51 protein-coding genes, 2 tRNA genes and 2 riboswitches (1 of these 55 only partly in view) are annotated in these 57252 nt (G+C 75.6%); of the genes, 10 read left to right on the top strand and 43 right to left on the bottom strand.

Going from position 1 to position 57252, the window contains the following annotated elements; translation table 11 throughout:
* The 4 genes from ACI78S_RS20900 to ACI78S_RS20915 form a co-directional block, all read right to left on the bottom strand.
* Nucleotides 1-1219 (bottom strand): hypothetical protein (locus ACI78S_RS20900; protein WP_456976896.1); only part of this gene is annotated, 1219 nt, incomplete at its 3' end.
* A gap of 247 nt (nt 1220-1466) precedes the next feature.
* Nucleotides 1467-2621, bottom strand: coding sequence for an acyl-CoA dehydrogenase family protein (locus ACI78S_RS20905; RefSeq protein ID WP_456976897.1), 1155 nt, complete (start codon nt 2619-2621; stop codon nt 1467-1469).
* Between the two features lie 5 nt (nt 2622-2626).
* A complete protein-coding gene (locus tag ACI78S_RS20910) occupies nt 2627-4636 on the bottom strand; it encodes an ATP-binding protein (RefSeq protein ID WP_456976898.1) in 2010 nt (669 codons plus the stop codon).
* A gap of 11 nt (nt 4637-4647) precedes the next feature.
* On the bottom strand, nt 4648-6261 hold the full coding sequence (locus tag ACI78S_RS20915) for a carboxyl transferase domain-containing protein (protein ID WP_456976899.1): 1614 nt from the start codon (nt 6259-6261) through the stop codon (nt 4648-4650).
* Between the two features lie 87 nt (nt 6262-6348).
* Here ACI78S_RS20915 and ACI78S_RS20920 point away from each other — a divergent pair, with 87 nt between their 5' ends.
* A complete protein-coding gene (locus ACI78S_RS20920) occupies nt 6349-6954 on the top strand; it encodes an SACE_7040 family transcriptional regulator (RefSeq protein WP_456976900.1) in 606 nt (201 codons plus the stop codon).
* A gap of 130 nt (nt 6955-7084) precedes the next feature.
* Here the strand turns inward: ACI78S_RS20920 and ACI78S_RS20925 are convergent, their stop codons facing one another.
* Together ACI78S_RS20925 and ACI78S_RS20930 are read right to left on the bottom strand one after the other, a co-directional pair.
* Complete coding sequence (locus ACI78S_RS20925) at nt 7085-8845, bottom strand: hypothetical protein (RefSeq protein WP_456976901.1); 1761 nt, start codon at nt 8843-8845, stop codon at nt 7085-7087.
* Nucleotides 8846-8987: 142 nt separating this feature from the next.
* Nucleotides 8988-10208 carry a hypothetical protein gene (locus ACI78S_RS20930; protein ID WP_456976902.1) on the bottom strand — a complete coding sequence of 407 codons (1221 nt, stop codon included), beginning with the start codon at nt 10206-10208 and terminating at the stop codon, nt 8988-8990.
* Nucleotides 10209-10360: 152 nt separating this feature from the next.
* Here ACI78S_RS20930 and orn point away from each other — a divergent pair, with 152 nt between their 5' ends.
* Nucleotides 10361-11020 carry an oligoribonuclease gene (gene orn, locus ACI78S_RS20935; RefSeq protein WP_456976903.1) on the top strand — a complete coding sequence of 220 codons (660 nt, stop codon included), beginning with the start codon at nt 10361-10363 and terminating at the stop codon, nt 11018-11020.
* Nucleotides 11021-11080: 60 nt separating this feature from the next.
* Nucleotides 11081-11156: transfer RNA gene (locus ACI78S_RS20940), tRNA-His, on the top strand.
* A 72-nt stretch (nt 11157-11228) separates the two neighbouring features.
* Here ACI78S_RS20940 and ACI78S_RS20945 read toward each other — a convergent pair.
* From ACI78S_RS20945 to ACI78S_RS20975, 7 genes are all read right to left on the bottom strand, one after another.
* Complete coding sequence (locus ACI78S_RS20945) at nt 11229-12692, bottom strand: MFS transporter (RefSeq protein WP_456976904.1); 1464 nt, start codon at nt 12690-12692, stop codon at nt 11229-11231.
* Between the two features lie 264 nt (nt 12693-12956).
* A complete protein-coding gene (gene ngg / locus ACI78S_RS20950) occupies nt 12957-14708 on the bottom strand; it encodes an N-acetylglutaminylglutamine synthetase (protein WP_456976905.1) in 1752 nt (583 codons plus the stop codon).
* Nucleotides 14709-14892: 184 nt separating this feature from the next.
* The gene (locus tag ACI78S_RS20955; protein WP_456976906.1) at nt 14893-16152 is read right to left on the bottom strand and encodes an alpha/beta fold hydrolase; all 1260 of its coding nucleotides are present in this window, start codon (nt 16150-16152) and stop codon (nt 14893-14895) included.
* Nucleotides 16153-16295: 143 nt separating this feature from the next.
* Nucleotides 16296-16619, bottom strand: coding sequence for a YciI family protein (locus ACI78S_RS20960; RefSeq protein WP_456976907.1), 324 nt, complete (start codon nt 16617-16619; stop codon nt 16296-16298).
* Nucleotides 16616-17140, bottom strand: a complete 525-nt coding sequence (locus tag ACI78S_RS20965; RefSeq protein ID WP_456976908.1) for an SRPBCC domain-containing protein — start codon at nt 17138-17140, stop codon at nt 16616-16618. The genes ACI78S_RS20960 and ACI78S_RS20965 overlap by 4 nt, the downstream gene beginning before the upstream one ends.
* Nucleotides 17137-17541 carry an ArsR/SmtB family transcription factor gene (locus ACI78S_RS20970; RefSeq protein ID WP_456976909.1) on the bottom strand — a complete coding sequence of 135 codons (405 nt, stop codon included), beginning with the start codon at nt 17539-17541 and terminating at the stop codon, nt 17137-17139. Before ACI78S_RS20970 ends, ACI78S_RS20965 begins: the two co-directional genes overlap by 4 nt.
* A 5-nt stretch (nt 17542-17546) precedes the next feature.
* Nucleotides 17547-17903, bottom strand: a complete 357-nt coding sequence (locus ACI78S_RS20975) for a VOC family protein (protein WP_456976910.1) — start codon at nt 17901-17903, stop codon at nt 17547-17549.
* A 158-nt stretch (nt 17904-18061) separates the two neighbouring features.
* On the opposite strand from ACI78S_RS20975, the gene ACI78S_RS20980 reads away from it, so the two are divergent.
* On the top strand, nt 18062-19516 hold the full coding sequence (locus ACI78S_RS20980; RefSeq protein ID WP_456976911.1) for a glycoside hydrolase family 3 N-terminal domain-containing protein: 1455 nt from the start codon (nt 18062-18064) through the stop codon (nt 19514-19516).
* Nucleotides 19513-20649, top strand: a complete 1137-nt coding sequence (nagA, locus tag ACI78S_RS20985; protein WP_456976912.1) for an N-acetylglucosamine-6-phosphate deacetylase — start codon at nt 19513-19515, stop codon at nt 20647-20649. The genes ACI78S_RS20980 and nagA overlap by 4 nt, the downstream gene beginning before the upstream one ends.
* Here nagA and nagB read toward each other — a convergent pair.
* The 6 genes from nagB to ACI78S_RS21015 all read right to left on the bottom strand — a co-directional run bounded on the left by nagB (nt 20624) and on the right by ACI78S_RS21015 (nt 26881).
* The gene (gene nagB / locus ACI78S_RS20990) at nt 20624-21406 is read right to left on the bottom strand and encodes a glucosamine-6-phosphate deaminase (protein WP_456976913.1); all 783 of its coding nucleotides are present in this window, start codon (nt 21404-21406) and stop codon (nt 20624-20626) included. The two genes, nagA and nagB, sit on opposite strands and share 26 nt — an antisense overlap.
* Nucleotide 21407: 1 nt before the next feature.
* Nucleotides 21408-22349 carry an ROK family protein gene (locus tag ACI78S_RS20995; protein WP_456976914.1) on the bottom strand — a complete coding sequence of 314 codons (942 nt, stop codon included), beginning with the start codon at nt 22347-22349 and terminating at the stop codon, nt 21408-21410.
* The gene (locus ACI78S_RS21000) at nt 22346-23203 is read right to left on the bottom strand and encodes a carbohydrate ABC transporter permease (protein WP_456976915.1); all 858 of its coding nucleotides are present in this window, start codon (nt 23201-23203) and stop codon (nt 22346-22348) included. Before ACI78S_RS21000 ends, ACI78S_RS20995 begins: the two co-directional genes overlap by 4 nt.
* The gene (locus tag ACI78S_RS21005; protein WP_456976916.1) at nt 23200-24207 is read right to left on the bottom strand and encodes a carbohydrate ABC transporter permease; all 1008 of its coding nucleotides are present in this window, start codon (nt 24205-24207) and stop codon (nt 23200-23202) included. The genes ACI78S_RS21000 and ACI78S_RS21005 overlap by 4 nt, the downstream gene beginning before the upstream one ends.
* A gap of 68 nt (nt 24208-24275) precedes the next feature.
* The gene (locus tag ACI78S_RS21010; protein ID WP_456976917.1) at nt 24276-25610 is read right to left on the bottom strand and encodes an extracellular solute-binding protein; all 1335 of its coding nucleotides are present in this window, start codon (nt 25608-25610) and stop codon (nt 24276-24278) included.
* 92 nt (nt 25611-25702) lie between these two features.
* The gene (locus ACI78S_RS21015; protein WP_456976918.1) at nt 25703-26881 is read right to left on the bottom strand and encodes an ROK family protein; all 1179 of its coding nucleotides are present in this window, start codon (nt 26879-26881) and stop codon (nt 25703-25705) included.
* Nucleotides 26882-27055: 174 nt separating this feature from the next.
* On the opposite strand from ACI78S_RS21015, the gene ACI78S_RS21020 reads away from it, so the two are divergent.
* On the top strand, nt 27056-27298 hold the full coding sequence (locus ACI78S_RS21020; RefSeq protein ID WP_456976919.1) for a hypothetical protein: 243 nt from the start codon (nt 27056-27058) through the stop codon (nt 27296-27298).
* 118 nt (nt 27299-27416) lie between these two features.
* Here the strand turns inward: ACI78S_RS21020 and ACI78S_RS21025 are convergent, their stop codons facing one another.
* The 15 genes from ACI78S_RS21025 to ACI78S_RS21095 form a co-directional block, all read right to left on the bottom strand.
* Nucleotides 27417-27698, bottom strand: coding sequence for a ubiquitin-like small modifier protein 1 (locus tag ACI78S_RS21025; protein WP_456976920.1), 282 nt, complete (start codon nt 27696-27698; stop codon nt 27417-27419).
* Nucleotides 27695-28786, bottom strand: coding sequence for a WD40/YVTN/BNR-like repeat-containing protein (locus tag ACI78S_RS21030; RefSeq protein ID WP_456976921.1), 1092 nt, complete (start codon nt 28784-28786; stop codon nt 27695-27697). The genes ACI78S_RS21025 and ACI78S_RS21030 overlap by 4 nt, the downstream gene beginning before the upstream one ends.
* A 60-nt stretch (nt 28787-28846) precedes the next feature.
* A complete protein-coding gene (locus ACI78S_RS21035; RefSeq protein WP_456976922.1) occupies nt 28847-29299 on the bottom strand; it encodes a hypothetical protein in 453 nt (150 codons plus the stop codon).
* A gap of 60 nt (nt 29300-29359) precedes the next feature.
* Nucleotides 29360-30172: an N-acyl homoserine lactonase family protein gene (locus ACI78S_RS21040; RefSeq protein WP_456976923.1), complete on the bottom strand. Its 813-nt coding sequence runs from the start codon at nt 30170-30172 to the stop codon at nt 29360-29362.
* A gap of 60 nt (nt 30173-30232) precedes the next feature.
* Entirely contained in the window at nt 30233-31801 is a 1569-nt protein-coding gene (locus ACI78S_RS21045; protein ID WP_456976924.1) for an ABC transporter substrate-binding protein, read from the bottom strand.
* Complete coding sequence (locus ACI78S_RS21050; RefSeq protein ID WP_456976925.1) at nt 31798-32439, bottom strand: cysteine hydrolase family protein; 642 nt, start codon at nt 32437-32439, stop codon at nt 31798-31800. Before ACI78S_RS21050 ends, ACI78S_RS21045 begins: the two co-directional genes overlap by 4 nt.
* Nucleotides 32440-32465: 26 nt before the next feature.
* A complete protein-coding gene (gene speB / locus ACI78S_RS21055; RefSeq protein WP_456976926.1) occupies nt 32466-33614 on the bottom strand; it encodes an agmatinase in 1149 nt (382 codons plus the stop codon).
* Nucleotides 33615-33621: 7 nt separating this feature from the next.
* The gene (locus tag ACI78S_RS21060) at nt 33622-34617 is read right to left on the bottom strand and encodes an ABC transporter permease (protein ID WP_456976927.1); all 996 of its coding nucleotides are present in this window, start codon (nt 34615-34617) and stop codon (nt 33622-33624) included.
* Between the two features lie 14 nt (nt 34618-34631).
* Entirely contained in the window at nt 34632-35498 is an 867-nt protein-coding gene (locus tag ACI78S_RS21065) for an ABC transporter permease (RefSeq protein ID WP_456976928.1), read from the bottom strand.
* Between the two features lies 1 nt (nt 35499).
* Nucleotides 35500-37491, bottom strand: coding sequence for a dipeptide ABC transporter ATP-binding protein (locus ACI78S_RS21070; protein ID WP_456976929.1), 1992 nt, complete (start codon nt 37489-37491; stop codon nt 35500-35502).
* 97 nt (nt 37492-37588) lie between these two features.
* A riboswitch (guanidine-I (ykkC/yxkD leader) is annotated at nt 37589-37699 on the bottom strand.
* Nucleotides 37700-38014: 315 nt separating this feature from the next.
* Nucleotides 38015-39376, bottom strand: coding sequence for a glutamine synthetase family protein (locus ACI78S_RS21075; protein WP_456976930.1), 1362 nt, complete (start codon nt 39374-39376; stop codon nt 38015-38017).
* 25 nt (nt 39377-39401) lie between these two features.
* Nucleotides 39402-40181, bottom strand: coding sequence for a creatininase family protein (locus tag ACI78S_RS21080; protein ID WP_456976931.1), 780 nt, complete (start codon nt 40179-40181; stop codon nt 39402-39404).
* Nucleotides 40178-41215, bottom strand: a complete 1038-nt coding sequence (locus tag ACI78S_RS21085) for an isopenicillin N synthase family dioxygenase (RefSeq protein ID WP_456976932.1) — start codon at nt 41213-41215, stop codon at nt 40178-40180. Before ACI78S_RS21085 ends, ACI78S_RS21080 begins: the two co-directional genes overlap by 4 nt.
* On the bottom strand, nt 41212-41907 hold the full coding sequence (locus tag ACI78S_RS21090) for a hypothetical protein (RefSeq protein ID WP_456976933.1): 696 nt from the start codon (nt 41905-41907) through the stop codon (nt 41212-41214). The genes ACI78S_RS21085 and ACI78S_RS21090 overlap by 4 nt, the downstream gene beginning before the upstream one ends.
* A gap of 44 nt (nt 41908-41951) precedes the next feature.
* Nucleotides 41952-42052, bottom strand: a riboswitch (guanidine-I (ykkC/yxkD leader).
* A gap of 115 nt (nt 42053-42167) precedes the next feature.
* A complete protein-coding gene (locus ACI78S_RS21095) occupies nt 42168-43379 on the bottom strand; it encodes an Ig-like domain-containing protein (protein ID WP_456976934.1) in 1212 nt (403 codons plus the stop codon).
* Between the two features lie 174 nt (nt 43380-43553).
* On the opposite strand from ACI78S_RS21095, the gene ACI78S_RS21100 reads away from it, so the two are divergent.
* Nucleotides 43554-43626: transfer RNA gene (locus ACI78S_RS21100), tRNA-Lys, on the top strand.
* Nucleotides 43627-43717: 91 nt separating this feature from the next.
* On the opposite strand, the gene ACI78S_RS21105 is transcribed toward ACI78S_RS21100, so the two are convergent.
* A complete protein-coding gene (locus ACI78S_RS21105; RefSeq protein ID WP_456976935.1) occupies nt 43718-44173 on the bottom strand; it encodes a hypothetical protein in 456 nt (151 codons plus the stop codon).
* A 34-nt stretch (nt 44174-44207) separates the two neighbouring features.
* The gene (locus tag ACI78S_RS21110) at nt 44208-45329 is read right to left on the bottom strand and encodes an NDMA-dependent alcohol dehydrogenase (protein WP_456976936.1); all 1122 of its coding nucleotides are present in this window, start codon (nt 45327-45329) and stop codon (nt 44208-44210) included.
* Nucleotides 45330-45473: 144 nt separating this feature from the next.
* Between ACI78S_RS21110 and ACI78S_RS21115 the strand changes: the two genes are divergently transcribed.
* Nucleotides 45474-46448 carry a DMT family transporter gene (locus ACI78S_RS21115; protein WP_456976937.1) on the top strand — a complete coding sequence of 325 codons (975 nt, stop codon included), beginning with the start codon at nt 45474-45476 and terminating at the stop codon, nt 46446-46448.
* Here ACI78S_RS21115 and ACI78S_RS21120 read toward each other — a convergent pair.
* From ACI78S_RS21120 to ACI78S_RS21135, 4 genes are all read right to left on the bottom strand, one after another.
* Entirely contained in the window at nt 46432-47847 is a 1416-nt protein-coding gene (locus tag ACI78S_RS21120) for an amino acid permease (protein WP_456976938.1), read from the bottom strand. The two genes, ACI78S_RS21115 and ACI78S_RS21120, sit on opposite strands and share 17 nt — an antisense overlap.
* Nucleotides 47844-48290: a hypothetical protein gene (locus ACI78S_RS21125; RefSeq protein ID WP_456976939.1), complete on the bottom strand. Its 447-nt coding sequence runs from the start codon at nt 48288-48290 to the stop codon at nt 47844-47846. The genes ACI78S_RS21120 and ACI78S_RS21125 overlap by 4 nt, the downstream gene beginning before the upstream one ends.
* Nucleotides 48287-51637, bottom strand: a complete 3351-nt coding sequence (lysS, locus tag ACI78S_RS21130) for a lysine--tRNA ligase (RefSeq protein WP_456976940.1) — start codon at nt 51635-51637, stop codon at nt 48287-48289. The genes ACI78S_RS21125 and lysS overlap by 4 nt, the downstream gene beginning before the upstream one ends.
* A gap of 176 nt (nt 51638-51813) precedes the next feature.
* A complete protein-coding gene (locus ACI78S_RS21135) occupies nt 51814-52023 on the bottom strand; it encodes a LuxR C-terminal-related transcriptional regulator (protein ID WP_456976941.1) in 210 nt (69 codons plus the stop codon).
* A gap of 138 nt (nt 52024-52161) precedes the next feature.
* On the opposite strand from ACI78S_RS21135, the gene ACI78S_RS21140 reads away from it, so the two are divergent.
* Together ACI78S_RS21140 and ACI78S_RS21145 are read left to right on the top strand one after the other, a co-directional pair.
* Nucleotides 52162-53205, top strand: coding sequence for an AraC family transcriptional regulator (locus ACI78S_RS21140; protein WP_456976942.1), 1044 nt, complete (start codon nt 52162-52164; stop codon nt 53203-53205).
* Nucleotides 53206-53274: 69 nt separating this feature from the next.
* Complete coding sequence (locus ACI78S_RS21145) at nt 53275-54660, top strand: diacylglycerol/lipid kinase family protein (RefSeq protein WP_456976950.1); 1386 nt, start codon at nt 53275-53277, stop codon at nt 54658-54660.
* Here ACI78S_RS21145 and ACI78S_RS21150 read toward each other — a convergent pair.
* The 3 genes from ACI78S_RS21150 to ACI78S_RS21160 form a co-directional block, all read right to left on the bottom strand.
* Entirely contained in the window at nt 54591-56345 is a 1755-nt protein-coding gene (locus ACI78S_RS21150; RefSeq protein WP_456976943.1) for a SulP family inorganic anion transporter, read from the bottom strand. The two genes, ACI78S_RS21145 and ACI78S_RS21150, sit on opposite strands and share 70 nt — an antisense overlap.
* Entirely contained in the window at nt 56342-56590 is a 249-nt protein-coding gene (locus ACI78S_RS21155) for a three-helix bundle dimerization domain-containing protein (RefSeq protein ID WP_456976944.1), read from the bottom strand. The genes ACI78S_RS21150 and ACI78S_RS21155 overlap by 4 nt, the downstream gene beginning before the upstream one ends.
* An 86-nt stretch (nt 56591-56676) precedes the next feature.
* A protein-coding gene (locus tag ACI78S_RS21160; protein WP_456976945.1) for a CPBP family intramembrane glutamic endopeptidase crosses the window boundary here: on the bottom strand, nt 56677-57252 show its 3' portion. Its footprint extends 96 nt past the window's final position; 576 of the gene's 672 nt are visible here — the last part of the coding sequence; its start codon lies off the right edge, out of view; the stop codon is at nt 56677-56679.

Genomic DNA, 57252 nt, shown 5'->3' on the forward strand with positions numbered 1-57252 from the left:
GGGCGGCCGGGGCGGGGGGGCGCGGGCGCCGCCCCCGGGCGGCCCCCCCCCCCCCCCCCGCCCGCCCCCGCGCCCCCCCCCCCCCCCCCGCGGTCGTGGGAACCGGGGTGGTCGTGGGGACCGTCGTGGTCGGCGCCGCCGTGGTCGGGGTCGGCTGCGCGGTCCCGGTCGGCTCCGTGGTCCCGGTCGGCTCGGTGGTCTCGGTGGTCCGGGTCGGCTCGGTGGTCTCCGTGGTCTTGGTCGGCTCGGTGGTCTGCGTGGTCTGCGTCGGCTCGGTGGTCTGCGTCGGCTCGGTGGTCTGCGTCGGCTCGGTGGTCTGCGTCGGCTCGGTGGTCTGCGTCGGCGTCGTCGTGGGGGACGGCGGCGTGGTGGTGGGGGTCGGCCGGGGAGCCGCCGGCAGCACGACGGTGGCCTTCAGGTCGGCCGCCCCGGTGGCGGCGGCCACGTCGACGGCGATCGGCGCGGTGGCGAAGCCCTCCGGGACCTGCACCGGGGTCAGGGTCCACCGACCCGGGCGCAGCGTGGGGAAGTCGCGCAGCAGCGCCGAGACGGTCAGCTTGCCCTTCGAGCTGGTGCGCAGGACGCCGGCGTCGAGCGTCGGCACCGAGATCCAGGGGAGCACGAGCGGGAAGCCGGGGCCGGTCACCCGGAACGCCGCGTCCGTCACCGGCTGCCCGTCCGCGTCCTCGACGGTGAGGACGAGCCCGTCGCGGTAGAGCGAGGCGTTCTCGATCCCGACCTGGTCGGCGATCGGGTACAGCTTGATGCCGAAGATGCCGCGCTTCCAGCAGTCGCAGAGCTCGACGGTGCCGATCGTCCCGGACCGCGGCTGCAGGCCCGGCGCGGTGTCGACCTGGCTGACCGTGTACGTCCCCTCGGGCAGCGACAGCCGCGAGGTCCCGGAGCCCCGGACGCCACCGGAGGTCCAGTCGACGGAGCAGTGGCCGGCCGCAGTGGTCTCGCACGTCGCGGTCGTGCCGCCGGACCTGAACCGGAACGTGCTGCCCGACAGGTCGAGCCCGAGCGGCGCGGGACCGCCGCGGTCGAGGTCCAGGTCGAGGTACCGGGCCGGCGTCGCCAGGCTCGGGGCGGGGGCGGCACCGGCGGGGGGCGCCACGACGACGCCGGCGACGAGCACGAGCACGGCCAGCACGACGGCGCGGAGGACCGCCGCGCGGGCGGCACGGGAGGACGGGGACGCGGGGCTCGGCGCCGGCATGGGAGCTCTCCTGGCGGTCTCGCGACGACCGTCGCCGCGAGCCGGACGGGAGCTTCTCGGGTCCGGCGCCGTCCGAGCGCCGACACGCCTGCCCGACCTGGGCGTTCACCGGGAAGGGTCCCGCCGCTCCCAGCCGTCACACGGGTCCCGCCGGGTCTGGTGGACAGTTGCCGAGCAGCGTGTCGACTCGATGGCGAACGCGCAGGTCAGCACGCATCCGTACCGGATCGGTGCGTGGCGGTGCGCGTCAGCCGACGCCGAGCGAGCGCGCGATGAGCATCCGCTGCACCTCGCTGGTGCCCTCCCCGATCTCGAGGATCTTGGCGTCCCGGTAGAACCGGCCGACCGGGAACTCGTTCATGAACCCGTACCCGCCGTGCACCTGGGTGGCCCAGCGCGCGTTCTCCATGGCCGCCTCGCTGCTGTGCAGCTTCGCCACCGCCGCCTCGCGCTTGAACGGCTCGCCGCGCAGCATCTTCTCCGCGGCCCGGTAGTACGCCAGCCGCGCGGTCTCGGCGCGGACCTCCATGTCGGCGATCATGAACTGGATCGCCTGGTTGCGGCCGATCGGCTGCCCGAAGGCCTCCCGCTCCCCCGCGTACCTCACCGACTCGTCGACGCACCCCTGCGCCAGACCGGTGGCCAGCGCGGCGATCGCGATCCGGCCCTCGTCGAGGATGGACAGGAACTGCGCGTAGCCGCGCCCCCGCTCCCCCACCAGGTTCTCCTCCGGCACGCGGCAGTCGCTGAACGAGAGCTCGCGGGTGTCGGAGGCGTTCCAGCCCACCTTCGAGTACCGCTGGCCGACGGTGAACCCGGGCGTGCCCGACGGCACCAGGATCGCCGAGATCTCCTTGCCGCCGTCGGGGCGCGTGCCGGTGACGGCGGTGACGGTGACCAGCTCGGTGAGCTCGGTGCCGGAGTTGGTGATGAACGCCTTGGACCCGTTGACCACCCACTGCCCGTCCTCGAGCCGGGCGGTGGTGCGGGTGGCGCCGGCGTCGGAGCCGCCGCCGGGCTCGGTCAGGCCGAAGGCGCCGAGCGCCTCGCCGGCGCACAGCCGGGGCAGCCAGCGCTGCTTCTGCTCCTCGGTGCCGAAGCGGTAGATCGGCATCGCGCCCAGCGAGACGCCGGCCTCCAGCGTGATCGCGACCGAGCTGTCGACGCGGGCCAGCTCCTCCAGCGCGACGCACAGGTGGAAGTAGTCGCCGCCGGAGCCGCCGTACTCCTCGGGGAACGGCAGGCCGAACAGGCCCAGCTCGCCCATCTGCCGCACGATCGCGGTCGGGAACTCGTCGCGCTCGTAGAACTCGCCGATCTGCGGGGCGACGACCTCGAGCGCGAACTCGCGCACGGTCTTCCGCAGGGCCTCGGTCTCCTCGTCGAGCCGGTAGTCCAGCACGGGTGTCAGTCCTCTCCCCCGGCGGCCGGTGGGGTCACCACGGCCACCTGCTCGTCCAGCCGCACCGGTTGGCCGGCGGTCACGGGGAGCGCGGTGACCACCCCGTCGACCGGGGCGCTCAGCACGTGCTCCATCTTCATCGCCTCGACGACGAGCAGCGGGGTCCCGGCGGTCACCTCGTCGCCGACGGACACCTGCACCACGGTCACCGTGCCGGGCATGGGCGCGGTGACCACGCCACCACCGGCGGCCCCCTCGGCCGCCGAGCGCAGCCGCTCGTGCTCGCGCAGCGCCGTCACCCGCCCGTCGGCGGCCAGCCAGAGCGTGCCGCCGGCGTGCACCACGGCGAAGCGGTGCGTCACGCCGTCGAGGGTCACGGTCAGCCGGTCGCCCTCCCGGGTCGCGGACGCCGGCAGCGGGACGCCGTCGCCCACCTGGACCTGCGCGTCGGCCGCCCGGCCGCGCACCCGCACCGTCACCGGGTCGCCGCCGGCGGCCTGCAGCCGCCGGACCGTCCAGGCCGGCGTCCCCAGCCGCCAGCCGTCGGGCACGTCCCACGGGTCGACCACGCTGCCGGCGGGCTCGGCCTCGAGCAGCTCGAAGAGGGCCGCGGCCGCGAACACCGCCGCGGACGGCGGCGGGCTCACGGCGAGCGCCTGGCCGCGCCGGTCGATCAACCCGGTGTCGAGCCGGCCGGCGACGACGTCGGGGTCGGTGAGCAGCGCCCGCAGGAACGGGGTGTTGGTCGTGACGCCGAGGACGGCGGTGTGCCCGAGCGCGCCCACCAGCCGGGCGCGGGCGGTGTCGCGGTCGCGGCCCCAGGCCACCACCTTGGCCAGCATCGGGTCGTAGTCGGTGCCGACGACGCCGCCGACGGCCAGCGAGCTGTCCACCCGGATGCCCGGCCCCTCGGGCTCGGCCAGGCCGAGGACGGTGCCCGCCTGGGGCAGGAAGCCGCGGGCCGGGTCCTCGGCGTAGACCCGCGCCTCGATCGCGTGCCCGTCGAGGACGACGTCGCCCTGCTCGATCGGCAGCGGCTCCCCCGCCGCGACGCGCACCTGCAGCTCGACCAGGTCCAGGCCGGTCACCATCTCGGTGACCGGGTGCTCCACCTGCAGCCGGGTGTTCATCTCCAGGAAGAAGAAGTCCATGCCCTCCCCCCGCCCGCCACGGTCGGCGTCCACGATGAACTCGACCGTCCCCGCCCCGGTGTAGCCGACCGCGCGGGCCGCCTCCACCGCGGCGGTGCCCATGCGGGCGCGCATGGTCGGGTCGAGCAGCGGCGAGGGCGCCTCCTCGACCACCTTCTGGTGCCGCCGCTGCAGGCTGCACTCGCGCTCGCCGAGGTGGACCACGGTGCCGTGGGTGTCGCCGAGCACCTGCACCTCGATGTGCCGGGAGTTGCCGACGTAGCGCTCGACCAGCAGCGTGTCGTCGCCGAAGGAGCCCCGCGCCTCGCGCCGGGCGGCCGCGATCGCGTCGGGCAGCTCCTCTTCCGACCGCACGACCCGCATGCCCTTGCCGCCGCCGCCGGCGGACGGCTTGAGCAGCACCGGGAAGCCGGCCTCGACCGCGGCGGCGGCCACCTCGTCGTCCGACATGCCGGGCTCGGTGCGGCCGGGGACGACGGGGACGCCCGCGGCGCTCACCGTCCGCTTCGCGCGGATCTTGTCGCCCATCGCCTCGATGGCCGCGACCGGCGGGCCGATGAACACCACGCCGGCCTTCTCGCAGGCCCGGGCGAACTCCACGTTCTCCGACAGGAAGCCGTAGCCGGGGTGGACCGCCTGCGCCCCGCTGCGCGCGACGGCGTCGAGCACCCGGTCGATCGACAGGTAGCTCTGCGCGGCCGGCGCCGGCCCGATGGGGACGGCGACGTCGGCGACGCGGGTGTGCAGGGCTCCGGCGTCGGCCTCGCTGTACACGGCGACCGAGCGGATGCCCATCGCCCGCAGGGTGCGGATCACCCGGACGGCGATCTCGCCGCGGTTGGCCACGAGGACGGTGTCGAACATGCGGGCGGTCCTCACATCCGGAAGACGCCGTAGCCGAGCTCGCCCAGCGGCGCGTTGGCGCACGCGGAGAGGGCGAGCCCGAGCACGGTGCGGGTCTGCGCGGGGTCGATCACGCCGTCGTCCCACAGCCGGGCGGTGGCGTAGTAGGGGTGGCCCTGGCGCTCGTACTGCTCGCGGATCGGCGCCTTGAACGCCTCCTCCTCCGCGGCCGGCCACTCCTCGCCGCGGGCCTCGAACCCGTCGCGGCGCACCTGGGCGAGCACGCTGGCCGCCTGCTCGCCACCCATCACCGAGATGCGGGCGTTGGGCCAGGTGAACAGGAAGCGGGGCGAGTACGCGCGGCCGCACATCGAGTAGTTGCCGGCGCCGAAGGAGCCGCCGATGACCACGGTCAGCTTGGGCACCCGCGCGCAGGCGACGGCGGTGACCATCTTGGCCCCGTGCTTAGCGATGCCGCCGGCCTCGTAGTCGCGGCCGACCATGAAGCCGGAGATGTTCTGCAGGAACAGCAGCGGGACGGCCCGCCGGTCGCACAGCTCGATGAAGTGCGCGCCCTTGAGCGCCGACTCGCCGAACAGCACGCCGTTGTTGGCCACGATGCCCACCGGGTGGCCGTGCAGCCGGGCGAAGCCGGTGACCAGCGTGGGCCCGTACAGCGGCTTGAACTCGGCGAACCGGCTGCCGTCGACCAGCCGGGCGATCACCTCGCGGACGTCGTAGGGGGTGCGCGGGTCGGGCGGCACCACCTCGTAGAGCGACTCCGGGGCGTGCAGGGGCTCCTCGACCGGCTCGACGTCCCAGGGGCGGGGGGCGCGCGGGCCGAGCGTGCCGACGATCTGGCGGACCAGTGCCAGCGCGTGCCCGTCGTCGTCGGCCAGGTGGTCGGTCACCCCGCTGACCCGGCTGTGCAGGTCGCCGCCGCCGAGCTCCTCGGCCGTGACCACCTCGCCGGTCGCCGCCTTCACCAGCGGCGGGCCGCCGAGGAAGATCGTGCCCTGCTCGCGGACGATGACCGCCTCGTCGCTCATCGCCGGCACGTACGCCCCGCCCGCGGTGCACGAGCCCAGGACGGCGGCGATCTGCGGGATGCCGGCCTTCGACATCGTCGCCTGGTTGTAGAAGATCCGGCCGAAGTGCTCGCGGTCGGGGAAGACCTCGTCCTGCATGGGCAGGAACGCCCCGCCGGAGTCGACCAGGTAGACGCAGGGCAGCCGGTTGTGCAGCGCCACCTCCTGCGCCCGCAGGTGCTTCTTCACCGTCATCGGGTAGTAGGTGCCGCCCTTGACGGTGGCGTCGTTGGCCACGACGACGCACTCGCGGCCCGAGACCCGGCCGATGCCGGTGATGATCCCGGCCGCGGGCGCGTCGCCGCCGTAGAGGCCGTGCGCGGCCAACGGCGAGAGCTCGAGGAAGCGGCTGCCCGGGTCGAGCAGCGCGTCGACCCGCTCGCGGGGCAGCAGCTTGCCGCGCTCGACGTGCCGCTGCCGCGCCCGCTCGCCGCCGCCCTGCGCGACGAGGTGCAGCTCGCCGGCCAGGTCGGCGACCAGCGCGCGGTGCGCCGCGGCGTTGCGCGCGGCCGCCTCGGCGTCGGCCGGAACGGCTCGGGGAAGCACCGGTGCATCCACGCCGCCGAGGTTAACCGTCGTTCACAGCGGGGTCCAGCGCTGGGCCGGCGCGTGTGAACGGGCGTTCACCGTGGTTACCATTCCGCCATGCCGGAGAGGGTCGTCGACGGCGCGCTGCACGCCGACGCGGAGAACCCGTCGCGCCGCGAGCAGATCCTGCGCGCCGCGGCCCGGCTGTTCGCCGAGCGCGGGTCGCGGTCGGTGGGCGTCGACGACATCGGCGCCGCCGTCGGCGTCACCGGGCCGGCGATCTACCGGCACTTCGCGGGCAAGGACGCGATGCTCGCCGAGATGCTGCTGCGCATCAGCGAGCGGCTGCTGACCGGCGGCGCCGAGGTGGTGGCCGCGGCGGGCGGCGACCCGGCCGCCCAGCTGCGCGCGCTGATCGACTTCCAGGTCGACTTCGCCCTCGACAACCCGGCGCTGATCACCGTGCAGGACCGCGACCTGGGCTCGCTGCCCGACGCCGACGCGGCCGCGGTGCGCCGGCTGCAGCGCCGCTACGTCGAGGTGTGGGTGACCGTGCTGGCGCGGGTGCACCCGGCGGCCGACGCCGCCACCTGCCGGGCACGGGCGCACGCGGTGTTCGGGCTGATCAACTCCACCCCGCACAGCGCGGGCCGGTTGGCCCGCCCGGCGATGGCCGAGCTGCTGGCCGGGATGGCCTGGGCGGCCGCGACCTCGGCGTCGTAGGCACAGGAGGCCATGCCTGCGGATGTGATGCCGCATCCCTGGGCGAAGGCTCAGGCGCCTGGAGGGTCAGGTGCCTGGAGGGTCAGGTGCCTGGAGGGTCAGGTGCCTGGAGGGTCAGGTGCCTGGAGGGTCAGGCGGTCGGCGGGTCGGGGAGCTCCAGGACCAGGCCGCTGCTGGCCGCCGCGTCGAGGGCGGCCGTCTCCCCGGCCGAGCCGGGCGCCGCCCACGAGGTCTCGACGATCGTGACGACGGAGCCGCTCACCGCGCTGGCGTACTCGGCGTCGCTGAGCTCGGCCGGGGCGCCGGTGTACGTCACGCCGTCGCGCAGCAGGTCGCTGACGTTGCCGGTGCCGGTGGTGTCGGCGAGCGCGCGCAGCCCGCGGGCCGACGCGCTGTCGGGCATGCGCACGTGGGAGACCGCGACGACGATCGGCCGGCCCTCCAGCTGGGCCGAGTACAGCCCGCGCGAGAGGCCCACGCAGTCGGTGGTGGCGAACGAGTCGCCGACGTCGCCGTAGCCGTGCCCGATGCAGGTGTCGGTCACCTGGACCGCCTCGAGCCGGTAGCCCACCCCGCCGACCTGCTGGACGGCGCCCGTTTCCGGCCCGGCCGGGGTGGTCGGCGCGGCGGGCGTCGAGGAGCCGGCGGCGGCGGTGCCGGCGCGCTCGCCGTCGCCGCCGAGGAGCAGCACGCCGCCCAGGGCGAGCAGGGCCACGACCAGCAGCACCGCCCCGACCAGCAGCGCGGTGCGCCGCCGGCCCCCGGCGGCCTCGGCCGCCGGGCGCGGCACCGGCGGCGGTGGTGCCTGCACGGGTGCCGTGTGGACGGCGGGCTGCGGCGGGACGGCCGGCGGCGGGACGGTGGCCCGGGGTGCGGCGGCGGCCGGCGGCCGGACCGGGGGCGGCGGCGGGGCGGGCGGGGCGGGCGCCGGCTCGACGGGCTCCGCGCCGGCGAACAGCCCGCCGATGCCACCGGTCTCGTCGACCGGCGGCTCCGGCGGCGCGCCGACGGCGATGGTGTCGCGGGCCGGCACGCCCGCGTAGGGATCGGACGCGGGGGCAGGAGCGGGCGGCGGGGCGGCCGGCGCCGCCGCGGCCCGGGCGGCGGCCGCCTGCGCCGCGGCCTGCGCGGCGACGGCGGCGGCCACCGGGGAGGGCGCGGCCTCGGCGGGGTGCACCGGCGGCGGCGCGGTGGAGCCGGCGGCCATCGCCGCGGGCGCGAGCAGCTCGGGGCGGCGCAGCACGTACGGCGAGTACGGGAAGCCCTCGCCGTTGAGCTCCTCGACGGTGGGGCCGCGGCCCTCGAGCCCGAGGGCCTCCAGGGCCGCGCGGACGTCGGCGGTGGTCCACAGCCGCGGGTTCTCCACGCCGGAGTACCGGCTGGCGCGGGCGATGCCGAGCAGCAGGGAGCGGGGCTCGAGGATCGCGACCTGGTCGCCCTCCCCCAGGTCCCCGTCCTCGGGGACCAGGCCGGAGAGCTCGCCCACCAGCACGGTCAGGCGGGCGATCCGCCCTGGCTCGAGGCCGGCGCGGCGCAGCCGCATCGCGGCCTCCATGCCGGCGCGCATGAGGCCGTCCAGCGGCGTCGACCCGCCGCCGCCGAGCTGGAGCACGTCACCGGGGCCCGCGCCCGGCCCGATCGTCCACGCGCCGTCGGGGCGGGCGGTGACCACGCCGCTCTGGCGGACGACCTCGGCGATGCGGACGACGGCCAGCCCCTCGGGCACCAGCAGGACGGCGTCGGAGAGCCGGCGGCCGAGCGCGCCGTCGCTGAACGGCAGGGAGGCCACGACGGCGGCCCGCACCGCGCCGCCGGTGTCCCAGCGGGCCAGTTCGGCGAAGAGCGCACGCTCCCCGGCCGTCTGCAACGGCGTCGGGGTGAGGGCCAGCACGTCGTCCTCCGGCGGTCGGTTCTCTGGGTCGTGGGCGGGCGCGCGTCGACGCCGTCCGCCGCGCCCGGGTCGCAGGGGTGCGTCCCCCGCCGGGCGTGCAGTCGGTCCCGACGTTACGTCATGTGACGGGGCGGTCCCTCTGCTACACGCCGGTCGAACCCCCGGCACCGACGGCGACCGGGGTGGCCTGCGTCTCGCGGTACGGCTCCACCGGCTGCTTCCACCGGGCGTACCAGCCGCTGCGGGCGACGAGGTCGACCGCCGTCCAGAGGACCCCGAACCCGACGGCGACCGGGAGCGCCGACCACCAGTTCCACGGCGGCAGCAGGTCCAGCGCCGACTGGGCGGCGCCGGCGCCGTACACCGCGGCGGCGACCAGCGGGCCGGCCAGCCAGCCCGGCAGGCGGTAGGTGACCGCCAGGTCGACGGCCACCGCGCCGACGAGCAGCACGAACGGCACGACCGACGGCGGGAAGTCGCCGCCGACGAGGGCCAGCCACGCGACGCAGCGGTAGGCGAGGTAGCCGCCGGCCACGATCGTCGCCGTCCAGCGCAGGCCGACCACCTTGCGGGCGACCACCAGCGCGAGCAGGCCGGCCAGCACGAGCCACGTCGGGTGCACCCACGACGGCACCGGGAGCATGAACTCGGACGGGCTGTCGCCCTGCGAGGCGGCGAAGTCGAGGAGGGAGGGCTCGGCGGTGGTGTTGCCGGCGGACCAGTCGCGCAGCGACAGGACGCCGTACTCCTGGTGCTGGTTGGGGAAGAGCACGTTCTCGACGAAGAACAGCCACAGGCCCAGCGAGATCAGGTTCCGCGCGCGCCCCGGCTCGGCGTAGAGCCACCAGCCCCGGATCGCCCCGGCGAGCATCACGGCGGTGCCGAGGTACAGGACGGCGTGCGTCGGGCTCCAGCTGGTGATGTCCAGGCCGTAGAGCCGGTGGTTGACGATGTCGAGCGGGATCGCGACGAGGAACAGCGCGATGCCCCACTGCATGAGCCGCAGGGCCCGCCGGTCGACGGCGTAGCCGCTGTAGCTGTGGGCGACGACGAGGGCGATCACCACCGCGGTGCCCACCGAGTTGAGCAGGTGCGGCGGGGCGAGGTCGTCGCGCAGCCACTTGAAGTGCCAGGAGACGTCCCAGGTGGAGCCCAGCATCTTGAGCAGGAAGGCGAACAGCCAGCCGGTGTACATCCACCGCAGCTCGGTCTGGCTCACCGGCCGGCCGGGGCGCCCGGGGGTCATGTAGGCCAGCCACAGCCACTTGACGGTGGCGAAGGGGTGGGCCAGCGCCCTGCCCAGGGACCCCGGGGCCGGCGGGACCGCGCGCGCGGTCGCGGCAGGGGTGGATGGTGCGGACACGCGGAACTCCCCGTGAGCTGGTGAAGTGGTTGTACCGACCCTAGCGGCGGCGGGCCCGGATTCCGACACTCTCGAGTGGCGCAGTTGCTGGTGGTGCGCTAGGGGCGGCCGGGCCGGACGGGCGGTACCGAGGGTGCGTAGTCTCGCTCCCCGTGGCTGACAGCTCGGGACACCTGGTCTGGATCGACTGCGAGATGACCGGGCTGGACCTCGGCAAGGACAAGCTCATCGAGGTCGCCGTCCTGGTCACCGACTCCGAGCTCAACCCGCTCGACCCCGGCCTGGACCTGGTCATCAACGCCCCCGACGACGTCCTCGACGGGATGACCGACGTGGTCGCGGAGATGCACGCCAGGTCGGGGCTCACCGACGCCGTCCGCGCGTCGACCCTCTCCCTCGCCGAGGCCGAGCAGCAGCTGCTGGCCTACATCAAGCGGTTCGTGCCAGAGCGGCGCAGCGCGCCGCTGTGCGGCAACTCGATCGGCACCGACCGCGGGTTCCTCGCCCGCGACATGCCCGAGCTCGACGACCACCTGCACTACCGGATGGTCGACGTCTCCTCGCTCAAGGAGCTCGCCCGCCGCTGGTTCCCCCGGGTGTACTTCGCCCAGCCCCCCAAGGGGCTGGCGCACCGGGCGCTGGCCGACATCATCGAGTCGGTCCGCGAGCTGGCGTACTACCGGAAGACGCTGTTCGTGCCGCTGCCCGGCCCCACGAGCGACCAGGCGCAGGACGCCGCGGCGGAGGTGGTCGGCTCCTTCGCCGGCCTGCTGGGCGCGGGCGAGGCCCGGGAGGCCGCGTCGGAGGGCTGAGCGCCTCCGGTATCGTTGCTGCCGATCCCCGTCAGGCCCTCCCGGCCGCACGAGGACGTGGTGGGTGTAGCTCAGTTGGTAGAGCACCAGGTTGTGGTCCTGGGTGTCGCGGGTTCAAGTCCCGTCACTCACCCCACCCGCGAAGGCCCCGGTCAGCCGCGCTGACCGGGGCCTTCCCGTTCCCCGCCTCGCTGCGGAGGCGGCTCGGCTACAGTAGTGCAGCCGCGGCGACCGGGGCCGGCGCCGCAGTCGGCCCGGGATCACCGACGGCGTCCGGTGCGCCCGCGGGCGTTCCCTCGTCCCTGGCCGCGGCATGGGCCGCGCCCAGCCGCCGGTAGGCGGAGCTGGCGAACGCCGCGAGGACCGCGAGGACCCCGATCAGCCCGGTGACCACGAAGACGAGGGCGATACCGCGGGTGGGGCCGGTACCGAACCACCCGCCGATCGCCCGCGCTCCCGCGCCGTCGGTCATGAAGGGGATGACGACGAACTCCGTGAGCGGGGCCATGAGGAAGGCGGTCAGCGGCGACGCCGCCTGCTCGACGCTCTGGGCGAAGCCGAACACCCGGCCCTGCCGCTCGTAGGGCACCACCCGCTGCAGCACGGTCTGCTCGGCGGCCTCGGCGAAGGGCATGACCGTCATGAACACCGCCATCGCCACGGTCAGCGTCAGGACCGAGGACACCAGCGGGAACAGCATCGTCGCGGTCCACATCGCCACGTTGACCAGCAGCAGCACGCGGATCGGGCGACTGCCCAGGCCGATCCGCGCCACCAGCAGCCCGCCGACGACCAGCAGCGCGGACAGCGCGCCCCACAGCAGCCCCCACGCCTGCACCGACATCAGGGACAGTCCGTACGGGTCCATCAGCGCCATGAAGGCGCCGCCGAGGAAGTTGTTGAAGCAGCTGAACAGGATCAACGGCAGCAGACCGGGCACCCCGCGGACGAGGCGGAGCGTCCCGCGCAGGTCGACACCGGAACCGACGGGCGGACCGGACGGCCCGTCGTGGTCCCGGGGCTCGTCGGACCGGCCGAGCGCCCGCTCCTCGGAGACCCGCACCCGCGCGAGGTGGAAGACCGACAGCACCAGGACGGTCAGGGCGAGCACCAGGACGGCGGTCATCCCGCCGAACGCGACCAGCAGCCCGCTGATCACCGAGGTGACCAGCATGGACAGCCCGCTCGCCGATCCGACGAGCCCGTTGGCCCGGTCCCGGCGGTCCTCGGGGACCAGCAGGGTGACCAGGGTGGGCAGCGCGATGGTGCGCGGGTTGCCGGCGATCACGCCCAGCATGAGCAGGACGACGAAGCACCACAGCGGCACGCTGGCCGCCGTCCGGAAGGAGCCCTCCGGCGTCAGCAGGTACACGGCGAGCGCGAGCGCGTAGAACCCGGCCGAGGCCGCGGCCGAGGCCTGCAGGACGGCGTGCTTGCGGTGGTGGTCGACCAGGCTGCCGAACCAGATGCCGGTCCCGGCGGTCGCGACCAGGAAGATGCCGGCGATCATGCCGGTGGCGAACACCGAACCCGTCTCGAGGAACACCCAGAAGGTGACCGCGAACCACACGGTGTAGTTGACGACGGAGACCAGCAGGTTGCTCACCAGCAGGTGCGCGAAGGCCCGTTCGGGGGCGGCGCGCAGGTCGAGCACGGGGGGCCGGTCGGCCACGGTGTCCTCCTCGGTCGGGCACCGGGATCGCGGGCGGGTGTCCCGCGCCGGGTGCGTTCACAAGGGGAGACCGTGCCGCGGGGACGGGCTCATCGGTGCCGGCCGAGGATGCAGGGGTCAGGACGACGGGGCGACGTCCGGGCGGGGCTGAGGCCGAGGTCACGGGTGCACCTCGGCCGTGCACGTCCGGGAGGGGACGGCGGGGTCGCCGGCCCGCGCGGGTGATCGGCCGGGACGACGGCGCGCGCCCGGGCGCGCCGAACCTCAGCGCCGGCGGGTCTCCGGGAACAGCAGGTCGACGAAGCGGGCGGCGGTCGGCCGGGGCTCGTGGTTGGCCAGGCCGGGCCGCTCGTTGGCCTCGACGAACACGTGCGCGGGCCCGCCGACGTCGGGCACCAGGAAGTCCAGGCCGGTCACCGGGATGCCGATCGCGCCGGCGGCCCGGACGGCGGTCGCGGCGATCTCGGGGTGCAGCCGGTCGGTGACGTCCTCGATGGTGCCGCCGGTGTGCAGGTTGGCCGTGCGCCGCACGCGGATCCGCTCCCCGGCCGGGGGGACGTCGTCCATCCCCCAGCCCGCCTCGGCGACGACGGCCCTGGTCGTGCCGTCGAGCGGGATCCGCGACTCCCCGCCGGTGGCCCGCTCCCGGCGCAGGCTGGTCCGGCGGATCAGGGTCGTGACGTCGGAGACGCCGTCACCGACGACCGTGGCCGGACGGCGCACGGCGGCGGCGACCACCTCCGAGTCGATGACGACCACCCGCAGGTCCTCCCCCGGCACCAGCTCCTCGACCAGCACGTCGGGGCAGTGCTGCCGCGCGAAGGCGACGGCCGAGCGCAGCGCCGCCTCGTCCCGGACGCCGACGGTGATGCCCTTGCCCTGCTCCCCGCGGGCCGGCTTCACCACCAGCTCCCCGCACCGCTCGAGCAGCGCGAGCGCCGGGCCGAGGTCCTCCTCCGGCACCTCGACGCCGGCCGGGACGGGAACCCCCGCCCCCTCCACGATGCGGCGGGTCACCCGCTTGTCGTCGCAGCGGCTCATGGCCACGGCCGTGGTCAGCTCGGAGAGCGACTCGCGGGTGAGCACGCTGCGCGCCCCGAGCGAGAACCGCATCTCGCCGGAGGCGGCGTCGGTCACCTCGACCCGGATGCCGCGGCGCAGCGCCTCGTCGGCGAGGATCCGCGCGTAGGGGTTGAGCCGGTCGAGCCCGGGTGGGCCGGGGACGAACAGCGGCGCGTTGAGCGAGTTGCGGCGCTTGACCACCAGCGCGGGGACCTGGCGGAAGCCGAGCTTGCGGTACAGCGCGATCGCCGGCGCGTTGTCGTGCAGCACCGAGAGGTCGAGGTAGTTGCGGCCCCGGGCGAGGTAGCGCTCGGCGAGCACGCGCACCAGCGCCTCGCCCGTGCCCGGCGGGGCCTCCGCCGGGTCGACGGCCAGGCACCACAGGCTGCTGCCGCCCTCGGGGTCACCGAACGCGCGGACGTGGTCGACGCCGGTCACCGTGCCGACGACCTGCCCGGTGCGCCGGTCCTCCGCGACCAGGTACCGGACGGTGCGGGTCGAGTGGTTGTGCCACACGGTGGCCGGGTCCCCGTTGACCATGCCGGTGAGCGTGACGATGCGCTCCATCTCGGCGACGTCGTCCGGGCAGGTCACCGTGCGCACGAAGACGTTCTCGACCAGCTCCCGGCGCGGGCGGTACCGGTGCAGGTCCAGCCGGAAGGTCAGCGAGGGGTCGAGGAACAGCTCGCCGGGGGCCAGCCCCAGCAGCACCTGGGGGTCGCGCGGGTAGATGCAGATGTCGCGGCGGCCCTCGGCCTCGGCGCGCAGGGCCTCGACCAGCCGCTGCGGATCGGCGTAGGTCTGCCCGAACACCAGCCGGCCCCAGCCGAGGTCCAGCGCGGCGTCGGTCTGCATGCCGCGCAGCTGGTGCTCCGACGGCGGCTGCCACGGCGTGCCGGTGATCGTCGGGACGGCGGTCAGCGGCCGCCGGCGGGGCTCAGGCCGCGCGACCACGGGACACCTCCCCGTCGATCCGGCCGCGGCGTGCGGAGGAGCGGGGTCGGGGCGTGCTGGTGCGCATGCGGAACTGCCACCCGGAGTCGAGCCGGCGAGTCGGGCGGCGTGCTGCACCCCTGCCGTGCCGGGTCGGCATGCCCACCCGCCCGCGGACGAAACCTTTCCGGAACAACCCGGGCGGTCAGCGGGCGACCGGTACCAGCCGCGCCGGCCCCGCGGGCGCCTGGGAGGCCCCGGCGCGGAGCAGCTCGAAGAGCCCCTGGGCGGCCACGGCCCACCGCCCCGCCGGCGGTTCGCCGCGCAGCCACGTGGCGGCGGCCGTGAGCAGCTGCAGACCGCCGGAGGCCTCGAGGTTGAGGTGCACCGGCAGCGGCAGCCTGCGCAGCAGCCCGGCGGGGTGGTCGGTGAGCAGGGTGTCGGCCAGCCCGGCCGCGCCGAAGCCGGTCAGCACGGCACGGGTCCGCGGTCCCCAGGGCCGGGTCCGCGGCACGGTGAGCAGCGCCGCGGTGCCCAGCAGGTCCAGCACGGCGTGCGCGCGTGCCGGCAGCGGGCGGCGCGGGGCCAGGGGGTCGCCGGGCTCGGACCGCGGGACGACGACGCCGGAGCCGTCCGCGCTGCCCACGGTGTCCAGCTCGCCCGCGAGGAACGCCGCGACCAGCCGCGCGGTCACGTCCGGCGCGGAGTAGTGGGCGTTGTGCGCGGCCCCCTCCACCACGACCAGCCGGCCGTGGGGCAGCAACCGGGTGAACTGCTCGGCCCACTCCTGGGTCAGCGTCCGGTCGTGCCGGCCGCGCACCACCAGCGCCGGCGCGACGACGCGGGGCAGCCGCTGCTCGACCGGGTCGTCGGCGCTGCGCACCAGCTGCTGCACCATCCGGGCCACCCCCGTCGACAGGTACTCCACCTGGAACAGCGCCTGGAGCGTGGGCACCTCGAAGGCCATGTTGCGGAGCACCTGCGGGTACTGCTTCCACGGCCGCCGGTAGCGGGGGTCCGGGGTGGGCCCGGACAGGACCAGGCGCTCGACCCGGTCCGGGGAGCGGGCGGCGAGCTCGACGGCCACCTGGGACCCGATGGAGTTGCCGAAGAAGGCGGCGCGGGCGATGCCGGCGGCGTCCAGCCAGGCCAGCAGGTGGTCGGTCTGCGTCCGCACGTCCGGTCCCCCGGGCCAGGGCAGCCGCGGGTCGCGCGGCGAGCGGCCGAAGCCCGGCAGGTCGGGAGCCAGCACGTCGTGGCCGAGCGCGGCCAGGCGGCGTCCCAGCGGCACGAGGTAGCGGCTGGAGAGGCCCAGGCCGTGGAGCAGGACGACCGGCGTCCGGTCGCCGGTCGCGTCGGCGCTGCGCCAGGTCCGGGCGTGGACGTCGGCGCCGAGGGCGGGCACGTCGGTCCGGACGCGCCGCGGGGCGGGGCCGGCCGGGCGGAGGGAGGGGAGAACGGGCACAGGGGCTCCGGGGGCGGGGAGGACGTCCCCGGTGGCTCGAGGGCCCGGTGCCCCTACCCAGCGATCGAGCGGGCACCACATCCACGCGTCGCCGGACGGCGCCCGGGCGGTCCGCGTCCGGTGCCCGGGGTGGTCCGCCCGGGTCAGGACGCCGGCGTGGGACCCGGCCGGGGGCGGACGAACGCCGAGATCATCGGGTGGACCTCGGCGGTGCAGGTGCCGGACGTGACCGCGGGGTCGCCGTCCCGCACCCGGTGCACCGCCTCGACGTCCTCGGCCTCGACCACGGCCATGCCCCACGCGCCGGTCGGCTCGGCGACGGGGCCGTAGACGACGACGTCCCCGCCCGCCAGCCGGCCGGCCCAGTAGCGGCCGTGCTCGGCCATCACCGCGGCCTCCTCCGGGGTCATGGTGAACGCGAAGTCCGGCCGCGGCGGCAGGAGCTTGTAGAGGAAGTGCTGCGTCACCGTGCCCCCTCCAGCGAGTCGGCGAACCGGCCGAGGACGGTCGCCCAGCCCCGGGTGAAGGCGCCGCCGGTGTAGCCGCCCGGCAGCGCGCAGTCGGCCGACAGCTCGGGCTCGGCGAGCGCCTCCCAGCCGCGGTGCTCGACCGCCACGCGGGTCACGGCCGGCGCCAGGGCGGTGAAGGTGAGCTCGACCTCGGTGGCCGCGCCGGTGACCAGCCAGGTCATGACGAACCGGTGGGGCGGCTCCCAGTCGAGGACGGTCCCCCAGTCGACGGTCGTGCCGTCGTCCCAGGTCTCGTAGACCCGCCCGCCCGGCCGCGGTTCGAAGGTCACGTCGCGCACCCTGCTCCCGCCGCCGGAGAAGGGCTCGACCGGCCACCACGTGCCGATCGTGGCGACGAAGACGTCGAAGGTGTGCGCCTGGTCGCTGCGCACCACCGTCGCCTGCCGGACCGGCGGGCGGCGCAGCGGCAGCACCGTCGCGGGAGCCGGGTCGTCCGGGAGCTCGGCGGGTCGGGTCATCGGGAGCCCTCTCTGCTGGCCGGACCGGCGCCGGTCCGGGGTGGCCGATCATGTCGGACGCCGCCGCCGGCGGCACGGTCCTGCTCCACGAGCCGGCGGGCGGCGTCCAGGGAGGAGCCCCACATCTCCTCCAGGAACTCCCGCAGCTCCGCCAGCCCCTCGGGCCGGGCGCGGTAGAGCCGGCGGGTGCCGTCGCGGCGCTCGGTCAGCAGGCCGGCGGTCTTCAGCACGGTGAGGTGCTGGCTGACCGCCGTCCGGGTCACGTCGAAGGCGGCGGCGATCTCGCCGGCCGCCAGCTCGTCGTGCGCGACGAGCCGCAGGATGGCGCGGCGCCGCGGCTCGGCCAGCGCGCGCATCGCCTCGTCCAGCGGCTCGGCCGCCGCGGCGTCCCCCCGGGCCACGACCGTCAGCCCCAGAGACCCACGGCGTTGCCGTCGGGGTCGGCGAACATCGCGAAGGTCCCGTAGCCGCCGGGCAGCTCGGTCGGGGGCACCAGCCGGGTGCCGCCGAGCTGCTCGGCCCGCTGCAGGTACTCCTCGAGGTCGTCCACGCGGACGTAGATGCGCACCCCCGGGCTGTCCTGCTCCTCCACCGGGCCGATGCCGCCGCCGATCGCGCCCTCCCCCGCGGCGGTGTCGACCAGGCCGTAGCCGCCCAGCCCGGGGTCGGCGGCGACCTGCCAGCCGAACAGCTCGCCGTAGAAGCGCTGAGCCCGCTCGTGGTCGGGGCTGGTGACCTCGAAGAACGCGACCGGTGCACCCATGGCTGTCTCCTCTGCTCATTCCGTCGGTGGACGCTAACGTTAGCGTCTGCTGACGCTCAGCGCAAGACCCGGTGCCCGGGGCTCCCCCGTCCATTTCCCGGCCCATTCGTGCGAGGATCTCGGCACGGTGCCGGAAATGGAGACGGAGAGCGGGGCCCATGTCAGATCTCGACCGGCTGGTCAATTCCTGCCTCCTCCCCGGATTCGCCGGCACGACCCTTCCGGAATGGGTGCGGAAAGCGCTCGACGAGGGGCTCGCGGGTATCTGCGTGTACGGGCAGAACCTGCCCCCCGGCGTCGACGGGAGCGATCGGGTGGCCGCGCTGAGCGCGGCGGTGCGGGCCGGGTCGCCCGATGCGCTCGTCGCCCTCGACGAGGAGGGCGGCGACGTCACCCGGCTGGAGTACCGGGTCGGCAGCGGCTACCCCGGCAACCTCGCCCTCGGCGTGGCCGACGACGAGGCGCTCACCGAGGCCGTGGCGACGGCGGTCGGCGCCGACCTGCGCCGGGCCGGGGTGGACCTCGACCTCGCGCCGTCGGTCGACGTGAACAGCGACCCGCGCAACCCGGTCATCGGGGTGCGCTCCTTCGGCGCCGACCCGGCCCTCGTCGCCCGGCACGGCGCGGCCTTCGTGCGCGGGCTGCGCGCCGCCGGCGCGGCCGCCACCGCCAAGCACTTCCCCGGCCACGGCGCCACCACCGTCGACTCGCACCTCGGGCTGCCCGTCGTCGACGTCGACGAGGCGACCTTCCGCGCCCGCGAGCTGCCCCCGTTCCGGGCCGTGGTCGAGGCCGGCGTCGAGGCGGTCATGACCTCGCACGTCGTCTTCCCCGCCCTCGACGACCGCCCGGCCACGCTCAGCCACCGGCTGCTGGTCGACCTGCTGCGCGACGAGCTCGGCTTCGGCGGCGTCGTGGTCACCGACGCCCTCGACATGGCCGGCGTCCGGGCCGCGCACGGCATCCCCGAGGCGGCCGCCCTCTCGCTGGCCGCCGGCGCCGACCTCCTGCTGGTCGGGGCCGAGGACGGCGCGGAGCACTGCGCCGCGATCCGGCGGACGGTCGAGCGGCACCTGCGCGAGGGCCGGCTGACCGAGGACCGGCTGGTCGAGGCGGCCGGCCGGGTGGCCGCCCTGCGCGCCCGGCTCGCCGCCGCCGGGCCCGCGCCGCACCGGGACGGCGACGTCGGGCTCCGGGCCGCCCGGGCCGCGCTGCGCCGCCGCGGCGACGTGGCGCTGGCCGCCCCGGCCGTGGTGGCCGAGCTGCGGGCGGGGGCCAACATGGCCGTCGGCGACGCCGCGTGGGGCCTCGCCGGCCCGCTGGCCGACCTCGGTCTGCTCGCCGAGGCGGTCGCCGTGCGGGAGGGCGAGCCGCCGGTCGAGCAGGTGCTCGCCCGCGCCGAGGGCCGGCCGCTGGTGGTCGTCGTCCGTGACGCCTACCGCAGCCCCTGGCAGGAGAAGTGGCTGCGCCGCGCCGCCGAGGCGCGCCCCGACGCGGTCACCGTCGCCGTCGGCATGCCCGACGACCTGGCCCTCGTCCCCGGCCCGGCGCTGGCCACCCACGGCGCCGCCCGGGCGTGCACGCGGGCGGCCGCCGAGGCGCTGCGCCGGTGACCACCGTGCTGTCCGGCGCCCGCCGGCTCGACGCCGACGGGCGGGTCGACGACGCCTGGGTGCTCCTCGACGGCGACCTCGTCGCCGCCACCGGCACCGGCGCTCCCCCGCCGGCCGACGAGACCGTCGACCTGGCCGGGGCGTGGCTGGTGCCCGGTTTCGTCGACCTGCACGTGCACGGCGGCGGCGGGCACGCGTTCGACGACGGCGCCGACGCGGTGCGCGCCGCGCTCGCCGTGCACCGCGCGCACGGCACCACCCGCTCGCTGGTAAGCCTGGTCTCCTCCCCGGTCGAGGAGCTCGAGGCGTCGCTGGCCGCCGTCGCCGCGCTCGACGACCCGCTGGTGCTCGGCGCCCACCTCGAGGGACCGTTCCTGGCGCCGGCCCGCTGCGGCGCCCACGACCCCCGCCACCTGCGCGCCCCGGCGCCCGAGGCGGTCGACCGGCTGCTCGCCGCCGGGCGCGGGGTGCTGCGCTCGGTCACCCTCGCCCCGGAGCTGCCCGGCGGCCTCGACGCCGTCCGGCGGTTCGCCGACGCCGGCGTGACCGTCGCCGTCGGGCACACCGAGGCCGACCTCGCCCTCACCGCGCGGGCCGTCGACGCCGGCGCCCGGCTGCTCACCCACGCCCTCAACGCCATGCCGGGCCTCGGCTCCCGCGCGCCCGGCCCGGTCGGCGCGGCGCTGGCCGACGAGCGCGTCGTCCTCGAGCTGGTGCTCGACGGCCACCACGTGCACCCGGTCGTCGCCGGACTGCTGTTCGCCGGCGCGCCCGGGCGGATCGCGCTGGTCAGCGACGCGATGGCGGCGGCCGGCGGCCCCGACGGGGAGCACCGGCTGGGCGGGCTCGCGGTCACCGTGCGCGACGGCGTCGCCGTCCTGGCCGGGACGACGACGCTCGCCGGCTCGACGCTCACGCTCGACGCCGCGCTGCGGAACGCGATCGGCGCGGGGGTCGACCCGGTCGCCGCCGTCACCGCGCTCACCGCGACGCCGGCGCGCGTGCTGGGCCTCGAGGGCCGCCTCGGCCGGCTCGCCCCGGGCCACGCCGCCGACGCCGTCGTCCTCGACGGGGGGTGGCGGGTCCGGGCCGTCTGGGCTGCGGGCGTCAGGGTCGCTGCCAGTCCGGCTTGAGCGCGTAGGTGTGCCGGTAGTAGTCGGCCAGCCGCAGCCGGGAGCCGGCCGCCTCGTCGACGACGACGCCGGCCCGCGGGTGCAGCTGCAGCGCGGAGGCCGGGCACATCGCCGACAGCGGCCCCTCGACCGCCGCGGCGACCGCCGCCGCCTTGGCCTCGCCCTGCGCCACCAGGACGAGCTCGCGGGCCTCCAGGATCGTGCCCAGCCCCTGGGTCAGGCAGTGCGTGGGCACCTCCTCGGGCGAGCCGAAGAAGCGCGCGTTGTCGGCCCGGGTGCGCGGCGCGAGCGTCTTGATCCGGGTGCGCGAGGCGAACGACGACGTCGGCTCGTTGAAGCCGATGTGCCCGTTGGCGCCGATGCCGAGGACCTGCACGTCGACCCCGCCGGCCGCCGCGATCGCCTCCTCGTACCGCGCCGCGGCCTGCTCCAGGTCGGCGGCGCGGCCGTCCGGCACGTGCACCCGCGCCGGGTCCAGCCCCAGCGGCTCCACCACCGTGCGGCGCAGGACGGCCGCGTAGCTCTCCGGGTGGTCGGCCGGGATGCCGACGTACTCGTCGAGCGCGAAGCAGGTGACCCCGGAGAGGTCGAGCTCCCCGGCGGCCACCAGCCGCGCCAGCTCGGCGTAGATGCCGGCGGGCGAGGAGCCGGTGGCCAGGCCCAGCACCGCACCCGGGCGCCGGCGCACCACGGCCGCGACCTTGGCCGCCGCCAGCCGCCCGACCGCGTCGGCGTCGGGGAGCAGCACCACCTCCACGTCACGCTCCCGCGGGGACCAGTCCGCGGACGGCGAGCGCCGCCCCGATCGGGGCGACCGGCACGTCCTGCGGCACGACCTGCAGCCGGTCGGCGAGGCCGAGGCTGCGCAGGAACGCCGAGCCCTCGGCCTGCCGGCGCACCGAGCGGGCCACCGCCTCGAGCAGCGGCGGGCCGACCTCCGCGACGCCGCCGCCGAGGACGACGTGCTCCACGTCGCAGGTGAGCACGAGCAGCCGCACCGCCGCGGCCACCGCGTCGGCGAAGGAGTCGCGCACCGCCACCGCCGCGGGGTCGCCCTCCGCGGCCGCGGCGAACAGGTCGACCGCGGTGGGCCGGCCGTCGCGGTTCTGCCACGCCGCGTCGATCGCCGTCCCCGAGGCGTACAGCTCCAGGCAGCCGCGCTGGCCGCACGGGCACGGCGGGCCGGCGTGGTCGACCGGGACGTGCCCGATCTCCCCCGCCGCCCCCCGGTGCCCGCGGCGCAGCTCCCCGCCGAGCAGCAGGCCGGCGGCGACACCCGTGCCCAGGGCGAGGAAGGCCAGGTCGCCGGCGAGGCCGAGCACCCGCGCGGCCCCGACGGCGGCGACGTTCAGGTCGTTCTCCACGACGACCGGGACGCCGCCGAGCCGGGCGCCCAGCATCGGCGCGAGCTCGACCTCCTGGTCGGAGATGCCGAGGTTCACCGCGTGCGTCAGGCGGCCGGTGACCGGGTCCACGAGGCCGGGCACGCCGGCGCCCACGCCGGCCAGGTCGCCCGGCGCCAGCCCGGCGGCGGCGCACAGCCGCGCGACCACGTCGGCCGCGGCGGCCACCACGCCGGCGGCGCCCGGCCGCGTCGCCACCCGGGCGGTGGCCCGCACCCCCGCGTCGCCGTCCAGCAGCACGCCGAGGACCTTGGTGCCGCCGATGTCCAGGCCGACCGACCAGCGGTCCGCGCTCACCCCTTCACCGCCCCGGCGACGAGCCCGGCGCTCATCCGCTTCTGCACGAGCAGGAAGAAGACGATCACGGGGACCGAGATGACCGTCGCCCCGGCCATGACCACGCCCCAGTCGGTGGCCCGGTTGGCCTCCACCAGGCCCTGCAGCCACAGCGGCAGGGTGCGCTGCGCGGGGTCGGTCATGACGACCAGCGCCAGCGTGTACTCGTTCCAGGCCTGCAGGAACCCGTACACCCCGGAGGCCACCAGGCCGGGGGCCAGCAGCGGGAAGGTGATCCGGAAGAAGGCCGCCGTGCGGGACAGGCCGTCGACCATCGCGGCCTCCTCCAGCTCCACCGGCACCCCGCTGACGAAGCCGCGCAGCATCCAGATCGTGAACGGCAGGATCGCCGCGACGTAGACCAGCGAGAGCCCGGCGACCGCGTTGACCAGGTGCCAGCCGTCGAGCACCTGGTACTGGGAGATGAACAGCCCCTCGGCGGGGATCATCTGCACGACCAGGATCAGCACGACGAACGACTTGCGGCCGCGGAACCGGAACCGGCTGATCGCCAGCGCCGCCAGGAATGCGAACAGAATGGCGGCAGCGAGGGTGATCCCGGTGACCGCGAGGGAAATGCGCAGCGAGGCGAAGAATGCGGGATCGGTGAGCACCTCGCGGAAACTCCGGAACGTCCCGTCGAGGGGCAGGAACGTCGGTTCCGGCGTCCGCAGCCGATTGGTCGGCAGGAACGCGGAATTGAGCATCCAGTAGATCGGGAAGGCCCAGACGAGGGCGACGGCGACGGCGAGGACGCCGAGCAGCCGGCGGCCGGCGCCGGCGCGGCGCCGTCGTGCCGGGGCGGCGGCCGTCATGCGTCCTCCTCCCGCAGCATCCGGCGGATGTAGAGGACGGTGAGGACCAGCGTGATGGCCAGCATGATCGTGGCCATGGCCCCGGCCATGGAGAACTCCTTCGCCAGCGAGTAGATGAACGTGCCCAGCAGGTGCGTCTCCCGGGTCGGGGCGCCGGCCCGCTGCAGGACGTAGATCTGGGTGAAGACCCGCAGGTCCCAGATGATCTGCAGCAGCCCCACCACGGTGAGCACCGGCCGCACCATCGGCAGGGCGATGTGCCGCAGCCGCTGCCAGGAGCTCGCGCCGTCGAGCTCGGCCGCCTCGATGCACTCCCCCGGCACCTGCAGCAGCCCGGCGTAGACGGAGAAGACGACGAACGGCACGCTCATCCAGACGACGATCACCGTGGCCAGCAGGTAGAACGACCACGGTTCGATCAGCCACGAGTGCCCGCGCATGCCCTCGGCGCCGAACACCTCGCTGAGCACCCAGTTGACCGCGCCGTACTGCGAGTCGAACAGCCACTGCCATGCGGTGAGCGTGGCCAGCACCGGCGTCCCCCAGGCCAGCAGCAGACCGACCTGCAGGGTGATCCGGGCGCCGCGGCCCACCGCGGTCATGAGGACGGCGAGCCCGATCCCGATCGCCATCGTCAGCCCGGCGTTGACCAGGCAGAACGCGATCGAGCGGCCGATGACGCCCCAGACGTAGGGGTCGCCGAGCAGCGCGGTGTAGTTGTCCAGCCCGACCCACTCGGCCGGCCGGCCGAACTGCTGGGCCAGCCCGTACTCCTGGAACGACAGGACGAACTGGCGCGCCAGCGGGTAGCCCAGGCCGATCGCGATCGGCGCGAGCGCGGGGACGAGCAGCAGCCAGGGCCCCAGCCGGGGCCGGGACGGCCGGCGTCGCCGGGTCGCCGCGGCCGGGGCCGACGGCGGCGCCGGCACCACGGGCGCCCGCGGCGGGGCCGGCGGGGCGGGCGTCGACGGCTCGACCGTCGACGGCGTGCGGGGAGCGGGCATGGAGCACTCCGGGGTGCGGATCCGGCGCCGGGGGCCGGGGGCGCGGCCCCCGGCGCCGGATCGGGCGGTCAGTTGAGCGTCTCGGTGATCAGCTCGTCCGCCCGGGCCGCCGCCTCGGCGAGGTCGGCGCCGCCGGCCACCTCCTGGAAGAAGTCCTCCAGGATGCGCGCACCCTCGACGTCGGCCCACTTCTCCGCCGCGGGGGTGAGCTTGGCGCTCAGCGCGGCGTCGAGCGCGGCCTGCGCGTAGGCGTCGTCGCCGAGGGCGTCGGCGTAGGTGCTGTTGCCCGGGATGAGGCCGTTCTCGGCCAGCATCGTCTGGTACTCCTCGCTGAAGATGATCTCCAGCAGGTTGCGGGCCAGGTCCTGGTTCTGCGACATGGCCGGGATCGCGATGTTCGAGCCGCCGGCGAAGACCGTCGCGGGCTCCCCCGCCACCGGGCCGGGCAGCGGGAAGACGCCGGTGAGCTCCTCGTTGCAGGCCTGCTGCTCGGCGCGCAGGGCCTCGGCCTCCGGCGAGGTGTCCTCGGGGTCGACGCCCTTGTTGCACTGGGGCAGGTCGATGCTCCACCGCGCCCAGGTCGGCGCCGAGAACATGGCTGCCTCGCCGTTGTTGAACGGGATCCACGGATCGGCCGAGTCGGCGTCGCGCGGCGCGCTGGTGGCGTTGGTGAACAGGTCCTGGACCTGGGCCAGGCCCTCCAGCGACTCGGGGCTGGACAGGTTGCCCACCCACCGGTCGCCGTCCCGGACGGCGAGGTCGCCGCCGGCGCTGTAGATCCAGGCGATGCCGTTGTACCAGTCCTGCCCGGGGAACCAGAACCCGGAGAAGCTGGCCGCGCCGGAGGGGTTGGCCTGCTGCAGCGCGACGGCGGCCTCGCGGAACTCCTCGAGGGTGGTCGGCACCGCGACCCCGGCGGCCTGGAACAGGTCCTTGCGGTAGAAGACCGCGCGGGCGCCGGAGTAGTACGGCACCGCGTACACGCTGTCGTCGACGGTCCCCGCCTCGACGAAGCCCTGCAGCAGGTCGTCGCCGCCCAGGTCCGCCACCATGTCGCTGATGTCGGCGAAGGCGCCGGCGTAGGTGAAGGTCGGGCTCTGCGTGTTGCCGATCTCGACCAGGTCGGGGGTCTGGTCCTCCGACGCGAGCGCGGTCTGCAGCCGCGGCACGAGGCCGTTCCAGTCCTGCTCCTCGATGACCAGCGTGGCGCCCTCGTTCTGCGCCTCGAAGGTCTCGACCAGGTAGTCGCGCAGCTCCTGCGGCGTGTCGGCGCCGTTGAGCCACAGCCGGATCTCCTGGTCGCCGCTCGCCGCGGCGTCGTCGGACCCGCCGCCGCACGCCGCGACGGCCAGCAGGAGGCCGACGCCCACGGCGGCCAGCCCTCCCGTGCGTACCCTCTTCATGTCGGGGATTCCTTCCGATGCGCTCAGTCGGTGCCGGACAGCGCCGCTGTGGGGTGTGGTTCTCCGACCTGCAACTGGCCGGCTCGGGGTCGTCAGGTGACCCCGAGCTGGCCGGACAGCACGAGGACGGCGGCCCCGGACAAGGCGCCGTCCTCGCCGAGCGAGGTCGTCCGCAGCTGCAGGTGGCTGCTGACGACCGGCATGGTGCGTTCCCGGAGGGTGGCCAGCGCGGCCTCGCGCAGGGCGCCGTCCAGGAGCTCCCGAGGTCCGCTGAGCACGACCTCGGACAGGTTCAGGGTGCTGACCACCGGGGCCAGCACGATGCCGAGCCGCCGCCCGACGGCGGCCAGCGCGGCCTCGCGGGCGGCGCCGTCCAGCCCCTCGGTGCGCCGGCGCAGCGCCGGCACCGACAGCACGGTCTCCAGGCAGCCGCGCCGCCCGCAGGCGCACGGCTCGGGGCGGCCCAGCGGCGCGCCGTCGATGTCGTCCCGCTCGTCGACCGCGGTGACGTGGCCGATCTCGCCGGCCGCGTGCTCGTGCCCCTGGACCAGCGCGCCGTCGAGCACGATGCCGGCGCCGACACCGCCGCCGACGGTGAGCACCAGCAGGCCGCCGCCGGAGGCGCCGCCGTAGGTGAACTCGCCGAGCGCGGCGGTGTTGGCGTCGTTGGCGACGTGCACCGGCAGGCCGAGCGCGGCGCCGAGCTCGCGGGCCAGCGGCACGTCGTACCAGCCGCGGTTGGGCGCCTGCAGCACCGTGCCCGACGGGTCGATGACGCCCGGGGACCCGACGCCGACGCCGAGCACGGGCCGGGTGGCGAGGGCGAGCAGCTCGCGGCAGAGCGCGAGCAGCGCCTCCACCGCGGCCTCGCCGGTGCGCCCGCCGGCGGCCGCCGACCGCCGCTCGCGCACCTCGCCGGTGAGGTCGAGGACGGCGCCGTGCATGCGCTCGTCGTCGGCGAGGTCGACCGCGACGACCTGGAAGGCGTCGGTGCGCAGGCCGACCAGCGTGGCCGGCTTGCCCGGCCGCCCCTCGGCGCGGGAGCCGAGCTCGTCGACCAGGCCGTCGGCCAGCAGCGAGGCCACCAGGTCGGAGATGGTCACCCGGGTCAGGCCGGTGGCGCGGGCCAGGTCGGCGCGCGAGCGCGGGCCGGAGTGGAACAGGTGCTGCAGCACCATCGAGCGGTTGTGCACCCGGGCGTGCTCGGGGAGCACCTTCGCGGTCGGGCGCAGCAGCCGCCGCTGCACCAGGCCCTCGCTCGCCGCCGTCATGGTTTGTTAGGACACCGTCCTTACATACCGGTGTCAAGTGCCCGACCGCGGTGTGACCTGTTCGTGACCTGCGGCACAGCACACCCGTGGCCGGTGGTGCGCGCGGTGCGCGTCGGGGCGACACGCCGGGAGGGGTGCTGGCCGGTCGCGCCGGGCGCTGCGGACCCTGGCGGTATGACGAGCACGTACGCCTACGGCACCGCCCACGCGGTGGTGATGGTCGGCTCCTTCGGCTCGGAAGGCTTGACCCCCCGCCGGATCGGTCCCGCCCACGCCACGATCGGCCGGGTGAACGGGCAGAGCCGCAAGGCGCTGTGCGGGGCCTTCGTCGCCCAGGACGAGCAGCTGCCCTGGCCGCCGGAGGGCTACGAGCCCGAGCAGCTGTGCCCCACCTGCGCCGAGCTGGCCGCCCTCTGACCCGGAAGTCCCCGCTCAGCCGCCGGCGCAGCGTCACGGAGTGCGCCGGGGCCGGATTCCGGCGCCCGGAACCCCGCGTCAGCGCACCCCCTGGACGACGGAGAGCGTGCCGCCGGCCTCAGCCGCCGGCGATCGACGGCAGCACGTGCACCTGGGTGCCGTCCCGGAGCACCGTCGCCAGCCCCTGCTCGTAGCGGACGTCGTCGCCGTCGACGTAGACGTTCACGAAGCGCCGCAGCTGCCCGGCCTCGTCGCGGATCCGCCGCCCGAGCAGCGGGTGCTGCGCGGCCAGCGCGTCGAGCAGCTCGGCGAGCGTGCCCCCGCCGGCGTCGAGCTCCAGGTGCTTGCGCCCGCCGGCCAGGTCGGCCAGCGCGCCGGGCAGCACCACCTCGACGCTCACGGCAGCCGCGCCGCGCGCACGGTGAGGACGTCGGGCAGGTGCTCGGCCACCGTCGTGAAGCTCTCGCCCTCGTCGGCGCTGGCGTAGACGCAGCCGTCACGGGTGCCGAGGTAGAGGCCGGTCGGCTCGGCGTCGTCGGCGCAGAACGCGTCGCGCAGCACCGACGTCCACGCGCCGTCGGGCAGCCCGCTCGAGCTGGCGGTCCACGTCTCCCCCGCGTCGCGGGTGCGGTGCACCCGCAGGCGGCCCCCCGGCGGCACCCGCTGCATGTCGGCCACCAGCGGCACCACCCACGCCGTCCCGGCGGTGCGCGGCGAGGACACGATCGGGAAGCCGAAGTCGGCCGGCAGGCCGCCCGCGATCGACGTCCACTTCTGCCCGCCGTCGTCGGTGCGGAACACGCCGCCGTGGTTCTGCGCGTACATCCGCTGCGGGTCGCCGGCGTCGACCGCCACCTTGTGCACGCACTGCCCGTACTCGGGCTCCTCGGGCAGGAAGCCGGCGGAGATGCCCCGGTTGCGCGGCGCCCAGCTGCCACCGCCGTCGTCGCTGACGTAGACGCCGCCCGCGCTCATCGCGACGACGACGCGGTCGGAGGCGGGGTCGGTCAGGACGGTGTGGATCGCCGCTCCCCCGCCGCCCGGCCCCCAGGTGGGCCGGTGCGGGTGGTCCCACAGCCCGCGGACCAGGTCGAAGCTGCAGCCGCCGTCGGTGCTGCGCCACAGCGAGTGCGGCTCGCAGCCGGCCCACACGACCCCGGGCCGGTCGGCGGAGTCGGGCCGCAGCTGCCAGACGCGCGCCAGCGCCGCCCCGGTCTCCTCCGGGAAGCGGATCGCCCCCTGCTCGGTCTCCTGCCACGTGGCCCCGAGGTCGTCGGACCACATCACCGTCGGCCCCCAGTGGCCGTACTGGATGCCGGCCAGCACCCGCGGCGTGGGATGGCGGGTGTCGACCGACACCGACGCCACCTCCTGCGCGAGCAGGTGCGGGCCGTCCAGCGTCCAGGTGCGGCGGCCGTCGTCGCTGCGCGCGAGCCACAGGCCCTTGCGCGTGCCGATGGCGAGCAGGTGGGTCGGCTGCTGGGACATGGCGCCCTCCGGAGGTCGACGTCAGGGTCTCAGAACATCGACCCCCCGGAAGGCGGGAACTCAGCGGCGGGTGGCGCCCCCGTCGCCGCGCTGGTCCGGCGGCACCGTCGCCCCGCCGTCGGCGGGCACGGCGTGCCGGCCCTGCGTGCCGGTGTGGCTGCCGTCGTCGCGGGTGAGGTCGGGCGCGAGCTTCTCCGCCTTGGCCCGCAGCGAGTCGGCCGCCGACCGGTCCTGGTCGGCCTGCGCCCGGATCTCGGCGGCCTCCTGCTCGGCGCGGGCCGCCCGCTCCTGCGCCTCGGCCTGCTCCCGGCGCGCCCGCGCCGCCTGCTCCTCGGCCAGGGCGTGCTGCTGGTCGGCGCGCGCCGCCCGGACCTGGGCCTCCTGCAGGTGCTCGCGGGCCTGCTCCCGCTTGCGGGCCTTGGCGACGCGGTTGCGCTTCGACGCCATCAGCGCGACCAGCGCCAGCAGCACGACGACCACGACGACGATGAGCACGATCAGCCAGGTGTCCACGGACGTCCCCTCCCTGAGAGATACCGGGGAGGGGGTTCCCGGCGGCGGAAGATCGGAAACTCAGCGCGCGGGCGCCCGGCCGAACCGGCCGGCCAGCTCCTCCGTCAGCCGCGGCCAGACGACGGGGTCGTGGCCCGGGACGAGCGGGTAGCCGCGGGCGGCGGCGATCGACTTCAGCCGGCGGATCTGCTCGACGCACTCCTCGGGCGTGGCGTCCACCCGGCCGCCCACCGACACCTCGTGGTCGATGTTCTCGGTGAGGTCGGCGGCGTCGAAGGCGAGCACCAGGCCGCCGCCGCCGACGCTGTCGTCGAGGTCGACGACGAAGCTCTGGTGGCCCGGCGTGTGCCCGGCGGTCAGCACGGCGGTGACGCCGGGGGCGATCTCGGCGTCGCCGTCGGCCAGCCGCCAGTCGTGCCGCGGGTCGTCGAAGTCGATGCGGTGGATCGCGTGCCGCTCGGCCTCGGGGCGCAGGCCGAACTCGAGCTCGCGGCGCTGGCAGTGCACCGGGCGGCCGGTGAAGTGGCGCAGCCCGCCGGCGTGGTCGAGGTGCAGGTGCGAGAGCCCGACGGCGGCGACGTCGTCGACGTCGATCCCGACGTCGGCCAGCGCCTGCTCCAGCGGCTCCCCCTCCCGCGGCAGGACCGCCGAGCACAGCGGGTCGAACCGGCGGCGCAGCGCCGGGTCGCGCAGGTAGGCGGTGTTGAAGCCGGTGTCGAGCAGCAGCCAGCCGCCGTCGACGCGCAGCAGGACGCCGGGCACGGGCTCGCGCATGCGCTCCTCGGGCGGGGCGCCCTCCACCGAGACCGACTTCGGCAGCTCCTCCCAGCCGAGGGTGAGCAGGACGATCTCGCGCACGCCCGAGCGGGCCATGGCGCTCCTCTCGTCGGCGGGAGGGCCGGCGGCCGGCGGCCGCCGGCCCTCCCGAGGGTGTCAGGCGGACAGGGCGGCCAGGCGCAGGCTCATCGGGGCGGCGACGTCGTGCGCCTCCTCGACCCCCTGCAGCCAGGTCTGCGTGACCATGAAGTCCTGCCGGTAGGCGATGTTGGTCCAGCAGCCGGTGGCCGAGGCGAGGTCGCCGATCTCGGCGTAGACCGCCTCGTCGCCGGTGGCCAGCGCCTGCGGCAGCAGCTCCTCGATCCGCGGGTCGGAGCAGCCCAGGTAGTTCAGGCCGCCGTCCGCGGCGTACAGGATGTGCGCCGAGGTGTACGGGTCGGCCGCGTCGGGCCAGTAGCTGGCGATGTACACGTTCGGGGCGCCGTCCTGGTTGCCGATCCAGCCGAAGACCTGCGAGGTCGTGTAGCCCTGGACCTCCGGCGTGAACCCGAGGCCCTGCAGGTTCGCGCTGACCAGGTTGGCCAGCTGCTGGTCGTCGGGCGAGCTGGTGTCGTAGCCGATGACGATGGTCTTGTCCTCGGCGGACGCCGACTGCGCGATCTCCTGGAGCGGGGCGGTGTCGTGCTCGACCTCCTGGGTGTCGGTGCCCTCGGCCAGCATCCCCGCCGGGTAGTTGCCGGTCGCCTCCTCGCTGCGGCCGGCGAACACCTGCTCCCGCAGGCCGTCGAGGTCCAGCGCCTGCTGGAACGCCGTCCGCGCCGCGGGGTCGGCCAGCAGCCCGGTGTTCGGGTTGACGTACACCTGCTCGGTGGTGAACGACGGCAGGCTGTAGGTGGAGACCCCGTCGTTGCCCAGGTAGTCCTCCACGGCGGGCGCGTTGAGGCCGTGCAGGATGCCGTGCAGCTCGCCGTTGTTGAGCATCAGCTGCTGCGTCGACAGGTCGGTGATGACCGGCATGTCGATGGTGGTGAAGTGGACGTCGCCGCCCCACCAGTCCTCGTAGGCCTGCATCTCGTAGTGCTCGCCGACGTCGGCGCGGGTGAGCGTGTACGGGCCGGTGCCGGCGTCGTGGGTCTGCAGGTAGGTCTGGGCGAAGTCGTCGCCGGCCTGCTCGGCGAGGACGGTCGGGCTCATCATCTTCGGCCCGTACGGCGCGGCCAGGTAGTCGAGGAACGCCGAGTTCGGCGCGCTGAGGGTGATGACCACCTGGGTCGGGCTCGGCGTCTCGACCGAGGCGACGTCGGCGACCATGTACGCCGGGCCCTGGCCGACCGCGAGGCGGCGGTCGAAGGAGGGCTTGACCGCCGAGGAGTCGAACGGCGTCCCGTCGTGGAAGGTGACGCCCTCGCGCAGGGTGAGCGTGTAGACCGTGTTGTCCTCGTTCACCTGCCAGTCGGTGGCCAGCGCCCCCTCGATCTCCGGCTCGGCGGTGCCGGCCTTGTACCGCAGCAGGCCCTCGTAGAGGTTCTGGGTCAGCAGCAGGCCCTGCCCGGCGTAGTAGATGTCGGGGTCCGGCGGCTGGCCGGGGTCCTGCAGGAACGACAGGCGCAGGACGCCGTCGTCGGGCGCCGAGCTGGAGACCTCGGGCTGGCTGTCGCCGCCGCACGCGGCCAGCGACGCGGCCAGGACGACGGCGGCGACCGCGCCGAGCAGCCGGCGGCTCACGCGCCCACCCCCGCCAGCTCGGTGCGGGCGGCCAGGGCCTCGAACGCCGCGACGATCTCGTCGGTGCCGCGCCGGGCGCCGGCCTGCAGGTACTCCATGGCGTCGAGCGAGGCGGCGTGCCGTGCCTCGGTCGACCCGCCCACGCAGTCCTCGACCACGCGGACGTGGAAGTCGCGCTGGTGGGCGTCGGCGAAGGTGTAGTGCACGCAGACGTCGGTCAGCCCGCCGATCAGGATCAGCGTCTGGGCCTGCAGCGCCCGCAGCACGATCTCGAACTCGGTGCCGATGAAGCCGGAGTAGCGCCGCTTGACGATGTGGAACTCCCGGTCGTCGGCGGCGGGGTCGGGCAGCAGGGTCGGCCACAGGTCGGTGCCGGGGGCGCCGTCGACGCAGTGCCGGCCCTCCGCGCCGTCGAGCTCGCGGCCGAAGTCGATGCCGCTGGGGCGGTGCACCTCCTGGAAGAACACGATCGGGACGCCGGCGGCGCGGGCGGCGGCGACCAGCCGCTCGGCGCGCTCGACCCGGCCCTCGATGCCGGGCATGTGCGCGATGCCGACGACGTCGGCGGGCATGGCCCCGCCCTGCTGGATGTCGACGACGACCAGCACGGGCCGGCCGACGATCATGGGTTGCTGCACGGTCTCTCTCCTCGGTCCAGGGGGTTTCAGGCGTCCCGGAAGGTGCGGGCGGCGCCGGTGCCGGCCGACCGGGGGTCGACGTAGTCGGGTTCGGTGAGGCCGATCCGGCGCATGGCCGTGCCGGTCAGCGCCTCGCGGACGGCGCGGTGCGCGAGCAGGGCGGTGATGCCGGCGGTGCCGTCGTAGGGCGGGCTGACCTCGACGACGTCCATGCCGACGATGCCGACCTCGGCGGCCAGCCGGCGGACGGTGCGCAGGATCTCCCAGCTGGTCAGGCCGCCGGGCTCGGGCGTGCCGGTACCGGGGGCGAACGCCGGGTCGCAGACGTCGACGTCCAGGGAGATGTAGAGGTGGTCGGCCTGGTCGAGCGCCTCGTCGAGGGCCCGCTCCAGCACCGCCTCGAAGCCGTCGCGGCGGATCTCGGCCATGAAGTGGGTGCGGAGCTGGTGCTCCTCCATCCAGTCGAGGATCGGCTTGTCGGGCCAGTAGCCCCGCAGGCCCACCTGCACGAAGTTCCTGCCCGGGACGGCGCCGCTCTCGATCAGCTTGCGCATCGGCGTGCCGTGGCTGGCCAGCGAGCCGGGCGAGTCGGGCGCGGTGTCGGCGTGCGCGTCGAAGTGGATGATGCCGACCTTCCCGTGGCCGAAGTGGTCGGCCACGGCGGTGGCGCACGGCCAGGTGATGGCGTGGTCGCCGCCCAGGACGATCGGCACGACGCCGGCGTCGACGACGCCGCCGACGAACTCGCGGACCAGGTCGAAGGTGCCCAGCGTGTTGCCGACCAGCACCTCGGCGTCGCCGTAGTCGCAGGCGCGCAGGTGCTCCAGGGGGTCCACCCCGACGTCGAGGTGCGGCAGGCTCGAGCCGTAGCCGCCGATGTAGTCGGCGGAGCGGATCGCCATCGGGCCCAGGTGGGTGCCGGCGCGGCCGGTGACCGTGCCGTCCCAGGGCACGCCGAGGACCGCGACGTCGATCTCACCGGCGGTGAGGTCCTCCGGGGTGAGGCAGACCGGCAGCTTCATGAACGTCTGGATGCCGGCGAAGCCGCGCTCCCCGCGGGGTCGGTTGACCTGCACCGGCCCCGGCGTGCGCGGGGGCAGCTGCCAGTGCGGGAAGTCCTCGGCGCCCTTCAGGACGTGGCTGTGCGGGTGGTCGTGCGAGTGGTCGTGCGACACGGGTGGTTCAGGCCTCGATCCGGGGGTCGGCGGTGGCCTGCAGCAGGTCCACCAGGGTGTTGATCAGGACGTAGGCGACGCCGAGCAGGAGCATCACGCCGGCGATCGCGGGGAAGTCGTTGACCGGGATGCTCTGGGCCGTGTACTGGCCCAGCCCCGGCCACGCGAAGATCAGCTCGACCACGAGCACGCCGGCGAACATCAGGCCCACCTGCAGGCCGGTCATGGACAGCGCCGGGCCGAGCGAGTTGCGCAGCACGTGCCGGCGCACCACCTGCCCGTCGGACAGCCCCTTGGCGCGGGCGGTGCGGGTGTAGTCGGTGCGCAGCGTCGTCTGCAGCGAGGAGTGCAGCACCCGCCCGATGGCGACGGCGGGGCCGACGGCCACCGCCAGCCCGGGCAGGACCAGGTGCTGCAGCGCGTCGCCGAACACGTCGAACCGGAAGCCGATCAGCGAGTCCACGAGCAGCAGCCCGGTCGGTCCGGTGGGGGCGTCGGCGATGCTCGTGCGGCCGGTGGCGGGGAGCCAGCCGAGCGTCTTGTAGAAGAGGATGATCCCGCCGATCCCGAGCAGGAACACCGGCGCCGCCGCCCCGGTCATGAGCACCAGCCGGAACACCCGGGCGCCGGGCCAGCGCAGCGTCGTCGCCACGGCGAACAGCACGCCGAGGACGACGGCGAGCAGCAGGCCGAAGAAGGCCAGCTCGACGGTGGCCGGCAGGTAGGTGCCGATGTCGGCGCTCACCTCGCGGCGGGTCCGGTAGGACTCGCCCAGGTCGCCCTGCACCAGGCCGCCGACGTAGCGGAAGTACTGGGTGGCGATCGGGTCGTCGAGGCCCAGCTCGGCCCGCTTGGCCTCGACGGCCTCCTGCGAGGCGTTGGCGCCGAGGCTGGCCCGGACGCCGTCGGCGCCGGAGGCCTGCTGCAGGCCGAACAGGACGGCGGTCAGGACGAGCACGATGACGACGGCGGCGGCGAGCCGCTTGGCGATGAGGAGCAGCACGAGGTCCTCCCTTCTCAGCGGCCGGACATGAGGTTGCGGATGCCGTCGCCGGCGACGTTGGCCGCCAGCGACAGGAGGAGGACGGCGATGCCGGGCATGACCGGGATCCACCAGTCCTGCAGCAGGTAGCTGAGGTTGCGGGCGGTGTCGGCGCCGAGCTCGGGGGCCGGGGCCGACTGCCCGAGTCCGAGGAAGGACAGCCCGGCCAGGGTGAGCACCAGGGTGCCGATGTCGAGGCTGGCCGTGACGACGGCGGCGGGGACCGCGCCGGGCAGCAGGTGCCGCAGGGCGATCCGCACCGATCCGGCGCCGGCCAGCCGGGCGGCCTCCACGTGCGGCCGCGCCGCCAGCGAGCGGATCTCGCCGCGCAGGATGCGGGCGTAGAAGGGCCACCACACGATCGAGACGGCCAGCAGCGTGTTGAACAGCCCGCTGCCGAGCGCGGCGACGACGGCGATCGCGACGACCGGCGCGGGCAGCGCCAGGAACCCGTCGGTGATCCGCATGAGCAGGTTGTCGACCCAGCCGCCGCGGGTGCCGGCGACCAGCCCGACCAGGCCGCCGACGAGGACGCCGAGCGCGACGACGGCGAGCGCGGCCAGCCAGCTCGAGCGCAGCCCGTACAGGACGCGGGAGAGCACGTCGCGGCCGACGCTGTCGGTGCCGAGCAGGAACCCGTCCTGGCCGGGCGGGGTCGAGGGCATGCCGGCCGGGTCGAGCGGCCCGTGCGGCGCGAGCAGCGGCGCGGCCAGGGCGATCACGGTGATCAGGCCCAGCAGCCCGGCGGCGGCGAGGTCCCACCTCCCGCGGCGGCGGGCGGCGGGCCGGCTGCGGCCGGTGCGGGTCGGCGCGGGAGGGGCGACTGCCTCGGCGACGGCCATCTCAGATCTCCTTCTGGCGGATGCAGGCCACGCGGCGGGAGTCGGCGTCCATGAGCAGCTCGGTGCCGGTCCGCAGCCGTTCCAGCGGGACGAACAGCTGCGGGTCGGCGCAGGTGTCGATCGCGAACGGGCACCGCGGGTGGTACTCGCAGCCCGCCGGCGGGGACAGCGGCGAGGCCGGCTCGCCCTTGAGGGCGGGCGGCTCGACGCCGAAGTCGGGCACCGCGGCCAGCAGCGCCTTGGTGTACGGGTGCTTGGGCGAGCGGATCACCTCGTCGGAGTCGCCGATCTCGACGATCCGGCCGAGGTACATCACCGCGATCCGGTCGGAGACCACCCGGGCGACCGACAGGTCGTGGGTCACGAAGACGACGGCCATGCCGAGGTCGCGGCGCAGCTCCTGGACCAGGTTGAGCACGGTGGCGGCGAGCGAGACGTCGAGCGCGCTGGTCGGCTCGTCGCAGAGCAGCACCTCGGGCGGGACGACGGTCGCGCGGGCCAGGGCCACGCGCTGCCGCTGGCCGCCGGAGAGCTCGCTGCCGCGGGCGTCGTACACCGCCTCGGGCAGGCCGGTGCGGCGCAGCGCCGCCAGCGCGCGTTCCCGCCGCTCGGCCCTGGGCAGCTTCTCGGTGCGCAGCCGCTCGTCGAGCAGCTGGCCGACGGTCAGCCACGGGGTGAGGGAGGCGCCGGAGTCCTGGAACACCATCTGCGGCCGGCCGCCGCGGCCCAGGACGACGTCCCCCTTCGTCTGCTTCTCCAGGCCGGCGAGGACGCGCAGCAGCGTGGACTTGCCCGAGCCGCTCTCCCCCACCAGCGCCACGCACTCGCCCTCGCGGACGTCGAGGGCGACCCCGCGCAGCGCACCCAGCTCGGCCTTCTTCCCGCGGCCGGCGCGGACCTTGAAGACCTTGTGCACGCCGGCGGCGCGCGCGGCCCAGCCCTCCTCCGCCGCCGCCGGGGCGGTCGCCACGGGCGCGGCCGGCAGCGGCGGCGCGGGCGGGGCGACGGCGAGCCCGGTGACCGCCTGCGGCTCGGCGATGCACGCGCGCAGGTGGCCGGGCGCCGTGGGCAGCGGGTCGGGGACCAGCGTGGTGCAGGCGTCGGCGGCCAGGGGGCAGCGCGGCGCGTACGCGCAGCCGGGCGGCAGGTCGGCCGGGTCCGGGGCGCCACCCTCCAGCGCCTGGATCGGGCGGGTGCGGTCGGTGGACAGCGACAGCCGGGAGCGCATCAGGCCGACGGTGTAGGGGTGCGCCGGCTCCCGCAGGACGGTCGCGGTCGGGCCCAGCTCGGCGACCCGGCCGGCGTACATGACGGCGACGCGGTCGCTGACCTGCGCGGCGACGCCGAGGTCGTGGGTGATCAGGAGGACGCTGCAGCCGACCTCGTCGCGCAGCCGGCGCAGCAGCCCCAGCACCTGGGCCTGCACCGTGACGTCGAGCGCCGTCGTCGGCTCGTCGGCGATGACCAGCGCGGGGTCGCCGGCCACCGCCATGGCGATCATGACCCGCTGGCGCAGGCCGCCGGAGAGCTCGTGCGGGTAGCTGTCGAGCCGGCGCTCGGGTTCGGGGATGCCGACCGCCTGCAGCAGTCGCAGGGCCTCCGTCATCGAGCCCGCGGCCTCGGCGACCTGCCGGCCCACCTTCATCGTGGGGTTGAGCGAGGTCATCGGGTCCTGGAAGACCGCGCCCATCGAGGCCCGGCGCACGTGCCGGCGCACCTCGGGGCTCGCGGTGAGCATGTCGGTGCCCTCGACCAGCGCGGTGCCGCTGGTGCGCGGCTGCGAGGCCTCGGGGAGCAGCCCGAGCAGGGCGAGGCTCAGGACGCTCTTGCCCGAGCCGGACTCCCCGACCAGGCCGACGATCTCGCCGCGGCCGATCTGCAGGTCGATCCCCCGCACCGCCTCGACCTGCCGGCCGTTGCGGGTGAAGCCGACGTGCAGGTCCTGCACGTCGACCACGAGGTCGCTGCGGACGGCCGGCGCGGCGTCGTCCACGACGACTCCGGCGACGGCTGGTGCTGCCGATGCGGTCGAGCGCGGCATCCCGTTACCTCCGTGGGACGTGCCGGCTGCGAGGCAGCCGACGACGACTGTCTCCCGGGTTTTTGTCCCGCCGTGGAACGGGACCGCGGTCCCGTCTGCGCCTCTCGGACCAGGCCTCCTGGTCGGGGTGACCGGGAGCGGAACCCTAGGCGCGCCCCACCGGAGTGGGTCGGGCATCAGTGAACTGGCGCCACGTGACCCGCTGTTTCCGCTCGTGTTCCTTTCGTGTGACGCGGCGTCCCACGGGGGTGGCCTCGCTCACGGCGGTCCCGCTCCGTGGGACGGGCGCCGCCGGGGCCGGGCCGTCGGGTCCGCGCCGTGTCGACAGGCGGTGGTCTCCGGGGGCTGCGCGGCCACCGCGTGTCGACACCCGGCGACCACGCCGCCGGGCCGGCTCCCGGGGGTGACGTGCGACGAGGCCGGGTCCCGCGGTGTGGGACCCGGCCTCGGCGCACCTCGTCGGGGACACGCCCCCTTACAGGTCGCGCAGGTAGCGGCGGCGCTCCCAGTCGCTGACCTGCGCGTGGTACTCGTCCCACTCCCGCCGCTTCAGGTCGACGTACTCGTCGACGAACTGCGGGGCGAACACCTCGGCCACCAGCGGGTCGGACTCGAACGCGTCGACCGCCTCGAGCAGGGTGCGCGGCAGCCGCGGGGCCTCGCTGCCGGCCCCGTCGTAGGTGGCCCCCTCCACCGGGTCGCCGGGGTCGAGGCCCAGCTCGATGCCCTCCAGCCCGGCGGCCAGCATCAGGGCGAAGGCCAGGTAGGTGTTGGCGGCCGAGTCGACGCCGCGGTTCTCGACCGCGGGCCGGTTGGCCGGCATCCGCAGCATGCAGGAGCGGTTGTTGTGCCCGTAGGCGGCGTGGGTCGGCGCCCACGAGATCGAGCCGTCGGCCAGGCGGGGGGCCAGCCGCTTGTAGGAGTTCACCGTCGGCGTCGCGACGGCGGCGAGCGCGGGGGCGTGCCGCAGGATCCCGGCGGTGAAGGAGTAGGCGGTCTTGCTCCAGCCGTGGACGTCGTCGGCGTCGCGGAAGAGGTTCTCGCCGGTGCCGGCGTCCTCCAGGCTCATGTTGTAGTGGTGGCCCGAGCCCCAGCCGCCGGTCGTGGGCTTGGGCATGAACGTGGCCATGAGGCCGCACTGCTTGGCGATCTGGCGAGCCATGAGGCGGAACAGCGCGATGCGGTCGGCGGTCTGCAGCGCCGGGGCGTAGCCGAAGTCGAACTCGAACTGCCCGTCGCCGCCCTCGTGGTCGAAGCTGTAGACGCCGTAGCCCAGCTCGGCCATCGCGTCGACCATGCGGTCGAGGAAGGGCATCGCGTCGATCGTGCTCTCCAGGTCGTAGGCCGGGGTCGGGTCCAGGCGGCCGCTGACGGCCATCGGCACGAGCGCGTCGGTCTCGTCCTCGACCGGCCGGAAGACGTAGAACTCGGTCTCGACGCCGAGGTTGGCGACGAAGCCCCGCTCCGCGGCCCGCGCCACCTGCCGCTTGAGCGTCGAGCGGGGGCAGAGGGCGAACGGCTCCCGGCCGCCGAAGGACATGTCCGCCGCCATCCAGGCGAACCGGCGGTCCCAGGGCAGCACCTGCAGGGTGTCGACGTCGGGCAGGGCGACGACCTCGTCCTCGAACGGGTTCATCCGCCCGAGGTCGCCCATGCCGCGCGGGGTGTAGCGCTCGGAGCCGGCGAGCAGGTTGGGCAGGTGGTCGACGGGCACGACCTTGCTCTTGCTGCGGCCGTTGACGTCGATCCAGCCGCCGACGGCGTACTTCACGCCGCGGTCGGCCAGCGCGGCGGCCAGGTCGACGTGGTCGTCCTGCAGTGCGGAGACGGTGTCCATGGGTTCCTCTCGTTGCGTGCGGGGGTCAGGTGACGAGCAGCCGGGGCGCCGGCGCGACGCCGAGCGGGGGCTCCTCGGTGCGGCCGCGCTCGACGCGCTCGGCGATCGCGGTCGCGGCGGCGGCCAGCAGCCGCTCGCCGAGTTCGGCGGTCGCCTCCGACGGGCGGCCGGTGACGCCGTTGGTCGACAGAGACGGCGCGGTGTAGCGGAAGACGAGCCCGCCGGTGCGGTCCTCGTCGTCGGCGTCGGCGACGCGGTCGGTGCGGACCAGGTGCGGCGCGATCGCCAGGACCGCGGCCGTCTCGGCCCGGTTGGCGTGGATGTCCTCGCCGTCGGCGGTGACCTCGGCGAGCACGGCGGCGTCGGCGGCCCACCAGTCGACCGCGCCGACCCGCACCTCCGGCGCGTGCAGCCGCAGCCAGTCGGTCGCCGTCCCGATCGTCGCCGTGTTGCCCAGGTGGGCGTTGACCAGCAGCACCCGCCGCAGTCCGCTCGCCGCCGCCCAGGCGACGTGCACCTTGAGCACCTCGGCCAGCAGCGCCGGCGACAGCGACAGGGTGCCGGGCAGGGCGACCCCGTGGCCGTAGCTCACGCCCACCGGCACGGCGGGCAGGACGACGCCGTCGACGAGATCGGCCGCCCGCTCGCACACCGCGGTGGCGATGAGGGTGTCGGTGCCGGTGGGCAGGTGCGGTCCGTGCTGCTCGACGGCGCCGACCGGGAGCAGGCCGACCTCGGTGGGCCGCCGGGTGAGCCGCTCCTGCAGGTCGGGCCAGGCGGCGTCGGCCCAGCGCAGGGGGCTCACGCGGTGCGCCCCTGCAGCGCCTCCTGCCCGAACGACGACAGCGCCAGCGAGCCCTCCGGCAGCGCGAGCTCGCCGTTCTCCAGCCGGCGGCGCAGGTAGGTGAAGCTCTGCGCGGTCTGGGCGAACAGGTGGTCGCCGGCCACCAGCGGCACGCGGGTGGGCTCGCCGTCGGCGACGAACCGCGGCAGCGGCGCGACCAGGGTCTCGTGGTCGACGTTGAAGAACAGCGGGAAGGAGTAGCGCTCCTCCTTGACCTTGCGCACCCGGTGGGTGGTGGCGACGAACCGGCCGTTGGTCCAGGTCTCGAGGATGTCGCCGACGTTGACCACGAGCGTGCCCTCGCGCGGCGGGACGTCGATCCACTCCCCCGCGCCGTTGAGCACCTCCAGCCCGGGCGCGGTGGGCAGCAGCAGCGTGAAGCACTCGTAGTCGGTGTGCGCGCCGATGCCCACGGCGTCGACCGCCGTCGGGTCGTACGGGTAGTGGATCAGCCGCAGCTGCGACGGCGGCTTGGTGACGAAGCGGTCGAAGGCGTCGGCGGGCTCGCCCAGCGCCAGCGCGAAGCCGCGCAGCAGGGCGCGGCCGAGCGCCAGCACCGCGTCGTACCAGGCGCCGACCGCCTCCCGGAAGCCGGGCACCTCGGGCCACTGGTTGGGGCCGAGCATGCGGCCGGCGAGGTGGTCGGGGTCGTCGGCGGGCAGCTCGGCGGAGAGGTCGAACGCCTCCTTGAGGTCGCGCGTGCCGCCGGCGAAGACCTCCTCGCCCTCGGGCACGTAGCCGCGGTGGTTGGTCGAGCGCCCGATGTAGGTGCGCATCTTCTCCTCCAGCGGGAGGGCGAAGAACGCCGTCGTGACGCGGAGCAGGTCCGCGGCGAGCGCCGGGTCCAGGCCGGTGCCGCTGACGTAGAAGAAGCCGACGTCGCGGGCGGCGCGGCCGAGCTCGTCGGCGACCCGGCGGTGCGCGGCGGGGTCGTCGCCGAGCAGGCCGGAGACGTCGACGACGGGGACCTCGGTGAAGTCGGTGGGCGTGCTCATGCGGTGCGGACCTCCCGGGCGGTGCGGACGACGGGGCGGGGACGGCGGACGGGCAGCGCGGCGGCGGCCCCCTCGGTGGCGACCACGTGCCACCGGCGCAGCAGCGGGGTGCCGTCGGGGCCGGTGGCGATCTCCCGCAGCCCGGCGCCGTCGGCGACCAGCTCGAGGGGCGCGCCGGCCCGGGAGGGGAGGCTGGAGGCGGTGAGGACGACGCCGCCGCGGGCGACCGTGCCCAGTGCCACCTCGGCCGCGGTCCCGCCGCGGGCCCAGGCGACGTCGTCGCCGACGCGGACGAGGACGGCGGGCGCGCCGGTCGCCGCGTCGCGCAGCTCGACGGCGCAGCAGGTCACGGCGGGACCGGCGCGGCGGGCCCAGTGCTCGACGTAGGCCTCGTGCCGGCCGGTCTCGACGAGGGCGTCCGGCCCGTCGGCCTCGAGCCGGCCCTCGTCGGGGCCGCCGGAGGGGCGCAGGTCGACGACGCGGTCCCAGCAGGTCCACGGGCCGTCGGCGCGGACCCGGCCGGCGAAGCCCTCGGTCCGCGCCGGGTCCAGCGGCAGGCGCAGGTCGACGTAGTAGCTGCCGGCCTGCAGCCAGGTGACGGTGCTGGTGGTGTCGCAGGTGCCGTCGGGCCGGATCAGCAGGGTCCGCTGCCAGCGGCCGCGCAGCGCGGGATCGGGCGGGACGACGGGCACGGCCACCCCCGGGCGTCGGCCGGGCGCGGACGCCCGGGAACCGGACCTCCCGGGCTTTTGTCCCGCCGTGGCACGGGGGAGCTCCCCCGCTGCACCTCTCGGACCAGCCCCGCCCGCAGGCGGCGGAACCCTAGGTGCGCCCCGCCGCTCGGCGGGTCGTGCTCATACCAGCCGACCGCTGTGTCGGCCGGAGCACCGAGCCGTGAAGATCGTGTTACCCGGTCCGGGTCGAATCAGGGCGGCGTCGCTCGAGGACGGCGTCACTTGAGCGCGGAGCCGGCCTGCCACTCCTCCCACGGGATGGCCCAGTCGTAGATGTCGCCGTCGGCGGCCGACAGGGTCGGGCCGATCGAGTTCTTGATCTCCACGACGTCACCGGGCTGGGAGAAGTTGAAGAACCAGGCCGCGTTCTCGGTGGACATGTTGATGCAGCCGTGCGAGACGTTCTCGCGGCCCTGCTGCGCCACCGACCACGGGGCGGCGTGCACGAACTCGCCGTTGTTGGACAGCCGGACCGCGTACTCCACCGGCGTCCGGTAGCCGTTGGGGCTGTCGACCGGCACGCCGTAGGTGCTGGAGTCCATGACCCGGTCGCGGTTGAGCTCGGTGACCACGTGCGGGCCGTTGCGGCTCGGGAAGTCGGGGCCGCCGGCGCTGATCGGGAAGGTCTGCACCAGCTGGTCGCCGTCGTAGACCTGCATCTGGTGCGTCCCGGCGTCGGCGATCGAGACGTGCCGGTCGCCGATGCGGAAGGAGACCGTGCGGTCCTTCTCGCCCCAGATGCCGCCGCCGAAGTGCACCCCGTAGAGGTCGGCGTGCAGGATGACGTCGGTCTGCGCCGGCCAGTAGGTGGACGGGCGGAAGTGGACCTCGGAGTCGGTCAGCCAGCTCCACACGCCGTCGGTGGGCGTGGAGCTCTCCACGAGCAGGTGGCTCTCGACGGCGGCCTTGTCCTCGACCGGCTCGTCGAAGTAGACGCGGATGGGCAGCCCGACGCCGACCGTGGTGCCGTCGAGGGGGCCGATCGACGGCGTGCTCAGCGTCCCGGGGGTGGCGGTGGTGAAGGTGGTCGCGGCGGTGACCGCCTCGTCGTCCCCGCCGGTGGCGGTGGCGGTGAGGGTGTAGGTCGTGCCGTAGGCGAGGTCGGCCTGCGGCGTCCACACCTCGGTCACCGGCTCGCCCTCGCCGGCCTCCTCGGCGGCGGCGCCCTCGGCCAGGGCACCGGGGACCGGGGTGCCCGCGGCGTCGACGAGGGTGACCTCGCCGATCTCGCCGTCGGTGACCGTGATCTCCAGCGGGACGACCGGCGAGACGTCGGTCGCCCCGTCGGCGGGGGCGACGGCGAGCTGGGCCGGGCGGGCCTCGGCGGAGGACGGCGACGGCTCGCTCGAGGCGCCGTTGTCCTCCGCGCCGTCGGTGCACCCCACGAGGAGCAGCAGCGCTCCGGCCACCAGTGCCGCTGTGCGTCGCACCCGACCTCGTCCTTCCTCGCCCGCACCCGTCACCGGGTGCGCGTTCGCGCTGGTACGCGCCCAGTGTCCACCCCGGGACGGCGTCGGGGGGATCTTGGGCGCCCACCCGGGCGGACCCGTCCCGGTCCGCGCTGGTATCGTTCTCCTCCGGTCGCCCGGCACGCCGGTCGACACGCGCCATTAGCTCAATTGGCAGAGCAGCTGACTCTTAATCAGCGGGTTCGGGGTTCGAGTCCCTGATGGCGCACTCCTCTCGAGCGCGGTCCCGTCCTCCCGGACGGGGCCGCTCTGTCGTTCGGGGCTCCCCCGACGTGTCCGCGGGCGGTCCCGGGAACGCCTCAGCGCAGCCGCTCGGCCACCTGGCGCAGGCCGTCCCTGATCAGGCGGCCGTACCCGTCGTCGCCGAGCACGTCGATCGTGTCCCGCGCGCGCTGCAGGTGCTCGCGGGCACGGTCGGGATCGCCCAGCCGGCGGTAGCACTCGCTGAGGTTCAGGTGCAGCGACGGGTACAGGCCGGCCACCGGGAGCGTCACCCCCGCCGCCGCGGCCCGCGCCTCGGTGATCTGCTCGGCGGCCGCCAGCGCCCGCCGGTCCCAGAGCAGCTCGTCGCGCACGTCGACCTGCACGTCGGCCATGGCGTGCGCGAGCGTGCACCGGAGCAGCGGGTCGCCCCGCTCGCCGCCGATCTCCGCCCAGATCTCGGCGAACCGGTGGCGGGCGGCCTCGCGCTCGCCCTGGTGGCCGAGCCGCACCGCCTCGCCGATCCGGAGGAGCGTCGGGTCCGTGATCGGCACCGGCTCCTCCTCCCGCGGCAGCGACCGTGGTCCCTCAGCCGAAGAGGACGACGCCGCGGATGTTCCGGCCGGCCTTCATGTCGTCGAAGCCCTCGGCCACCTGCTCCAGCGAGTACGTCCGCGTGACGAGTCCGTCGAGCTCCAGCGTCCCGGCCACGTACTGCGACAGCAGGCTCGGGATGTCCCAGTGCGGGTTGCAGCCGCCGAAGAGCGCGCCCTGCAGCCGCTTCTGGAACACCGTGAGCAGGGTGTTCGGGATCGGGATGCCCACCGAGCGCATGGTGCCGGTGCCCGTGATGACGACCGTGCCCGCCTTGCGGACCGAGTTCGCCGCCTCGGCGATGTGCTCGCCGGTGGTGACGCCGACGGCCACGACGGTCGCGTCGGCACCCTGCCCGTCGGTCAGGGAGCGGGCGATCTCGGTGGCCTCGGCCATGGTCTCGGTGGCGTGCGTGGCGCCGAACTGCTTGGCGGTCTCCCGCTTGAACTCGACCGGGTCGACGGCGATCACCGCGCGGGCGCCGATGGCCCGGGCGGCCTGCACGCTGTTGATGCCGACCCCGCCCACGCCCATGACTACCACCACGTCGCCGGCCCGGGCGTCGGACATGTTGGTGACCGAGCCCCACCCGGTGGGGACGCCGCAGGCCACGAGCGCGGCCTTGTCGAGAGGCAGGTCGGGGTCGATCCGCACCGCCGACCGGGCGTCGACGACGGTGTGCTCGCTCAGCGCCGCCAGGCCGTAGGCCTGCGCCACCGGCCGGCCCTGGTAGGACATCCGGAAGCTGGTCGGGTCGTCGAGACGGGCGCCGCTGAACAGCCGCCCCCCGAGGTCGCAGAGGTTCTGCCGGCCGGTCGAGCACATCCGGCACCGGCCGCACACCGCGATGAAGCTGAGCACCACGTGGTCGCCCTCGGCCCACCCGGGGGTGTTCGGGCCGACGCCGACGACGACGCCGGCGCCCTCGTGTCCGCCGGCGAGGGGCAGCCGGAGGGGCGGCGCGGACCCGGGCGGGACGTCGTGGTCGTCGGTGTGGCACAGGCCGACGGCGGCCATCTCGACCAGCAGCTCCCCCTGGCGGGGTCCGTCGAGGTCGACCTCGGTGACCTCGTACCGGCCGGGCTGCGTGTGGAGCACTGCGCTTCGGGTCTTCACGGCTGCGTCTCCTGGGGATCCGGGGCTGGGCGGGTTCCGGGGCGGGGCGGAACCCGGGGCTGCGGCCCGGGCCGGGTGCTCGTGGCCGCCGAGCGGGGTGCGGGAGGGAGGGCGGCGGAGGGTTCGAGGACGCTGGGGTCCCGGATGCTAGCGGCGATCCCGGCCGCCGGGACCTCCTCGGCGCACGGTGCCGGCGCGCGCGGCGGCCGCTTCGCGGAACGGGGCCCGGCGGCCATGATGGGCGCGGTGGAGGAGCTGGCCGCCGTGCTCGCGCTGGTGGCCGCCGCGCTGTTCGCCGTCGCCTCCGCCGTGCAGCAGCGCTCCGCGGCCGCCCTGCCCGACGCGCGCGGGCTGCGCCTGCTGCCGGCGCTGCTCCGCTCGCCGCGGTGGTGGGCCGGCAACGCCGCGGACACCGGCGGGTACCTCGCCCAGGCCGCGGCTCTCGGGCTGGGCTCGCTGCTGCTGGTGCAGCCGCTCCTGGTGACGACGGTGCTCTTCGCGCTCCCGCTCGGCGCCCGGTGGGGCGGCCGGCGGCTCCGCCGCGCGGACTGGGCGTGGGCGGCGGTGCTCGTCGCCGCGCTGGCGCTGTTCGTGGTCACCGGCGACCCGACGGCCGGCACCGACACCGCCGGCTGGCGCCGCTGGCTGCCGGCGTGGCTCGTGCTGGCCGTCGTCGTCGGCGGGTGCCTGCTCGGCGCCGCGCTGCGCCGCGGCCCGTCGCGGGCGGTGCTGCTCGCGGTCACCACCGGCGTGGCCTACGGCCTGGCCGCCGCCCTCACCAAGGGGGTCGTGGACCGGCTCGACGAGGGGCCGGTCGCCGTCCTCACCGACTGGACCACCTACGCGCTGGTGGCCGCGCTGGTCGGCGGGACGCTGGTGCAGCAGTCGGCGTTCCAGGCCGGCCCGCTGGGCGCGTCGCTGCCCGCGGCGACCGTCGGCGAGCCGGTGGTCGCCGCGCTGATCGGGATCACCGTGCTCGGCGAGCGGCTGGACGCCGACGGCGCCGAGTGGGCGCTGGTCGCCGTCCTGGTCGCGGCGATGGCGGCGGCCACGGTGGCGCTCGCGCGGTCGGCCGACCGCGGCACGGCCACCGCCGCCGGGGTCAGCCACCCGTCGTGACGGGCTCGGCCCGCGCCCTCCCCCGGGCCAGCAGCGCGAAGACGAACGGCGGCAGCGAGAGCACCACGGTGGCCAGCGCGAGCAGCAGCACGTAGACCACGGTGTCGCCGGTGGCGAGCTGGCTCGGCGGGACGAAGCCGAGCACGAAGGAGAACCCGCAGCCGAGCAGCCCCGTCCCGCCGACCAGCCACACGCCGGGCAGGCCGCCGGGGATCCGGTAGGGCCGGGGCACGTCCGGCCGGGTGTGGCGCAGCCGGATGACCGAGGCGAACACCAGCGCGTACATCGCCACGATCACCTGCGCGGTGACCGCCGAGAGCATCCAGTACGACGTGCTGACGCTCGGCACGACCACGAACAGCAGCGCGAACAGCGAGCCCGCGACGCCCTGCGCGACGAGCAGCGCGACCGGGACGTCGTTGCGGTTGGTGCGGCCCAGCCGCGTCGGGGCCAGCCCCTCCCGCGCCACGACGGCGACGCCCTTGGCGGGGCCCAGGATCCACGGCGTGAGGTGCGCGATGCCGCCGATCGCCACCACCAGCGCCAGCGGGGCCAGCAGCCACCCCGCGGAGAAGGTGTCGAGAACGCTGGAGAACAGCTCCATCGTCCCGGAGACGAGGCTGATCTCGTGCTGCGGCAGCACGAACGCCATGAACAGCGAGCCGAGCACCGAGAAGGCGACGGTGACCGCCACCGCCAGCGCGATCGCCCGCGGCACGGTGCGGCCCGGGTCGCGCGTCTCCCGCGCGTGGAAGCCGGCCATCTCCATGCCGGTGAACAGCAGGATCACCCCGCCCAGGAACGCCAGGTCGTCCAGCTGCACGTCGGGCACCAGCGCCCCGGCCGAGAACGGGATCTGCGACGCGTTGCCCTGGAGGAGGAACACCGCCCCCAGGACGACGACCAGCAGCGCCGGGAGGATCGAGCCCGCGACCGTGCCCACCGCCCCGATCACCGACGACGCCCGCACGCCGAACAGCGCGGCCGCCGTGGTGCCCCAGAAGAACACCAGCATGACGACGACCAGGTACAGCTTGTCCGTGGCCAGCGACGGGTCGATCGCGTACGCCAGCGACGCCGCGATGAACGACAGCACGGTCGGGAACCAGGCGACGTTCTCGGCGTAGTCGCACCAGACCGCGAGGAACCCGGTGCGCCCGCCGAACGCCTCCTTGACCCACGCGTAGACGCCGCCGTCCCGCGGGAACGCCGTACCGAGCTCCGCGGCGGCCATCGAGATGGGGACCAGGAACACGGCGATCGACAGCGCGAACAGCAGCAGCATCGACCAGCCGTACTCGGCCATGACCGGCAGGTTCCGGGCGCTGACGATCGAGGCGACGTTGATCATGGCGAGGGCGAGCACGCCCAGCCGCGCCGTGCGGGCCGGCGCGCTCACCGGGCACCGGCGCCGCGGAGCGCCGCCACCAGCCGTGCGCGGACGTCGCCGTCCCCGGCCCCCTGCACCAGCACGGTGCCGTCGCCGGCGGTGAGGACGACCCCGCTGCCGCGCGGCCGCACCAGCGACTCGAACCGCCGCGCCGCGGCGTCGCGGCCCTCGGCGGTGGCGAACCGGTCGACGACGACGGTGGCCGCGTCGCCGGGGCAGCCGGCGGCCACCTCGTACGCCCGGCTGTCCAGGGCCGCCGGCGCGAGCCCGTCGGGCTCGTCGACGACCGAGCAGACCTGCAACCCCGCGTCGCGCACCGCCCGCTCCACCAGCTCGGCCGATCCGGGCGCGAACTCGGCCCGGTCCCGGGCGGCCCACTGGGCCAGGCCCAGGACGGCGAGCAGCGACGCGAGCACGGCGCCGGTCGCGAGCGCCGTGCCCGCCCGGTTCACGCGGCGGCCTGCCGGGGCGGCTCGGACGGGGCGGGCACGCCGCCCACGGCCTTGGGCACGAGGAGCTCGCCCAGCCCGGGGACGGCGAGGAAGCCCTCGGCGCCGGCGTAGCGCAGGCCCACCCGCGGCAGGTCGGCGACCGAGCGCACGGCCAGCACCCGCGGCAGCCACTCGGGGTCGAAGCGGGCGTTGAAGTCGCGCAGCGACCGGATCTGGAAGAACGGGTTGAGCACCCCGACCGCCCACCGGGCCACCCGCTGCCCCGGGGTGACGGGCACGTCGTCGGCGAACAGCCGGCCCCACATGGCGAAGTTCATCGACAGACGGGCCACCCCGCGGGCGCCCAGCGCGGTGGCGGTGGAGGCGATGAGGAACTCGGTCATCCCGTTCGGCGCGCCGGGGTCGTGGCGCATGAGGTCGAGCGTGTAGCCGAACGACGGCCCGTACGCGGGCACCAGCCGCAGGAACCCGCCCGGGACGCCGGCGCCGTCGACCGCCACGCACAGCAGGAACTCCGGGTTCGCGCCGGCGCCGCGCACGTCCTGCGACAGCGACATGGTGAACCCGCGCTCCGGGTGCTTGCCCCGCCACCGGGCGCTGATCGCGTTGAGCTGGTCGACCAGGGCCGGCGGCGCGTCGGACTCGGCGACCAGCCGGAAGGAGTACGACCGGCCCACCCGCCGGACGGCGGCGCGCAGCCCCTTGCGCGCCGGGCCGTCGAGGCCGAACCGGCGGCAGTCGATGATCGCCTCGTCACCGAGGTAGACGGAGGTGAACCCGCGCGAGGAGTACAGCGGCATGCTGGCCTCCCGCACCGCCAGCAGGGCCGGCGTCCACCCCCGCTCGTCGCAGGACGCGAGGAACTCGTCCAGCACCCGCACCACCGACTCGCGGGACCCCACCGGGTCACCGGACACCAGCGCGTAGCCGCCGAGGTAGGTGTAGGCGAGGAACGCCTCCCCGTCGGAGGAGAAGAAGAAGTTCTTGTCGTCGCGCAGCGAGAAGTACGCCAGGGTGTCCCAGCCGTAGGTGTGCACCAGGCGGGTGGCGTGCGCCCAGTCGTCCTCGGTGTGCGGCCGGTTCGCCACCACCGGCCGCAGCAGCAGGACGACGAGCAGCACCAGCCCGGTGACACCGAGCGCGAGCAGCGCCGCCGGCAGGAACGCCGCGACGAACGCGGACCCGTAGGTGTACGGCCCGTCGAGGCCCACCAGCCCGCCGAGGACCGTCTCCAGGGCCCCGCCCAGGGTGAGCGGGGGCTCGACGCGGTCGCGCTCGGCCCACAGGGTGGTCAACCCGAACAGCAGCACGCCGCCGAGGTAGATCGGCACGACGCGGGCGACGCGCAGCAGCGACGGCGGGTCGGCCGGCGCCCGGAACGCCGTCCGGTAGCGCAGCAGCGCCGCCAGCACCACCACGCACAGCGCCACGGCGACCGGGTGCGGGCCCTTCACCACGTGCGCCACGGCGCCGAGCGCGAACAGGCCGACCGCGAACTCCCAGGCCCGGCGCCGCCGCCGGGCCAGCCGGTCGGCGACGAGGAGCAGCAGCAGGCCGACCACCACCGAGGCGACCGAGCCGGTGACCGGCAGCGCCAGCGGGTCGATCGCCGGTTCCTCGGCGCCGAAGCGGTCGTGCAGCACGGGCAGCCGGACCACCAGGTGCAGCACGCCGGAGAGCGCGGTGACGGCGGCCAGCGCCCGGACGGCCGTCGGGTGCCCGGCCGACCGCGGTGGCGGCGCGGGCACCGGGTGCGCCGAGGGGGCCATCGCCGGCAGGGCCACCACGGACGCCTCCGCCGGGACCGGGGTGGGCGCGACCAGCGGGCGGGGCGCGCCCCCGGGTCCGCTCCCGGGCGGCGGGGCGAACTCCGGGCGCAGGGTCGGGAAGAGGATCACCTCGCGGATCGAGTCGACGCCGGCCAGCAGCATCACCAGGCGGTCGATGCCGATGCCCAGCCCGCCGGTGCACGGCATGCCGTGCTCGAGCGCGCGCACGTAGTCGAGGTCGACGTCGCCGGCCTCCGGGTCGCCGTGCTGCTTGGCCCGCGCCTCCGCCTCGAACGCGGCCAGCTGCTCCACCGGGTCGTTCTGCTCGGAGTAGGCGTTGCACAGCTCGAACCCGGCGACGATCAGCTCGAAGCGCTCCACATAGGCGGGGTCGTCGCGGTGCGTGCGGGCCAGCGGGGAGACCTCGCGCGGGTAGTCGGTGCAGAACACCGGCCCGACGACGGAGTGCTGCACCTTCTCGTCGTAGACCTCCTTCATCAGGCGGCCCGCGCCCCAGCCGGCCTCGTACGGGATGCCGAGCCGGTCGAGCACCGCCCGGGCCTCCTCGATCGGCATCGAGGGGTGCATGGGGGTGCCGGTGACCTCGGCGATCATGTCGGCGAACCGGCGGCGCGGCCACGGCGTCGCGGCGAGGTCGATCTCGTGGCCGGCGAACCGGACGGTGAGGTCGTCGCCGAGGGCGGCCCGCGCGGCCGCGGTGACCATGCCCTCGGTCAGGTCCATCATGTCGTGGTAGTCGGCGAAGGCCTGGTAGGCCTCCAGCATCGTGAACTCGGGGTTGTGCCGGGTGTCGATGCCCTCGTTGCGGAACACCCGGCCGATCTCGAACACCCGCTCCAGGCCGCCGACGATCAGCCGCTTGAGGTGCAGCTCCAGCGCGATGCGCAGGTACAGGTCGAGGTCCAGCGCGTTGTGGTGGGTGACGAACGGCCGCGCGCTGGCCCCGCCCTGGATGCTCTGCAGCACCGGGCCCTCGACCTCGGTGAACCCGGCGTCCTCCAGGTGGCGGCGGATCGCCCGCACCGCGGCGAAGCGGATGCGGAAGATCTCGCGGGTGCGCTCGTTGGCCTCGAGGTCGGCGTAGCGCTGCCGGTAGCGGGTCTCCACGTCGGTCAGGCCGGCGTGCGCGTCCGGCGGCGCCCGCAGCGCCTTGCCCAGGACGGCGAAGTCCTCCACGCACACCGACAGCTCGCCGCGCCGGGTGGTCATCACCGTGCCCTCGACGCCGATCCAGTCGCCGCGGTCGGCGTCGTCGAACTCCGCGTGCCGGTCGGCGCCGAGCACCTCGGTGTCGACGAACAGCTGGATCGCGCCGGTGCGGTCGCGCAGGGTCGCGAAGGTGAGGAACCCCTGCCGGCGCACCGCCTCCAGCCGCCCGGCGATCCGCACCCGGTCCGCCGTCCGGACGTCGGGCGGCAGGGCGGCGTACGTGGTGCGCAGCCCGCCGGCGGAGGCGTCGGTCGGGAAGCGGTAGGGGTAGGCGTCGATCCCGCGGGCGCGCAGCGCCCGCAGCTTCTCCAGCCGGTGCTCGCGCTGCTGCGCGGCCCGGCCGGCCACGTCGGCCGCACCGACCGTCGCGCCACCCCGGGCAGCGGCGGACGTCGTGGCCTGGGCCTCGCCAGGCGGGCGCACCCCGGACCCGGAGGCCCTCTGTCGCCCGCCTGGCGAGGTGGGCTCAGTGTGCGCCATCCCGGTCGGGTCCGCCGTCCCGCGCGCGGGGTGGTGGTCGGGCATCAGACCAGGCCGCGGTCCCGGGCCGCCGCCACCGCCGCGGCCCGGTCGCCGGCGTGCAGCTTGCCCTGGACGCGCCGGATCCGGGTGCGGGCGGTGTTCCGGGAGACGACCAGCGCCGCCGCGATCGCGGCCGTGGAGCGGCCCTCGGCCAGGTACCGCACCACCGCGAGGTCACGGTCGCCCAGGGGGACGACGGCGTCGGGGTGCATGGCGGCCTCCCTTCCGGTGGGCACCGGCGGACCGCGGGACGGCGCACCCGGAACGCTAGAGACCACGGCTCGAAGGGGCTTTACCGTTGCTGCCCCGGGTCTTACCTTTTCGCGCATCTGCCAGAGGGGACCGGGGAGATGCGCCCGCTGATCCAGCGCGCCACGCTCACGGGTTTCTCCGGGCTGGCCAGGTCCGTGGGCCTCGACCCGGCCGCGCTGCTGACCGAGGTGGGCCTGGACCCGGCCGACCTCGACAGCGGTGACGACTGGATCCCGGCCGCCCCGGTCGCCCGGTTGCTCGAGGCCGCCGCCCGGCGCTCCGGCTGCGAGGACTTCGGGCTCCGCCTGGCGGCGCTGCGCCGGCTGGGCACGCTGGGCCCGATCGCCGTTGCGCTGCGCGACGAGCCGGACCTGCGCGGCGCCGTGCACCTCCTGCTGGCCTACGAGCGCATCTACGACCAGGCGGTCCACCTGCGGCTGCGCGCCGACGGCGGGACGGCCGTCGTCGACGTGTGGCTGGAGCTCGGCGAGCCCGCCCCGCACGCGCAGCTGCTCGACCTGGCCATGGGCGCCGTCCTCGGCATCGTCCGGGCGCTGCGCGGCGCCACCTGGGCGCCCGGGTCGGCGTCCTTCGCCCGCTCCGCACCGGGCGACCCGACCCCGTGGCGGCGGTTCTTCGGCGCACCGGTCACCTTCGCCGCACCCGCCAGCGGGCTGGCGTTCCCGGCCGCCGAGCTCGCCGCACCGGTCGTCACCTCCGATCCCTCGCTCCGCCCGTACAGCCGGCAGTTCCTCCGCACCGTCGCCGCCGCGCCCGCGGAGACGACGGCCGCGCGGGTCGCCGAGGCGGTCGAGGCGCTGCTGCCCCGGGGCCGCTGCGACGCGAAGCAGGTCGGCCGCGCCGTCGGTCTCGGCCCGCGGGCGCTGCAGCAGCACCTGGCGGCCGAGGGCACGACGTTCTCCGCGGTCGTGCACGCCACCCGCGGCCGGCTGGCCGAGCGCTACGTGGCCACCGACCGGTACTCGCTGACCGAGGTGTCGCGGTTGCTGGGGTTCGCCGCGCCGAGCGCCTTCACCCGCTGGTTCCACCAGCGCTTCGGCGTCACCCCGACCGACTGGCGCCGGGCGGCCCGCGCGCACCCCGGGCCGGCGGTCCGGCCCGGAACCGTCCGCAGCGGGTGACGCCCCGCAGCACCGGGGTCGGGCAGCCTGCGCGGCGGACTTCGACCGGGGAGGTGGCCCGTGGAGTCGATGGGTGCCCGGCGCTGGACGGCCCGGGCCGCGCTGGCCCTGCTGGCGGCCGCGCTCGTGCTGCTGCTGGCCTTCACCGGCGGCGGCGGGCTCTGGCTCGTGCTGCTCACCGTCACCGCGACCGTGCTGGTGGTCGCGGCCGGGTTCTGGTTCCTCCTGCAGCGCGGGCCGCTGCGCTGGCTCGCCCTCGCCGTCGCGGTCGGTGCGCCCATCGCCGTCCTGGTGCTCGTCGCCGCGAACGACCTGCTGTGGCTGGCGCTGGTGGCCGGCGGCCTGCTGGTCGCGGCGATCGCGGCCGCCCGGACGGCGACCCGGCCGGACCGCTCGACGTGGACGCTGCCGGTGACCGGGGCGGCCCCCGCGCGGCGACCGTTCGTCGTCATGAACCCGCGGTCGGGAGGCGGCAAGGTCGGCCGCTTCGCGCTGCGGGAGCGTGCCGAGGAGCTCGGTGCCGAGGTCGTGCTGCTGGACCGGCCGGGCACCGACGTCCGGGCGCTCGCCCAGGAGGCGCTCGCCCGCGGGGCCGACCTGCTGGGGGTGGCCGGCGGCGACGGCACGCAGGCCCTCGTGGCGGAGGTGGCCGCCGAGCACGACGTCCCGTTCCTGGTGATCAGCGCGGGCACGCGCAACCACTTCGCCCTCGACCTCGGCCTCGACCGCGCCGACCCCGCGCGCTGCCTCGACGCCCTCCGCGACGGGGTGGAGGCACGGATCGACCTCGGCGCGGTCAACGGGCGGCCGTTCGTGAACAACGCCTCCTTCGGCGCCTACGCCGAGATCGTGGAGAGCCCGGCGTACCGCGACGACAAGACCCGCACCGCGCTCGACGCGCTCCCCGACCTGCTGGCCCGGCGGCGCGGCGCCCACCTGGTCGTCGACGTCGACGGGCAGCTGATCGACGCGCCGCAGGCGCTGCTGGTCAGCAACAACCCCTACGAGGCGTCGGACCTCGCCGGCATGGGCCGCCGCGCCCGGCTGGACGGCGGGGCGCTCGGTGTCATCGCGGTGCGCGTGGACACCGCACGCCAGGCGGTCGGGCTGCTGCGGGGCGCCCACCGGCGCGGGGTGCGCCGGGCCGAGGCGGCGGAGGTGGTGGTGACCGCCGACGTGCCCGAGATCCCGGTGGGCGTCGACGGCGAGACCGTGCGGCTGGCCACCCCCGTGCGCTGCGCCGTCCGGCCGGGTGCGCTGCGGGTGCGGCTCCCCCGCACGCGGCCCGGCATCCGCCCGCCGCGGGGCCTGCTCGACCTGCGCCTGCTGTGGGCGCTGGCGGCCGGCCGGACCGCCGCGGGCGGCGCGCCCGGGCGGGAGCGCGCTCAGGCCGGGGCCGGTTCCGGCGGGTCCGGCCGTTCCAGCGGGGCCGCCCCGGCCGGCGGCACGCGCTGACCGGAGGTCCACGTCGCCCCGGTCAGCGCCCGGTAGGCGCTGACCGCGGCCTCGACCGTGGGGAAGAAGTGCTGCAGCTCGATCGCCTCGGTCAGCCCGTAGCGCTCGACCTTGGCCCGCACGGGGTCCTTCATCTCCGCGAAGACCAGGGTCTGCCCGCGCTCGTCGAGCAGGCGGTCGAGCTCGAGCAGGACGTCGGCGGCGGTGGTGTCGACGTCGGTGACCGGTTCGGCCGCGATCACGATCCACCGGGGTGCCGGCTCGCGGCGGGCGATGGCCAGCACGTCGTCGCGGAAGGTCTTCGCGTTGGCGAAGAACAGCGGCGCGTCGAACCGGTGCAGGACCAGACCGGGCAGCTGCGCGGCGTCCGGGTGGGAGCGGACGTCGTGGTAGCCGGGCAGCCCGTCGACCCGCCCGAGGGTGGCCTGGTAGGGCCGCCAGGCCCGCCGGAAGACGTTGAGGATCGACAGCCCCACCGCGATGCCGATCCCCGGCAGGACGCCGAGCAGCGCCACCCCGGCGAAGGCGACGATGCACAGGCTGAACTCGACCCGGCGCTGGCGCCACAGGCGCGCCGTCCCCGGCAGGTCGGCCAGCGAGACCGCCGCCGTGATGACGACCGCGGCCAGCGCCGAGTCCGGCAGGTCCGCGAACAGCCCGGGCAGGAAGACGATCATCACGATCACGAGGGCGGCGCCGACCACCCCCGTGAGCTGGGTCCGCGCGCCGGCGCGTTCGGCGACCGCGGTACGGGACGCGCTGGTGCTGACCGGGAAGCCCTGGAACAGGCCGGCGGCCAGGTTCGCCGTCCCGATGCCGATCATCTCCCGGCCGCCGCGCACCTCCTGCCCGGTGCGCTCGGCGAAGGCCGACGCGGTCGAGATGCTGTCCGCCAGCGAGACCAGGGCGATGGCCAGCGCCCCGGCCACCAGCGCGGCGAGATCCGACCACTCCACCGACGGGACCGTCAGCGGCGGGAAGCCCTCCGGCAGCACGCCGACGAGGCCGACGCCGCGCTCGCCGAGGTCGAGCAGGGTGCTGAAGGCGATCGCCAGCACGACCATGACGAGCACCGCCGGCACCTTGGGCCAGAACCGCTGCAGCCCGAGGACCACCACGATGCAGCCGAGCCCCACGGCCGCGGCGGCGGGCACGACCTCCCCCCGCGCCACGCCCTCGACGAACCCGACGGCCTCGCGGACCAGCCCGTCGCCGTCCACGGAGAAGCCGAGGAGCTTGGGCAGCTGCCCGACGACGATCGTCAGGGCCAGCCCGTTCAGGTAGCCGATCATGGTCGGCTTCGACAGCAGGTCGGCGACGAAGCCCAGCCCGGCGATCCCGGCCGCGATCATGATGCCGGCGGTCAGCAGCGCCAGCATCGACGCCAGCGCCACCGCCCGGTCCGGGTCCCCGCCGGCGGCGGCCAGCGGCACGATCGTCGCCGCGATCATCGGCCCGAGCGACGAGTCGGGGCCGAGGACCAGGATGCGCGACGGCCCGACCAGCGCGTAGGCCAGCAGGCAGGTGATCGTCGTGTACAGGCCGGTGATCGGCGGCAGGCCGGCCAGCTCGGCGTAGGCCATCCCCTGCGGCACCAGCAGCGCGGTGAGCACGACCCCCGCCACGAGGTCCTTGCCCAGCCACGCGGGGCGGTAGCCGCGCAGGCCCGGCGGGACAGGGGTCACGCGGTCCTCCGGTAGGCCTCCCGCAGCCGCTTCTCGACCAGGATCGGGACGAAGGCCCGCACGCGGGCGCCCGCGAACGAGGCCAGCGCGGCCTCCGCCCGGCGGCGCAGCTCCTCGCGGTCCGCGCCGTACTCCGCCGCGAGCCGCAGCACCATGGTGTCGACGAAGGAGGCGTCGACGAAGGAGGTGTCGACGAAGGAGGCGTCGACCGAGGACGCGGCCGGTGTTTCGGCGGCCAGGGTCATGGCGAGCCCTCCTCGTCCCGTCGGCCGGCGGTGCGGCCGAGGGTCGCCGGGCCCGTCCGGCCCGGCATCACCCGCACGGGATGACCTCACGCACCCCGGTCCAGGGAACGGGCCGCGAAGCCGAAGAGGACGCCGAGGGAGTTGGTGGCCCAGTGCGCGCCCGCGCTCGCGAGCACGCTGCCGCTGCGCCGCCGCAGCTCGCCGAAGACCAGCCCGCCCACCGTGGTGAGCGCGACGGTGCCGACGGCGAGCAGCGCTCCCCCGGCTCGCGCGGCGGGCACGGCGTGCCACAGCCCGAAGAGGGCCGACGTGAGGACCAGGACCTGCCACGGGCGGCAGTGCCGGGAGAGCACGCCCCAGAGCACCGAGCGGAAGGCCAGCTCCTCGAACACCACCGTCCCGAAGGGGATGACCACGAGCGCGGTGCCCAGCGCGTCGGGCACCGGAAGGTCGTAGCGCGGGTCGTCGAACGCCGGCCGGCTCAGCGGGAGCGCGACGCCCACCGCGTAGACGACCGCGACGACGCCGACGGCGCCGAGCGCCCACCGGCTGCCCGGCCCGAGTCGGTCGCGCCCGAGGCCCAGCTGCGCCCACGTCAGGCCGGCGAGCCGCGCGACGGCGAGCAGGCCCACGCCGGCCAGCGCCCGGGCCCACCACGGCGG

The organism is Geodermatophilus sp. SYSU D00815 (assembly GCF_054050035.1).

Bases quoted from the DNA above. Each gene is read 5' to 3' on its own strand.
- ACI78S_RS21075 (WP_456976930.1), bottom strand. From the start codon at position 39,376: ATGGACACCGTCTCCGCACTGCAGGACGACCACGTCGACCTGGCCGCC.
- ACI78S_RS21140 (WP_456976942.1), top strand. From the start codon at position 52,162: ATGCGCCCGCTGATCCAGCGCGCCACGCTCACGGGTTTCTCCGGGCTG.
- ACI78S_RS20965 (WP_456976908.1), bottom strand. From the start codon at position 17,140: ATGACCCGACCCGCCGAGCTCCCGGACGACCCGGCTCCCGCGACGGTG.
- ACI78S_RS21155 (WP_456976944.1), bottom strand. From the start codon at position 56,590: ATGACCCTGGCCGCCGAAACACCGGCCGCGTCCTCGGTCGACGCCTCC.
- ACI78S_RS21065 (WP_456976928.1), bottom strand. From the start codon at position 35,498: ATGGCCGTCGCCGAGGCAGTCGCCCCTCCCGCGCCGACCCGCACCGGC.
- ACI78S_RS21000 (WP_456976915.1), bottom strand. From the start codon at position 23,203: ATGACGGCCGCCGCCCCGGCACGACGGCGCCGCGCCGGCGCCGGCCGC.
- ACI78S_RS21010 (WP_456976917.1), bottom strand. From the start codon at position 25,610: ATGAAGAGGGTACGCACGGGAGGGCTGGCCGCCGTGGGCGTCGGCCTC.
- ACI78S_RS21030 (WP_456976921.1), bottom strand. From the start codon at position 28,786: ATGTCCCAGCAGCCGACCCACCTGCTCGCCATCGGCACGCGCAAGGGC.
- ACI78S_RS21015 (WP_456976918.1), bottom strand. From the start codon at position 26,881: ATGACGGCGGCGAGCGAGGGCCTGGTGCAGCGGCGGCTGCTGCGCCCG.
- ACI78S_RS21115 (WP_456976937.1), top strand. From the start codon at position 45,474: ATGCTAGCGGCGATCCCGGCCGCCGGGACCTCCTCGGCGCACGGTGCC.
- ACI78S_RS20910 (WP_456976898.1), bottom strand. From the start codon at position 4,636: ATGTTCGACACCGTCCTCGTGGCCAACCGCGGCGAGATCGCCGTCCGG.
- ACI78S_RS21005 (WP_456976916.1), bottom strand. From the start codon at position 24,207: ATGCCCGCTCCCCGCACGCCGTCGACGGTCGAGCCGTCGACGCCCGCC.
- ACI78S_RS21135 (WP_456976941.1), bottom strand. From the start codon at position 52,023: ATGCACCCCGACGCCGTCGTCCCCCTGGGCGACCGTGACCTCGCGGTG.
- ACI78S_RS21040 (WP_456976923.1), bottom strand. From the start codon at position 30,172: ATGGCCCGCTCGGGCGTGCGCGAGATCGTCCTGCTCACCCTCGGCTGG.
- ACI78S_RS20920 (WP_456976900.1), top strand. From the start codon at position 6,349: ATGCCGGAGAGGGTCGTCGACGGCGCGCTGCACGCCGACGCGGAGAAC.
- ACI78S_RS20975 (WP_456976910.1), bottom strand. From the start codon at position 17,903: ATGGGTGCACCGGTCGCGTTCTTCGAGGTCACCAGCCCCGACCACGAG.
- ACI78S_RS21020 (WP_456976919.1), top strand. From the start codon at position 27,056: ATGACGAGCACGTACGCCTACGGCACCGCCCACGCGGTGGTGATGGTC.
- ACI78S_RS20980 (WP_456976911.1), top strand. From the start codon at position 18,062: ATGTCAGATCTCGACCGGCTGGTCAATTCCTGCCTCCTCCCCGGATTC.
- ACI78S_RS21085 (WP_456976932.1), bottom strand. From the start codon at position 41,215: ATGAGCACGCCCACCGACTTCACCGAGGTCCCCGTCGTCGACGTCTCC.
- ACI78S_RS21145 (WP_456976950.1), top strand. From the start codon at position 53,275: ATGGGTGCCCGGCGCTGGACGGCCCGGGCCGCGCTGGCCCTGCTGGCG.